The 57671-nt window shown below is 71.6% G+C and carries 30 protein-coding genes, 3 tRNA genes, 3 rRNA genes and 1 riboswitch (2 of these 37 running past the window's edge); of the genes, 27 read left to right on the top strand and 9 right to left on the bottom strand.

Annotated features, from left to right (window positions below; translation table 11 throughout):
• On the top strand, positions 1 to 207 hold the 3' portion of the coding sequence (locus I598_RS13700) for a DUF202 domain-containing protein (protein ID WP_068203435.1). It extends 156 nt beyond the left edge of the window; the window shows 207 of its 363 coding nt (coding positions 157-363); the start codon falls outside the window, past its left edge; the stop codon is at positions 205 to 207.
• 27 nt (positions 208 to 234) lie between these two features.
• On the opposite strand, the gene I598_RS13705 is transcribed toward I598_RS13700, so the two are convergent.
• On the bottom strand, positions 235 to 1995 hold the full coding sequence (locus tag I598_RS13705) for a SulP family inorganic anion transporter (RefSeq protein WP_083973314.1): 1761 nt from the start codon (positions 1993 to 1995) through the stop codon (positions 235 to 237).
• A 322-nt stretch (positions 1996 to 2317) separates the two neighbouring features.
• On the opposite strand from I598_RS13705, the gene I598_RS13710 reads away from it, so the two are divergent.
• The 4 genes from I598_RS13710 (at position 2318) to I598_RS18385 (ending at position 13763) form a co-directional block, all read left to right on the top strand.
• Positions 2318 to 10309 (top strand): DUF5979 domain-containing protein, encoded by a 7992-nt coding sequence (locus I598_RS13710; RefSeq protein ID WP_068203436.1) that lies wholly within the window; start codon positions 2318 to 2320, stop codon positions 10307 to 10309.
• 76 nt (positions 10310 to 10385) lie between these two features.
• Entirely contained in the window at positions 10386 to 11090 is a 705-nt protein-coding gene (locus I598_RS13715) for a TetR/AcrR family transcriptional regulator (RefSeq protein ID WP_083973316.1), read from the top strand.
• On the top strand, positions 11083 to 13191 hold the full coding sequence (locus I598_RS13720) for an MMPL family transporter (RefSeq protein WP_418268497.1): 2109 nt from the start codon (positions 11083 to 11085) through the stop codon (positions 13189 to 13191). Before I598_RS13715 ends, I598_RS13720 begins: the two co-directional genes overlap by 8 nt.
• A complete protein-coding gene (locus I598_RS18385) occupies positions 13098 to 13763 on the top strand; it encodes an MMPL family transporter (protein ID WP_418268514.1) in 666 nt (221 codons plus the stop codon). The genes I598_RS13720 and I598_RS18385 overlap by 94 nt, the downstream gene beginning before the upstream one ends.
• A gap of 6 nt (positions 13764 to 13769) precedes the next feature.
• Here I598_RS18385 and I598_RS13725 read toward each other — a convergent pair whose 3' ends face one another.
• The 4 genes from I598_RS13725 to I598_RS13740 all read right to left on the bottom strand — a co-directional run bounded on the left by I598_RS13725 (position 13770) and on the right by I598_RS13740 (position 21192).
• Complete coding sequence (locus I598_RS13725) at positions 13770 to 14894, bottom strand: YihY/virulence factor BrkB family protein (RefSeq protein WP_083973318.1); 1125 nt, start codon at positions 14892 to 14894, stop codon at positions 13770 to 13772.
• 115 nt (positions 14895 to 15009) lie between these two features.
• The gene (locus tag I598_RS13730) at positions 15010 to 15423 is read right to left on the bottom strand and encodes a hypothetical protein (protein ID WP_083973320.1); all 414 of its coding nucleotides are present in this window, start codon (positions 15421 to 15423) and stop codon (positions 15010 to 15012) included.
• A gap of 81 nt (positions 15424 to 15504) precedes the next feature.
• Positions 15505 to 19935 (bottom strand): hypothetical protein, encoded by a 4431-nt coding sequence (locus I598_RS13735; RefSeq protein ID WP_068203437.1) that lies wholly within the window; start codon positions 19933 to 19935, stop codon positions 15505 to 15507.
• Between the two features lie 165 nt (positions 19936 to 20100).
• A complete protein-coding gene (locus tag I598_RS13740; protein ID WP_068203438.1) occupies positions 20101 to 21192 on the bottom strand; it encodes a diacylglycerol/lipid kinase family protein in 1092 nt (363 codons plus the stop codon).
• Between the two features lie 150 nt (positions 21193 to 21342).
• Here I598_RS13740 and I598_RS13745 point away from each other — a divergent pair, with 150 nt between their 5' ends.
• From I598_RS13745 to I598_RS13755, 3 genes are all read left to right on the top strand, one after another.
• Positions 21343 to 29751: a DUF7927 domain-containing protein gene (locus I598_RS13745; RefSeq protein ID WP_157557245.1), complete on the top strand. Its 8409-nt coding sequence runs from the start codon at positions 21343 to 21345 to the stop codon at positions 29749 to 29751.
• 82 nt (positions 29752 to 29833) lie between these two features.
• Positions 29834 to 31102, top strand: coding sequence for a serine--tRNA ligase (serS, locus tag I598_RS13750; RefSeq protein ID WP_068203440.1), 1269 nt, complete (start codon positions 29834 to 29836; stop codon positions 31100 to 31102).
• The gene (locus tag I598_RS13755) at positions 31102 to 31905 is read left to right on the top strand and encodes an HAD family hydrolase (RefSeq protein WP_068203441.1); all 804 of its coding nucleotides are present in this window, start codon (positions 31102 to 31104) and stop codon (positions 31903 to 31905) included. The genes serS and I598_RS13755 overlap by 1 nt, the downstream gene beginning before the upstream one ends.
• Positions 31906 to 32128: 223 nt before the next feature.
• Here the strand turns inward: I598_RS13755 and map are convergent, their stop codons facing one another.
• The gene (map, locus tag I598_RS13760; RefSeq protein ID WP_068203442.1) at positions 32129 to 32911 is read right to left on the bottom strand and encodes a type I methionyl aminopeptidase; all 783 of its coding nucleotides are present in this window, start codon (positions 32909 to 32911) and stop codon (positions 32129 to 32131) included.
• 248 nt (positions 32912 to 33159) lie between these two features.
• Here map and I598_RS13765 point away from each other — a divergent pair, with 248 nt between their 5' ends.
• The 3 genes from I598_RS13765 to I598_RS13775 all read left to right on the top strand — a co-directional run bounded on the left by I598_RS13765 (position 33160) and on the right by I598_RS13775 (position 36579).
• Positions 33160 to 34554: an ABC transporter substrate-binding protein gene (locus tag I598_RS13765; RefSeq protein ID WP_068203443.1), complete on the top strand. Its 1395-nt coding sequence runs from the start codon at positions 33160 to 33162 to the stop codon at positions 34552 to 34554.
• 82 nt (positions 34555 to 34636) lie between these two features.
• The gene (locus I598_RS13770) at positions 34637 to 35626 is read left to right on the top strand and encodes a carbohydrate ABC transporter permease (protein ID WP_083973322.1); all 990 of its coding nucleotides are present in this window, start codon (positions 34637 to 34639) and stop codon (positions 35624 to 35626) included.
• Positions 35623 to 36579, top strand: a complete 957-nt coding sequence (locus I598_RS13775; protein ID WP_068203444.1) for a carbohydrate ABC transporter permease — start codon at positions 35623 to 35625, stop codon at positions 36577 to 36579. The genes I598_RS13770 and I598_RS13775 overlap by 4 nt, the downstream gene beginning before the upstream one ends.
• 86 nt (positions 36580 to 36665) lie before the next feature.
• Here the strand turns inward: I598_RS13775 and I598_RS13780 are convergent, their stop codons facing one another.
• Positions 36666 to 37088, bottom strand: coding sequence for a DUF805 domain-containing protein (locus tag I598_RS13780; RefSeq protein ID WP_068203445.1), 423 nt, complete (start codon positions 37086 to 37088; stop codon positions 36666 to 36668).
• A gap of 211 nt (positions 37089 to 37299) precedes the next feature.
• Between I598_RS13780 and I598_RS13785 the strand changes: the two genes are divergently transcribed.
• Complete coding sequence (locus tag I598_RS13785; RefSeq protein ID WP_068205307.1) at positions 37300 to 38136, top strand: EamA family transporter; 837 nt, start codon at positions 37300 to 37302, stop codon at positions 38134 to 38136.
• 7 nt (positions 38137 to 38143) lie between these two features.
• On the opposite strand, the gene I598_RS13790 is transcribed toward I598_RS13785, so the two are convergent.
• Positions 38144 to 39121, bottom strand: a complete 978-nt coding sequence (locus I598_RS13790; protein ID WP_068203446.1) for an NAD(P)H-quinone oxidoreductase — start codon at positions 39119 to 39121, stop codon at positions 38144 to 38146.
• A gap of 172 nt (positions 39122 to 39293) precedes the next feature.
• Between I598_RS13790 and I598_RS13795 the strand changes: the two genes are divergently transcribed.
• The 13 genes from I598_RS13795 (at position 39294) to I598_RS13855 (ending at position 54760) form a co-directional block, all read left to right on the top strand.
• Entirely contained in the window at positions 39294 to 42902 is a 3609-nt protein-coding gene (locus I598_RS13795; protein ID WP_068203447.1) for a sensor histidine kinase, read from the top strand.
• 70 nt (positions 42903 to 42972) lie between these two features.
• On the top strand, positions 42973 to 43422 hold the full coding sequence (locus tag I598_RS13800; RefSeq protein ID WP_068203448.1) for a roadblock/LC7 domain-containing protein: 450 nt from the start codon (positions 42973 to 42975) through the stop codon (positions 43420 to 43422).
• A gap of 8 nt (positions 43423 to 43430) precedes the next feature.
• Positions 43431 to 43847 (top strand): DUF742 domain-containing protein, encoded by a 417-nt coding sequence (locus tag I598_RS13805; protein ID WP_068203449.1) that lies wholly within the window; start codon positions 43431 to 43433, stop codon positions 43845 to 43847.
• A gap of 316 nt (positions 43848 to 44163) precedes the next feature.
• Positions 44164 to 44709 carry a GTP-binding protein gene (locus I598_RS18160; RefSeq protein WP_232314344.1) on the top strand — a complete coding sequence of 182 codons (546 nt, stop codon included), beginning with the start codon at positions 44164 to 44166 and terminating at the stop codon, positions 44707 to 44709.
• Positions 44710 to 44795: 86 nt separating this feature from the next.
• Positions 44796 to 44883 (top strand) — tRNA-Ser (locus tag I598_RS13815).
• Between the two features lie 96 nt (positions 44884 to 44979).
• Positions 44980 to 45071 (top strand) — tRNA-Ser (locus I598_RS13820).
• A gap of 153 nt (positions 45072 to 45224) precedes the next feature.
• Positions 45225 to 45297, top strand: a tRNA-Arg gene (locus tag I598_RS13825).
• A 1420-nt stretch (positions 45298 to 46717) separates the two neighbouring features.
• Positions 46718 to 48236 (top strand): 16S ribosomal RNA (locus tag I598_RS13830).
• Positions 48237 to 48766: 530 nt separating this feature from the next.
• Positions 48767 to 51880, top strand: a 23S ribosomal RNA gene (locus tag I598_RS13835).
• 110 nt (positions 51881 to 51990) lie between these two features.
• A 5S ribosomal RNA gene (rrf, locus tag I598_RS13840) occupies positions 51991 to 52107 on the top strand.
• Together the 16S, 23S and 5S rRNA genes form the textbook arrangement of a ribosomal RNA operon.
• A 264-nt stretch (positions 52108 to 52371) precedes the next feature.
• Positions 52372 to 52830, top strand: a complete 459-nt coding sequence (locus I598_RS13845; RefSeq protein WP_068203451.1) for an RrF2 family transcriptional regulator — start codon at positions 52372 to 52374, stop codon at positions 52828 to 52830.
• Positions 52831 to 52974: 144 nt separating this feature from the next.
• Entirely contained in the window at positions 52975 to 53916 is a 942-nt protein-coding gene (locus tag I598_RS13850) for a sulfite exporter TauE/SafE family protein (RefSeq protein WP_068203452.1), read from the top strand.
• 121 nt (positions 53917 to 54037) lie between these two features.
• Positions 54038 to 54760 (top strand): PAS and ANTAR domain-containing protein, encoded by a 723-nt coding sequence (locus I598_RS13855; protein ID WP_068203453.1) that lies wholly within the window; start codon positions 54038 to 54040, stop codon positions 54758 to 54760.
• A gap of 23 nt (positions 54761 to 54783) precedes the next feature.
• Here I598_RS13855 and I598_RS13860 read toward each other — a convergent pair whose 3' ends face one another.
• Positions 54784 to 55065 (bottom strand): DUF4235 domain-containing protein, encoded by a 282-nt coding sequence (locus tag I598_RS13860; protein ID WP_068203454.1) that lies wholly within the window; start codon positions 55063 to 55065, stop codon positions 54784 to 54786.
• Positions 55066 to 55146: 81 nt separating this feature from the next.
• Positions 55147 to 55251: riboswitch (TPP riboswitch) on the top strand.
• Positions 55252 to 55309: 58 nt separating this feature from the next.
• On the opposite strand from I598_RS13860, the gene I598_RS13865 reads away from it, so the two are divergent.
• Positions 55310 to 56401: a thiamine ABC transporter substrate-binding protein gene (locus tag I598_RS13865; RefSeq protein WP_068203455.1), complete on the top strand. Its 1092-nt coding sequence runs from the start codon at positions 55310 to 55312 to the stop codon at positions 56399 to 56401.
• Positions 56402 to 56438: 37 nt separating this feature from the next.
• Positions 56439 to 57671 carry the 5' portion of an ABC transporter permease gene (locus I598_RS13870; RefSeq protein WP_068203456.1) on the top strand. The gene runs 471 nt beyond the window's last position, so the window shows 1233 of its 1704 coding nt (coding positions 1-1233); the start codon lies at positions 56439 to 56441; the stop codon falls past the right edge of the window.

Below are 57671 nucleotides of genomic sequence, written 5' to 3' on the forward strand. Positions count from 1 at the left end.
GGGCCGAGCGCGCTCGTGTGGGCCGCCGCCGTCGCGCTCGTGCTCACCCCGCCGCTGTGGTGGTTCGCCCGGCGGCACGCGCACCACACGCACCACCACCTGTCCCAGGAGGAGGTACGGCTGCGGCACGGCCGCCGGGTCGCGGTGATGTGCGCCGGGACGGCGCTGCTCGGGCTGGCCGGGCTCGTCGCGATCCTCGTCTACTGACCCGGGACGTCCGGGCGCGGGAGCGGATCAGACGTCGTCGGCCACCGTCCCGGCGCTCGCGGCCCGACGGCGGTGCTCGGCGAGGTCGTACGCCTCACGGACGGTGGCGAGCACACCGCCCGCGTCGCCGACGACGGCGTCCTGCACGCGCTCGGTCACCCCGGCGGCCGCGAAGCGGTCGAGCAGCTCGTCGGGGACTCCGCAGAGGACGACCTCGACGCCGTGGTCGTGCCAGCGGTCCAGGAGCCGGTCGAGGGACTTGAGGAACGTCGTCGACGGGATGCCGGCGGCACCGCGCAGGGAGACGACGAGCGCGGCGTCGTGCGTGCGGGCGGTGTGCGGCCACTCCTGCTCGACCCGGTTGACCTCGGCGAAGAACCCGGTGCCGACGTACTGCAGGACGGTGGTGCGGCCGCTGGGCAGGTCGGCGGGGGCGTCGGCGACGGTGAAGTCGCCGTCGCCGGTGGCGACCAGCTCGACGACGCGGCCGCGCTGCGCGGCCTGCACGGCGAAGAGCACGATCGACAGCCCGGCGCCGAGGAAGATCGCCTGCTGCAGGGGGAGCTGGGTGGTGGCGGCGAACGTCACGACCATCGCCGCGGTGGACAGCCACGACGTGCGGGCCACCAGCACGATGTCGCGGCGGCGGCCCATGACGAGCTCGCCGCCGATGACGAGCAGCAGGCCGCCGATGACGGCCATCGGGATGGTGCCGGCGAGCGGGCCGAGCGCGAGGACGAGCAGCACCAGCCAGACGCCGGCGAAGATGCCCGCCCACCGGGTCTGCGCGCCGCCGCTGGTGGCGACCCCCGTGCGGGACAGCGACCCGCCGGTCGGCAGCGCGCCGAAGAACCCGCCGGCGACGTTCGCCAGGCCCTGCGCGGTGAAATCCTTCGACGCGTCGGCGCGGGACCCGTCGGGGTTGGGGACGGCGGCGCTGATGCCGGCCGCCTGGGCGAGCGCGATGAGCGCGATGGCGAGCCCGCCCCACGCCAGGTCGGGCAGCGCGCCGAGGTCCGGCAGGGTCAGGGGCGGCAGCGACCGGGGGATCGCGGCGATGTCGCTCACCGTCTCGACGCCGAACCCGGCCACGGCGACGACGACCGTGACCACGACGAGGGAGCCGAGGGTCGCCGTCTTGCGCAGCCGTGGGACGAGCGACAGCCCGGCCCACACGGCCACGGTCGCGGCGGCGACGGCGACGGTCGGGCCGTCCCACTCCCCGACGTGCGCGACGGCCTCGACGAGCTTGCCGACGGTGTTGTGGGACTGCGGGTCGTAGCCGGTCGCGTCCCCGACGACGCCGGCGACGATCTGCACGGCGATGCCCGCCGTGAAGCCCGTCATCACGGCGGTCGACACGAACGACATCACCGACCCGAGCCGGAGCACGCCGAGCAGCACCATCCACAGGCCCACGACGAGCGTGAGGGCCGCGACCGAGCCGAGGTCGCCCGGGTCGAGCCCGGCGTCGGTGAGGATGCTCCCCGCGGAGAGCGCGATCGCGCTCGTCAGCGTCGTCACCATGAGGACGCTGCGGGAGAAGACCGACCCGACGATCGTCGGGACCGCGCCCGACCACAGGCCGAGCGGCGCGGAGAACCCGCCCACCGTCGCGTACGCCATGCCCTCGGGGATGGAGAACAGCCCGGTGACGAAGCCGGAGACGACGTCCCGGGGCGTGGGTCGAGCGCGTCGTGCCCCCTGGCGGGGGCCGGCCGTCGCGTCGTCGGCCGTCCCGCGCTCTCGTGCCGGGTCGTCGTCCGTGGACCCGCCGGACCTCGCCATGTCGCCCCTCCCGGTTCGCCTGCAGGCACACCCTGCCGGACGTGTGTCGGCGCCGCGACCTGGGGCGCAGGCCGCGGCGCGGGCGTCGTGGCCGCATCGGGGCGGAGCGACGGCGACGGCAGCACCGCGCGGCCGAACGGGACATCCGGGACAGATGCCTCGGGCGCCGCGCGGCGGGCCGAATTGTCTGGCACGGTCGGGTTGGACAGTCGTGTGGCCTGGATCACGCGGCTGGTGGAACGGAGCTCGTGGAGGGGCACCGATGGGGGATCGTCGCACGTCAGCAGGCCGGGTCCCGGCCCGCCACCGCAGGTCGTCCGGGGTGGGTGGGGTCGGTGGCCGGTTCCGGCGCGGCTGGTCGGTGCTGGGCGCGTTCGCGCTCGCCCTGCCGCTGGTCGCGGTGCCCGCGACGTCGGCCTCGGCGGCTTCCTGGGCCATCGGGAAGGCCGAGACCAGCACGGGGCCGTACCAGCCCGGCCAGACCGTCACGTGGGTCGTGACCATCTCCTGCTCCGATCCGAACCAGGACCCGTGCGCGCCGACCACCATGACGGACCCGCTGCCGGAGAACGTCGAGCTCGTCAGCGCGTCGATCCAGAGCGCCGGGGCCGGCACCGTCAACCCGCAGATCGACGCCGACACGGACACCGACACGGTGACCTACACGGCCGACAGCGTGAACAACGGGCAGCAGTCCCAGATCCTCATCACGGCTCAGATCGCCGACGACATCCCGTACAGCCAGGACGGCGTGCCGATCACCAACACCGCGACGGTGGACTCGGACAACGCCGACCCCGCATCGGCGAGCGATGACATCGTCCCCGAGGTCCCGCTGGTGCTCGACTCCGAGACCACCAAGTCGATCGACCCCGAGGGCGCGATCGCGAGTCCCGGTACCCCGGCGACGGTGACCCTCGGCGGTACGAACACGTCCAACGACCCGGTGGACTCCCTGGTCATCGTCGAGCCGACGGCGGGCACCGACCCGAACCCGTTCACCTATCTCGGCTTCACGGGCTGGGGGGCCGTCAGCTGGCCCGAGGGCGCGACGTCGGCGGACGTGACGTTCACCTGCGCCGATGGGTCCACCCCGACGGAGACCAGCACCACGGCCGACACCCTGCCCGACCCGCCCGCCGACTGCGAGGTCGAGGGCTTCACCGTCGAGTTCGACGGTGACATCGCGATCGGCGCGACGGCGTCGATCCCGTTCGACGTCGAGCACACCGACGCCGTCACCGAGCTCACCGACCCCCTCACGCTGACGAACACGACGTCGTCGAACGTGGTCCACGGCGACGACGAGTCCACGCCGACGGACGCGAGCGACACGTACGTCATCACGCCGCCGAACAACGCCGTCACGCCGACCAAGTCGTTCGACCCGGCCGTGGTGAGCGCCGGGTCCCCGACGACCGTCACCCTCGGCGCGACGAACGACGGCGACCCGACGACGTCGATGACGATCACCGAGCCGTCCGAGGGCACGCCGAGCCCGTTCGAGGGCGACGACCCGCTGACCTTCACCGGCTGGGGCACCGACGGAGCCGGGGCCGGCGTGGTGTGGCCGAACGACGCCGACGCCGCGAGCGTCACCTTCACGTGCGCCGACGGGACGACGACCGACCCGATCCCCGCGGAGGCCGAGGACACGCTGCCGGACCCGCCCGCCGGCTGCGTCGTCGTCGGGTTCTCGATCGAGTACACGGGGAACATCGTCACCGGTGCCGAGGCGACCATCCCGTTCACCGCGGACACCGACCCGGACCAGGCCGAGGACAACGTCCTGCACCCGAACGAGATCACGGCCACCATCCCGAACGACTCGGAGACCGCGGACGCGACGCTCGAGACGCTCACCGACCGGCTCGCCACGGAGACGACCAAGTCCATCTCGCCGTCCACGATCCCGGCGCTGCCGGGCCAGACGGTCGTCGTCGGTCTCCCGACCCAGCTCCTGCCGTTCGGCGAGGACGGGTCCACCACGAACGCGGACCAGGTCGTCATCCAGGACCCGACGGACACCGGCGCCCCGGGGGAGTTCTGGGGCAACTTCACCGCGTCGTCGGTGCGGTCCACCGACGTGCCCGCCGGGACCGAGCTGACGATCAACTACTGGAACGGGTCCGCGTGGGTCGAGGCGCCCGACTGCGGCAGCCCGGTCGAGGGTGCCGCGACGGTGAACTGCGACCTGCCGGACGACGCCCAGGGCGTGCAGTTCGTCTACGACGACACGACGGGCGAGGGCATCCCGCCCGGCGAGAGCTTCGCCCCGAACTTCGTCGCCACGTACGTCGGTCCGGAGGACCGTGAGGAGCCGATCGCCAACTGCGGCGCGTCGAGCGCGTCGAACGAGGCTGTCGCCCCGACCGACCCGGCCGAGGGTTGCGACACCGTGGACCCGTTCCCCGTGCCGGTGGGCCCGGGTGACCTCGACTTCATCGACAAGACGTTCCTCGCCCCGGAGGGGCAGAGCGGGGAGCCGTACACCCTGCGCGCCCGTACGCAGGACGAGATCACGGCGCAGATCACCTGGTCGACCAACGGGTTCGAGGGTGTGGACCCGATGGTGATCAGCGACATCGCGGACCCGGTCGCGGCGGCCGATCCCGCCATCGCCGGTTCGTTCTACGACGCCTTCAACCTGGTCGCGATCTCCGTCGACGACCCGCTGCTCCAGTACGACCAGGTCGAGAGCGTCGAGCTGTTCATCAACGGCGCCTGGGTGGAGGCCTCGGGCGACCCGTGCCCGGAGGCGTGCGACGGGACCTTCCCGGGCTACACGCTGACGGCCGACGAGCAGGCGACCGCGACGTCGGCTCGCCTGACGTACACCGAGTCGCCGGGACGGGCGGCGTTCCCCACCGACCCGACGGTGCCGGCCGCAGGATCCGGTGTGGCCCGGTCGACGCAGGCGGACGGGCGTCACGTCGACTTCACGTTCCAGCTCCGCGACGACCGCCGCAGCGGCGGACCGGCGCTGGGCGAGCAGCAGGGCGAGATCTACAACAACCCCGACGACCCGGGCCTCGTCACCGACACCGCCCGAGGGACCGCGACGTTCCAGGGGACGGACCGCACGGACACCGACGCCGATGACGTGCTGATCCTCGACCAGCCCATCAACGTCGGGATCACCAAGGACTGGACCGGTGGCCCGCTGTCGGTCCCGCCGGAGGGCACCCCGTACGAGGACTTCCCGACGACGGTCGCCACCATCACCGGTTCGAACAACTCCGTGGCCCGGGTGGACCAGCTGCGCCTCGCCGAGCCGTCGTACGCCAACGACGACCTCGTGGTCGAGCCGCAGGTCGCCGCCGGTACCAACCCGTTCGACGCGTTCACGCTGACGGACATCGTCGACGTCGTTCCGCCGGACGGCACCGAGACGACGACGGTGACGCTGACGACGGTCGACGGCACGGCCACCGACTACACCGAGGCCGAGGCCGAGGCGCTCACCGCCGTGCAGCTCGAGGACGTCGTCGGGGTGGAGGTCACCTTCGACGGACGCATCGCGTCCACCGAGTCCGGCAACAACGAGGGCGTCCTGGAGATGCAGCTCAAGCTGCGCGAGTTCGACCGGTACACCGAGGAACGCATCACGGTGGACCACGACCCCAACCCGGTGCCGAACAGTGCCGGCGCCGAGGTCTCGGACCCGGGCGGCACGACCGCCCAGACGCCGCAGGCCTGGGACACCGCCGAGATGGAGCTGCGGGACGCCGAGATCACGATGGAGGAGACGAAGTCGTTCAGCCCGGGCACGATCGTCGAGCCCGGCACGGACGCCGAGGAGAACCCGACGTCGATCCTGACGATCACGGGCCAGCCGACGGGCCCCTCGCGAGCGGTCGAGATGACCCTCACCGACGTGGACGGCAGCTTCTGGAACCAGTACGACCTGATCGGGTTCGACGGCTCGTCCCTCACCGCGCCGATCGACCAGGTCCAGGTGGACGCCTACACGGGCGGCACCTACGACGAGGCGAGCGACACCTTCACCGGTGGCACGTGGACCGACGGCGAACCGGCCGGCGCGTTCGCGCTCCCCGCGGGGGTGGACGCGGCCGACGTCGTCGGCCTGCGGTTCACGTTCACCCGCGCCGACGGTGCGATCTGGGAGAACCCCGCCAACCCGACGCAGGCGGTGAACCTCGAGGTGCAGGTGCGCGACACGCTGCGCTCCGACCCGACCACCCCGGTGCCGAGCGACCTGGAGCAGAACGACCCGGCGCCGGGTGAGGACGCGCCAGGCGTCGCCACCAACGACGTGACCGCCACGGTCACGGGCGCGGACCTGGTGTTCAACCCGGCCGACCCGGACAACCCGATCCCGGTGTCCAGCGACGCCGAGGCGTCCGGGACGATCATCTACGAGCACACCGAGAACGGCGTGAAGATCGTCAAGGACTTCGACACCGACATCACAGGCGGCACCAAGCCGCCGAACACGGCGTTCCCCATGAACATCACGGTGACGAACGTCGGGAACCGGCCGATCTACGACCCGGTCATCGCCGACGACCCGATGCCCACCGACGACGACGGGCCGCAGCTGACGCTGGCCGACGTCGACGAGCCGTTCAGCTACACGCTCACGGAGCCCGGCACGCCGCCGGTCGGCCAGCCCAACGGGCCGCAGATGCCCACCGACCCTGCGAACGTGGCCGTGGACCAGACCGGCAACATCGCGGGCCTGACCTTCACCTTCCCCGAGGGCACCGTGCTCGAGGTGGGGCAGGTCTACACGATCACCGTGCAGGTGCAGTTCCGCACGACCTTGGCCGCGAACACGGTGGTCGAGAACACCGCCGGGGTCACCGGCGACCGGCCGTGGGACGTCTGCCAGGCCCAGTCCGGCGAGGACGGGAGCACCATCGACGGACGCCTGAACGAGGACACCGGAGCATGCGAGGCAGACTCCGACGTGACGCCCGTCCCGTCGGGCGTGCTCGCCGAGTCGAAGCTTGTCAAGGCGACGAACGACGAGTACCCGCTCGGCATCATGGTCGATCCCGACCAGCCGGGGAGCGTCACGCCGGAGGACTGCCAGCCGAACGCGTTCGGGTTCTACGCCTACCCCTGCACGCCGATCATCCCGCCAGGGCAGAACGAGACGTGGCGGGTCCGGGTGGACAACGTGGGCAACCTTCCCATGGACAAGGTGGTGCTCTACGACCGTCTGCCGACCCCCGGCGACACCTCGTCCGACCCGACCAGCACGTCGGAGCGCGGGTCGCAGTGGACGCCGATCCTCACGAACGACCCGCCGCCGCAGGTCGTCAACGCGCCGCCCGGCAGCACGACGACGTTCTACTACACGACCGTCGACGAGTACTGCCCCGACGACCTGGTGGATCCCGTCAACGAGCCCACCTGCCCGGACGACCCCGAGACCGGCTGGGCCGAGCTCACGGCTGACACCGCGGAGGAGACCTACGAGCAGATCACCGCGATCAAGACCGTGATCGAGATGGCGCCGGACAACCTGTTCCAGCCGGGCAGCTTCATCGCGCTGGAGGCGACGACGACCACTCCGGCCGAGGTCCCGGAGGCGGGCGACCGGTCGATCGCCTTCAACTCGGCCGCGGCGTCCGGCGTCGTGGTGACCCAGAGCGGTGACGAGATCAACTCGTTGCGCGCCGAGGGTGTGAAGGTCGGCGTCGCGACGGCGGCGGGCCCGCTCGAGGTGAACAAGGTGGTCACGGGCGAGGGGGCCGGGAACGCGCCCGACTCGTTCGACCTCGTCGTCGAGTGCACCTCGGCCGTCGGGACGTGGGTGGAGACGGAGCTCGACCCGATACCCATCACAGTCACGCCCGGGTCTCCCGTGACTGTGCCGAACCTGCCGTATGGCGCGGAGTGCACGCTCACCGAGGACGGGTCGCAGGGTCAGACCGCGCTCGTCGTCGTGCCGGAGACGGTGACGATCGACACCGAGACGGTGGACACGCTGGAGGACCCGGCGACGATTACGGCGACGAACGTCTACGACCTGGCGAGCATCGTCATCGACAAGGAGGTCGTCAGCGACGCCGTGGATCAGGACGGCAGCCCCGTCGTGTTCGGGCCGTTCGACGGCACCGTGGAGTGCACGTTCTTGGGCGAGGACGTCTACGCCGAGGGCTACGGACCGGACGAGCCGATGACGTTCGAGCTGAACGACGGCGACTCGGTCGAGTTCACCGGTCTGCCGGTCGGCGCCGAGTGCACGGTGACGGAGACGGGGGCGGGCAACGCGTCCTCCACGACGATCACCGTGCAGAACGGCCTGCAGGAGCCGGAGGTGACCGAGGGAACGTCGGCGGACCTCACCCTGGTGGGCGACATCGTCAGCCTTCCTCGTAACGCGGTCACGCTGACGAACACCTACGACGTCGGCGCCATCGACCTGCAGAAGGTGGTCGACGGCGAGGGAGCGGACGCCTACGGCGCCGGGCCGTTCGACATCGACGTGGTGTGCACGTTCGACGACGGCGACGGCACCGGAGCCCAGACGGTCTACGACAGCACGGTCGTGCTGGGCGGCGCCGGGCCGCTCGACGCGGAGATCGCCAACCTGCCCGCAGGGTCCGAGTGCACCATCACCGAGACTGACGAGGCCGGCGCCACCGGCTCGGTCGTCGTCCCGGACACGGTGACGGTCGGTGCCGGCGAGACCGCCGAGGTGGTCATCACCAACACGTTCGACGTCGGCTCGATCGAGGTGAACAAGGACCTCGCCGGGCTCGGTGCGCTCTACGGGCCGGGGCCGTTCGTCGTCGAGATCCTGTGCACCTACGGGGAGGACGAGAACGGCAACCCCGTGGACATCGCCATCCCGGGCGGGGCGGAGCGCGAGATCGACGGCGGCTCGACCGTCACGTACGAAGGCCTGCCCGTCGGCGCCGAGTGCGCGCTCGCCGAGACCGACGACTTCGGGGCGTCGTCCACCACCATCTCCGTCGACGGCGGCGACCCGGTGCCCGGCACCGAGGTGAACGGCATCGTCGTCCCGCCGGCGCAGGAGGACGGCTCGCCGACCACCGTCACGGTGGACGTGACCAACACGTTCGACACCGCCCCGCTGGTGGTGCAGAAGGTGGTCGACGGCGACGGTGCGGACTTCGCCCCGAACATGCCCGAGCTGCCGTCGCTCCCGGAGATCCCGGACCCGCTGCCCACCGACCCCGACGAGATCGACGCACTCATCAACGAGGTCTCGGACTACCTGGCCCAGGTGGGCGAGGCGTACGACGAGCTGCCGTACGCGGTCACCCTGGAGTGCACGGACAACCAGGGTGCCCCGGTCGAGGCGATCCTCGGCGGGGCGGACCGGCGGTTCGGGCCCGGCGTGCCCGCGGTCTACTTCGGGCTGCAGGACGGGGACTCGTGCACCGTCACGGAGACGGAGGACGGCGGCGCGACGTCGACGGCCGTCGACCCGGACCCGGTGCCGATCGAGGGCGACGCCACGATCCAGGACCCGGTCGAGGTCACGGTGACCAACACCTACGACACCGGGTCGATCCAGGTCGACAAGGTCGTGGACGGTGATGCGGCGGAGTTCGTCACGGCGTCGTTCGAGGTGTCGCTGGCCTGCACGTTCGAGGGCCAGGACATCGCGGTCCCGGACGGTGCCACGCGCACGGTGACGCCGGACGAGCCGGCCACGTACGACGGCCTGCCGATCGGCGCGGAGTGCGTCGTCACGGAGACGGACGCCGCGGGCGCCGCGGAGATGACGATCTCCACCAACGTCGAGGACGGAGACCCCGGCCAGGTCGTGGTGCCCACGGCCGACGCCGACCCGGCGGTCGTCACCGTGACCAACACGTTCGACGCCGGGTCGGTCGCGGTGGAGAAGGTGGTCGACTTCGAGGGTGACCCGTATGACGTGGGGCCGTTCGAGGTGACCGTGGAGTGCACGTTCCAGGGTGCGGGCATCGAGATCCCCGGCGGAGCGGCGCGCGAGATCAGCGGCGGGCAGACGGTCACCTACGACGGGCTGCCGGTCGGCGCGGAGTGCGTCGTCACCGAGACCGACGACGGCGGCGCGAACGGGTCGGCGGTGTCGGTGATCGACGGAGGTGACCCGGGTGTGGTGACGGTCGCCGCGGGGGATCCCGCCGAGATCACGGTGACGAACATGTTCGAGGCCCAGCCGGTCCCGCCGGACCCGTCGACCCCGCCGGCTCCGCCGGTACAGCCGGGCACCGACCCGCTGCCGCGCACGGGAGCGTTCGTGCTCCCGCTGCTCGGGCTGGCGGTCCTGCTGACAGCGCTGGGCGGGGTGCTCGTGCACCTGCGCCGGCGCGACGAGGCCTGACGCCCTCGGGGCGCTGAGACCGACGTCACCAGGCGGCTCGTTGCACTGAGTGCAACGAGCCGCCTAGTGTCGCGAGGTGCCACCCATCCCGTCGGAGCTCCCCGCGGAGCCGCGCGGCGACCGCCGCGCCGAGCTCAAGGCCCGCACGCGTCGCGCGATCGTGGACGCCGCGAGCAGCCTCATGGACGAGACCGGCGGCGTCGGCTTCTCCGTCGACGGGCTCGCGGCGCGTGCCGGCGTCTCGCGCCGCACCGTGTTCAACCACTTCCCGTCGCTGGACGACGTCGTGGCCGCGGTGGGCGCCGACGCGTTCGCCACGGTGGGCGACGCGCTGCTCGCCGTCGAACCGCGCCCGGCGCCCGAGGACGGCGACGACGCCCGGCGCGCCGCCGTCCTGGCCGACCTGGTGGGCGCGCTGCGCCGCGCCGACCTCGTGGCGCCGATGGCCTCGCTCACCCGCGGCCTCGGGCTGGCGGGGTCCTCCGTCGACGCCGCGGTCGTCCCGCCGCACCAGGCGATGCTCCTGCTGCGGGCGCTGTCGGACGTGAGCGAGGACGTCGCCGCCGACCTCGCCCGCCGGCACCCCGGCATCGCCCCCGTCGACGTCGACCTGCTGGTCGCCCAGACCATGAGCAGCCTCGTCGTGCTGCACCGCCACTGGTACGCCCGCACCGGAGGGGCCGCGGACGCCGCGGCCCGCCGCGTCTGGGCCGACCTCCTCGCCCATCTCGCCTCCTCCCTGGCCATCGCCGCCACCCCACCCGAAGGACACCATGGCTGAGCTCCTCTACCGCCTCGGACGCTTCGCGTCCCGACGCGTCAAGACCGTCGTCGCCGCATGGATCGCGATCCTGGCGATCGCCGGCGTCGGGTACGCCGTCGGCGCGGGCACCCTGTCCGACAGCTTCTCCATCCCCGGCACCGCGACGCAGCAGGTCACGGACCGGCTCGCCGAGGAGATGCCCGCGGCCGCCGGCGGCACCGGCACCGTGGTGCTGAGCACGGACGACGGCTCCGAGCTCACCGCCGACCAGCAGGAGGCCCTCGGCGGCGTGCTCGCCGACGTGAAGGACGTCGACGGCGTCGAGGACGTCGTCGACCCGTTCGACAGCGAGGCCGAGCGCGCGGAGCAGGCCGCCCGGCTCGGCGACGGCGAGCAGCAGATCGCGGACGGGCGGGAGCAGATCGCGGACGGCCGGGAACAGCTCGCGGACGGTCAGCAGCAGCTCGACGACGCGCGGGCCGATCTCGAGGCGGGGCAGGAGCAGCTCGACGGCGCCCGTGAGCAGGCCGAGGCCGCCGGCCAGGCCGAGGTCGCCGCACCGCAGCTCGACGCGCAGCAGGAGCAGATCGACGCCGGCCTGGCGGAGCTCGACGGGCAGCAGGAGACCCTCGACGAGAACGCCACGACGCTCGACGACAACGAGGCCGAGCTCGACGAGCAGGCCGCCCACCTCCAGCAGGGCCAGGCGTTGCTCGACCTCGCGTCGGGGATCACGCTCGTGTCCGACGACGGCTCGACCGCCGTGTCCACGGTGATGTTCACCGACGACCAGATGGACATCTCCCAGGAGACGAAGGACGCCGCCATCGGCGCGATCGAGGACGGGGTCGCGGACGTCGACGGGGTGCACGTCGACTTCGGCTCCGACATCTCCCAGGAGACCCCCTCCATCGTCGGGCCGGGCGAGGTCGTCGGCCTCGTCGTGGCGGCGATCGTGCTGGTCGTCATGCTCGGCACCTTCATCGGCGCGGGCCTCCCGCTGCTCACCGCGCTGATCGGCGTCGGCATCGCCGCCCTGGGCGCGCTCGCGTTCTCCGGCGTCGTGCAGATGTCGTCCGTGACGCCGGTGCTCGGCCTGATGCTCGGCCTCGCCGTGGGCATCGACTACGCCCTGTTCATCGTCAACCGGCACCGCCACCAGCTCAAGGAGGGCTACGAGGTCCGCGAGTCCGTGGCCCTCGCCACCGGCACGTCGGGCAACGCCGTGGTGTTCGCCGGGGCGACGGTTGTCATCGCGCTGCTCGCGCTGAACGTCACCGGCATCCCGTTCCTCGGCCTCATGGGCACCGTCGGCGCGGCCTCCGTCGCCGTCGCCGTGCTGGTCTCGGTGACCCTCACGCCCGCCCTGCTGTCGGCCATCGGCCTGCGGATCCTCAGCCGCAAGGAGCGGGCCCGGCTCGAGCCGGCCGCGGCCGCCGGCGGCGACCACGCCGCGCACGACGCGAAGCACGCCTCCGCGCCGTCGTCGAAGCCGGTGAAGCCGATGCGGACGCTCGTGGCCGTGGGCCGCGTGGTGCTCGGCGTCGCGCTCCTCGGTGTCGTCGCGATCCCGGCGCTGGACCTGCGGACCAACCTCCCCGACGGGTCGTCTGCGCCGGAGGACTCCACGTCGTACGCGGCGTACACGACGGTCGCCGACGAGTTCGGGCCGGGCGTCAACGGCCCGCTGCTCGTGGTCGCGGACCTGCCGCAGGCGGTCACCGAGGACGACGAGGTCGCCACGCAGCTCGCGATCGCCGACCGGCTCGCCGCGCTGGACGACGTCGTCGCCGTCGCTCCCGCCGGGACGTCGGACGACGGCACCGTCATGGCGTTCCAGGTGGTTCCCGCGGAGGGGCCGACGAGCGCGTCGACGGAGCAGCTCGTGCACACGCTGCGCGGCCTGTCCCCGGTGACGATCGACACGGCGTCGGTCGACGGGGGACGGACGGTGCGACCGTCTCCGGCGAGGTCGAGATCGGCGTCGCGGGCGCGGCGTCCGGCAACATCGACATCTCGCAGAAGCTGTCCGACGCGCTCCCGCTCTACCTCGGCGTGGTCATCGGCCTGTCGCTGCTCATCCTCGTCGTGGTGTTCCGGTCGATCCTCGTGCCGGTGATCGCGACCCTCGGGTTCGTCCTGTCGTACTTCGCGGCCCTCGGCGGCGTGGTGGCGATCTACCAGTGGGGCTGGCTGTCGGGCGTGTTCGGCGTCCACCACCCGGGGCCGATCCTCAACTTCCTGCCCACGATCCTCGTGGGCATCCTGTTCGGCCTGGCCATGGACTACATGCTGTTCCTCGGCTCCGGCATGCGGGAGGCGTACGCGCACGGCGCCCCGGCGCGCCTCGCCGTCGCGCAGGGATTCCGGGCCGGCCGCTCCGTGGTCACCGCGGCGGCGATCATCATGATCTCGGTGTTCGGCGGGTTCATCTTCGCCGAGGACGCGATGATCCGTTCGATCGGGTTCGCCCTCGCGTTCGGCGTGCTGGTCGACGCCTTCGTGGTGCGCATGTTCGTGATCCCGGCGCTCATGCACCTGCTCGGGGACGCCGCGTGGTGGCTGCCGCGCTGGCTCGACAGGATCCTGCCGAACGTCGACGTCGAGGGGTCGGCGCTGGAGCGCCGGCACCCGCACGTCGACCCGAGCGTCGCAGCGGCGGACCGCACGCAGGAGGTGCGGTCCGCGTAGCAGCCCTCAGGCGTCGGGGGCCGTCCCGGGCTCGGGGCGGCCCTCGCCGGTGTCCGTGGACCGGTCGCGGGCCGCGGACTCGCGCAGCGCGCGGGCCTCGGCGACCGCCTCGCGGCGCTTCGCCGCCTTCTTGTCGCTCGCCTTCGTGTCCCGCGGCGGGAGCTGGAGCGTCACCTCGGCCGGGTAGCCGTCGCGCAGCTCGCGGCTGCGCTCGATCTCGGAGTCGAGCTCGGCCCCGAAGAGCAGCGCGAGGTTGGTGATCCACAGCCACAGCAGGAACACGATGACGGTGCCCAGGGTGCCGTAGGTGGACCCGTAGCTGCCGAAGCTCGTCACGTAGAACGCGAAGCCGGCCGAGGCGAGGATCCACACGCCGATGGCGACGGCGGCGCCCACGCTGATCCACCGGAACCGTGGGTGCCTGACGTTCGGGGTGAAGTGGTAGAGCAGGGCGACGACGAACACGACGAGCAGCAGCGCCACGGGCCACTTCGCGATGCCCCACACGGTGAGGGCGACGTCGGAGAGCCCGACGGTGTCGCCGATCGCGGTGACGATCGGCCCGGACAGCACGAGGCTCGCGACGATGACGACGGCGAGCAGCACCACCACGAGCGTGATCCCATACATGACGGGGCGGAGCTTCCACACGGGCCGCCCCTCGGCGACCTCGTAGACGACGTTCATCGCCCGGCCGAACGCGCCGACGTACCCCGACGCGGACCACAGGGCGAGCGCCAGGCCGACGACGAGCGCGAGGCCGGCGCCGGTGGAGGTCAGGGCGTTGGAGATCAGCGGCTCCACGATGTCCAGGGTCTCCTGGGGGAGGAACTCCTCGAGCGTCGCCGTGATCGAGTCGAGGGCCGCCTCGGCGTCCCCGACGAAACCCAGGAGTGACACCAGGGCCAGCAGCGCGGGCGCGGACGCCATCACCGCGTAGTAGGTCAGCGCGGCGGCGAGGTCGGTGCAGCCGTCCTCGGAGAACTCCCGCAGGGAGCTCTTGAACGCCTGGCCGTAGGCGGGGCGGGCCCGGTCCGTGCCGTCGGTGACGGGGTCCTGGGGCGCGACCGCCTCCACGGGGACGCCGTCCTGCGCCACTGCCTTCTCGCGGGGTTCCTCGGTGTCCGCCATCGCACGCTCCTCGTCCCGTCCGCCGGAGTGGTCCAGGCTTCAGGGTCGCCGCCGCGGCGTCCCGCTGCAACGCGAGGGCGTCGCCGCCGCGGGGGAGCGGGCTGTCGAGAGGAGGTCAGGCGGCCGCGGCGGTGCGGCGCACGGCGGGGAGCACCTCGGTGCCCGACGGGACGATCTCGTCCGGCTCGACGACGGCCCCGGGGGCGACGTGGACGTCGTGGCCGAGGCGCGCGTGCGCACCGATCCGGGCGCCCGCGCCCACGTGGCCCCGGCGTCCGACGTGCACACCCGCGCCGATGCTCGCGCCGGACCCGACGACCGCGTCGACGTCGATCCAGCTGTACCGGCCGACGCGGGCCCGGGCGGCGACGTGCGCGCCCTCCTCGACGTACGCGCCGGGTTCGACGACGGCGTCGACGTGCACGGACGCGCGCGGCGAGGCGTAGCCCTCGCCGTTGTCGTGGCGGACGTAGCGGGTGACGTGGCCGAACTCGTCCTCGACCTCGACCTTCCGGGGGATGCGTCGCACAGTGCTCCTCGCTCGGGTGGTGTGGCTGACCGCCTGACATAACGTGCGACACGCCGAGATGATTCCCAGGGCGTCGGCGTGTCACTCGCTCTGCTCAGGACCCTTCGCGGCGGAGGCTATCGGTGACGCCACCCGGAGCACCAGCAGCCCCAGCAGCGGCACCGCCGGGAACAGCATGATCGTCACCACACGGATGCCGTAGTCGTTCACCAGCGCACCGCCCACCCCGGCGATGAGGAGCGCCACCAGGACCGACCGCAGCAGGGGCCAGGCCTCCTCGGTCCGCTCCAGCCACCCGGCCCGGAACCGCGGGCCGCCCCACAGCAGCAGCACGACGGCCACGAGCACGGCGAGCGACAGCCAGGCCGGGGGGCCGCCGTCGAGCGACCGCAGGGCGTACCCGGCCTTGCGCCAGATCGTCTCGAACGCCGTGCCGTCCACGACCGACTGCACGAACGCGCCCAGGTGGGACCGCTCGGCGGGCGGTCGCAGCCAGTCCAGCACCCCGATGACGGCGACCAGCGCGACGCCCGCACCGCCCGCCAGCAGCAGGCGCCGCCAGGTCAGGCGCGCGCCGAGCACGGCGAGCACCACGACGACGAACACCGGCACGAGCACCAGGCCGCCGCCCACGTCCACGCCGAACGTCGGCCACACCGTCACGACGAGCGCCACCGCTCCGACCACCGACGCGGCGACCGCCCCGGCGACCCGGTTCCAGCGCCGCGTCACGACGGTGGCGATCCCGGCCGCGGCGATCACCGCCACCACCGCGTACACCGAGTACGTGGGGTTGCCGAAGCCGTAGAACCGCCCGCCGAGCGTGGGCGCGGCGCCGAGCGGGCTGCCCCGGTGCAGCGGGGTGCCGAGCACCGCGTCGACGGTCAGCACGACGAACGCCACCCACGACACCAGCACCGGGCCGGACCAGGCCGGCCGTCGCGGGGCGAGCGTGCCGACGGCCGCGACGAGGGCCGTGCAGCCCAGCAGCGCCGTCCACAGCCCGACCCCCGGGTCGGGCAGCCGCCACCAGGACCACGTCGTCATGAGGAACGCCGCCGCCGGCACCGCCGCGCACACCAGCAGCACCGCCTCCAGCGTGCGCTCCCACACCGCCACCGTGCGCGGCGAGCGGCGGGTGCGGACCCGGGGCAGGGCCAGCACCACCAGGAGGAACGCCGCGAGCGCCAGGTAGGTGGGCACCCCGGTGACCGTCCCGGTCACCACGCGCAGCGAGTGGTCCCGGTCGGTGAGGGCCGCGAGGTCCTCGACCGTCGTCTCGGTGCTCGGCGGCCGCTCGTCCCCGAGCGCGACCGGCGCCCCCGAGAAGTCCGTGGGTCGGGGCAGGTCGAAGGCCGCTACGAGCGTCGGCGGCACGTCCAGGAGCCGGACCACGCCGAGCCACCGCGTCGCCGTCGACGTCAGGTACGACGGCGCCGACTCGGTGTCGGAGCGGGCCACCCCCACCCCCAGCGCGGGCCGGGTCGGCGCGGGGTTGCCGACGTCCAGCACGAGGATCGTGGCGTCCGCCGGGGCCGCGTCGACCACGCCGCGCACCCGCGCGTCCACCGCCCGCAGCGCGGCGTCGCGCTCCTCGCCGGGCGACGTCGCGTCGTCCGGCACCGGCCGGGTCGTGCTCGTCGTGGTGCCGGTGGGGTGGAACGGGGCGGCGCCGGCGTCCACCACCGTCACGGGGCAGGAGAACGCGTCGTCCGGGTCGGCGAGCGCCGTGTCGACGTCCCGGTACCGCGGTACGGACCCGTCGGTCGTCGCGAGGGCGAGCGCGGCGCCGGGCCCGACGGCGGTGGTGCAGACGCTGCCGTCGGCGAACGCGTCGCCGAGCACGCCGAGGCGCGGCCGGAACTCCGACGACGCCTGGAGGGCCGTGAGCTCCTCCCAGCCGTCGACCGTGGCCGCGTCGCCCGCGGGCGCGACGTCCCAGTCGGCGCACCGCCACACGCCGTCCTGCTCGCTGCCCGTGACCGGGCTGCGCCCGGAGGACAGGCCGAGCCAGCCCGCGGACACGCAGTCCGCGGACGCACCGGTCGAGCCGGTGGTGACGCCGCCCGCGCTCGCGCCGTCGCGCAGCAGCCGCCACAGGGTCGGCGTCGCCGTGGGGGACACGTCCTGCCAGCGCACGCCGTCGGTGCCGACCAGCACGACCGGTGCGTCGTCCGCGAGCGCGGGCTCCCCGCCCCCGGCGACGTCGCCGGCGTGCCCGGTCGCGGGCAGCGCGGCGCCGCCGAGCTGCAGGAGCAGCGCCAGCCCGGCGGCCGCGCCGCCGAGGTGCCAGGCGGTCCCGCGGTCGGTGCGCGGCGGGACGCCGAGCCGCACGTCCAGGGGCCCGACCAGCAGCGCGGCCGAGCCGAACAGCACCACGTACCCGGCCACGACGATGCCGGAGTCGTTGAGCAGGGTGCCGACGACGCCGACCGTCACCAGGGCGAGCACCGTACGGCGCAGCAGGGGGTCGCGGTCGTAGGCGGCGGCCAGGCCGGGCAGGCGGGCGCGGCGCGGGTCGAGGACGGCCCAGCCAACGACGGCGCACACGACGGCGGCAGCCGCGCCGGCAGGGTTCGCGACGGTCGCCCACGCCCCGGCGGCCTTGGCGCCGACGACGTCGAGGGCGCCGCCGTCGAGGACGGACTGCACGAACCCGCCGAGGTGCGTCGACGGCGGGCTGGCCCAGTCCGCGATCGCGACGACGGCGACGACCCCCACGGTGACCCCGGCGACGAGCGCCACGAGCCGCCACGTCAGCCGGGTCCCGGCGACCCACAGCACGAGGACCGCGAAAGCCGGGACGAGCGCGAGGATGCCGCCGAAGTCCGCGCCGAACGGCGGCAGCCCGTCGACGGCGACCGTGACGAGCGCGACGGCCGAGGCGGCCAGCACCTGCGTGCGCCGTCGGGCCCCCGCCTGCCGCAGCAGCGCGACGACGCCCGCGGCCAGCACGATCCCCATGACGGAGTAGACCGCGAACACCGAGTTGGAGAACCCGTAGAACCGTGCCCCCAGCGACGGCGCGGGGCCCAGCAGGGAGCCCTGCTGGAGCGTGGTCCCCGTGACGCCGTCGACCGTGAGGACGAGCCAGGTCGCTGCGGCGAGCGCCGTGGGCAGGCGCCACGGCGAGGGCGGCAGGAGCCGGCGCGCCCACCAGGCGGCGAGCGCCAGGGCCAGCGCCGCGACCGGGACGGCCAGGGACAGCACGGTCACGGGGGCGTCCCACACCCACCAGCGCGACAGCGTCGCCAGGGTCGCCGCGCCGGGCACGCTCGCGGCGAGCGCGAGCACCGCGACGGCGAGCCGGGTGCCGTGCCCGGGCCGGGCGCCCGGCTCGGCGGGCCGGTCGGGTCGGCGGCGGGACACGAGCAGCCACGCCACGGCCCCCACGACCCCGAGGGCCGTCACCCCGACGAGCACCGGTGTCATGCGCGGCAGCGTCTCGGTGAGCACCGACAGGTACTGCCGGTTCTCCACCGTGCGCCCCACGCTGAGCCGGCGGTCCTCGCCGTGCTCCAGCGGGGACCCGGTGAACGCCGCGGCGGCCTCCGCCACGGCCGGGTCCTCGGGGTCGGCGTCCTGGAGGAGGGCGTCGGCGAGCGTCGCGGACAGGTCGCCGGTGACGACGACGCCGGGCCAGCGCGACGACGTCGACGTCAGCCAGGTGGCGTCGCCGCCCGGGGAGGTCCAGTCGACGACCACCTGGAGGTCGGCGGGGCCGAGCGGGGTGTCGGCGAGGCCCGCGACGACCAGCCGTCCGCCGGCGGGCAGCAGCGCGGCGAGCCGGCCGACGGCCGCGTCGACCTCCGCGACGGCCGCGCTGCGGTCCACCGCGGCGTCCGGGAGCTCGCCGAGGTCCACCACCGTCACCGGGCACGCGGCGACGTCGTCGGTCGCGAGGTCCTCGTCGTCGCCCAGGTAGCGGTCGACGTCGCCGTCGGGCGCGGCGAGCGCGAGGGCGCCGCCCGGGCCGACGGCGGTCGTGCAGGCGTCGACGGTGCCTGCGAGGGTGGCCAGGGCGCCGGGCTCGGCCGCCGGGGCGTCGCCCTTCTCGCCGTCGGGGGTCACGAGGGCGCTCCAGCCGGGCACCCGCACCTGCTCGACGGTGCCGGTCGTCGGCAGCACGGGCAGCGACGGGCAGGGGGTGGCCTCCTGCTCCTCGTCCGGGCCGTCGTCCGGGGCGCCGGAGTCGCCGGGGTCGGCCTCCTGCGGGGTGGTGGTCACCACGCGGCTGCCCGCCGACAGGGACAGCCAGGCGTCGCGGGGGCACGTGGGCGTCAGGGTGCGCACCGACGACGACGCCACCGACCCGCCGCCCGCCAGCCGCCACAGGTTGGGCGTGCGGGCCGCGTCGACGTCGCTCCAGCGCAGGCCGGCCACGCCCGCCAGGACGAGCGGAGTGTCGGCGGGCGCGTCTTCGCTCGCCTGCGCGCTCGTCGGCAGCAGCGTCAGGACGAGGGTGCACAGGAGGCCGAGGACGACGGCGAGGGGACGGACGGACGGACGCACGCAGGTCAGCCTATGGTGCGGCGTCCCGTCGCCGGCCGGTCGACGTGGGCGGATGCGGGACACCGTGTGCCGGGTCGGCGCAGATCCTGCTCGGACGCACGTGAGTCTGCGCGGCGTGCCGCCGGTCAGCGCTGGGTGCCGCGAGTCAGCGCTGGGTGCCGCGAGTCAGCGCACGGCCGGGGTGCGCACGACGAGCGCGCCGGGCTCCACCCAGGTCGCGAGCTCGACCGCCCGGCCGAGCACCTCCCCGTCGACCTGCGCCTGCTCGCCCTCCTCGACGACGATCGTCGCCCGCTTGGCGCGGACGTGGTCGATGCGACCGATCTTCAGCTTGAGGTCGTTCTGCACCCCCATGCCCTGCGCGACGACCTCGCCGAGGAGCTGTGCCCAGCCGGCGAGCCCGCCCCGCGTGTCGATCGCCGCGACGTCGAGCTCGCCGTCGTCGATGACCGCGTCGGGCAGCAGCGTGATCCCGCCCGGCAGGCGTCCGCAGTTGCCGACCATGACGGTGCGCAGGCGCGCCTCGACCGGCGGCCGGTCGTCCACCTCGATCCGGGCGAGCAGCCGGCGCCCGTGCAGGTGCCGGACCCCGGCGAGGAAGTACGCCACCCACCCGACCCGCGCCTTGAGGGCGTCGTCGGCGTCGGCAACCATCGCGGCGTCGAAGCCGAGGCCCGCGATGACGAGGAACAGGTGCTCGCTGCCGGCTTCGGCGGCGTCCTCCTGCGCGGGCCGGACGATCTTGAGCCGCCCCACGTCGATGGTGCGGTCCACGCCGCCCAGGACGACGGCGAACGCGTCCTCGACGTCGGCGAGCGGCAGGTCGAGGTTGCGTGCGAGGAGGTTGCCGGTCCCGGCGGGGATGATGCCCATGGGGCGGCCGGTCCCGACGAGCCCGTCGGCGACCGCCCGGACGGTGCCGTCGCCGCCGGCCGCGACGACGACGTCCGCGCCGTCCTCGAGGGCCTGACGGGCCTGCCCGGTGCCGGGGTCGTCGACGGTCGTGTCGTAGAAGCGCGGCTCGGGCAGCGCGGCCTCCGCGGCGAGCCTCCGGACGGTCTCCGCGACCTGGCGGGTGTGCTCCTTGGACGGGTTGACCACGACGGCGACCCGCGGCCCCGCCGGGCGGGTCTGCGGTCCGGGCGGGGTCGGGGCGGGGGCCGCCGCCCGGCTGCGTCGCAGCAGCACGACGGAGAGGGTGAGCGCGACGAGGCCCACGACCAGTGCCACGATCCCGACGACCAGTTCCCAGGGCATTCGGCCAACATAGGGCGAATCGCCCCCCACCGCGAGGGGTGGGTCCGTCGCCGCCGCGCCGTCCGCCGCTTCCTGTGCCAGCCTGGGCGTGCTGGGCGTCCACGGCGGTACCACCTGGGGCCGGACGGAGCCTCGCTGGGGGAGCGACGGATGGGTGGATCTGCGACGGTGCGGCGGCGCTGGGTGTCCGCGGCGACGGCGTTCGCGGTGGCGTGCACAGGGGCGGTGGCCGCCGCGGTGCCCTCCACGGCCGACGTGCCGTCCGCCACCACGCAGCAGCCTGCCGCGCCCACCGCGGACGTCGGTGCGGCGCTGGCCGCGGCCCCCGGCAACCCGGGCGTCCCCGGTGATCCCACCGTGCTGTACACGGAGGACTTCGAGAACACCCCGGACGGCTCGAACGTGCTGCTGACCGACTACACGGGTGCCACAGGTATCACGTACGCGGCGGCGCCGTTCTGGGCGAACCGGCCCAACTGCAACGGCTTCATCGTGGACTGGACGAGCCCGCGCAACGCGAACGACTGCACCGGTGTGGCGAACGCGGCGGCCGTGTACAACAGCATGCTCGCGATCCCGCACGCGCTGGGGCAGCTCCAGGGCGTAGCGCCGACGACGAACGGCGCGGCCGCCTCGTACACGGCCGCCAGCGCCACGGGCGCGCAGATCCAGTTCCAGACCGCGCAGCAGGTCCCGTTGCCGATCGCGAACCGCTTCGTCACGTTCTCCGTCGACGCCGGGGCCATGAACTGCAACGTCTCCGCGCCGCTGCTGCGGTTCTACCTCCTGGACGAGGCGAACACCGAGATCCCGGTGTCCAGCACGCCGATCAACGTCTGCACCGACCCGCGCGGCCAGACGTTCACCGGGGTGCCGACACCGTCCGGCGCCACCGGGACGGTGCGCGCCGGGACGTTCGCGGCCGACGGCTCGACGCTCGTCACGGGATCCACCCTCGGCATCCGGATGCGCAACCAGAACAGCGCGGCGAACGGGAACGACGGCGCCTACGACGACATCGAGGTCCTCGACGTCAGCCCGCAGCTCGACAAGGCGTTCGCCCCCACGTCGTCGATCGTCGGTGGCCGGTCGACGCTGACGTTCACGGTGACGAACACCGCGGAGCTGGCGGCGAAGGACGGCTGGGAGTTCACGGACAACCTGCCCGCCGGGCTCGAGGTGGCGCGTCCCCCTGCCGTGGCCACCGACTGCGACGCCGACGTCGCCGCGACGGGCGGCGGGACCACCGTGGCGGTGACGAACGGTGCGCTCGCCGCGGGCGAGGTGTCCTGCACGATCAGCGTCGACGTGACGTCCCGCACCGCCGGGACGTACACGAACGGGCCGGACGACGTCGAACCGACGACGGGCCTGAACCCGCCGGGGGAGACGACGGTGACGTTCACGCCGTTCGTCGGGTCCGGGCTGTGCCCCGCCCCGGCGTTCCTCTTCCAGCAGCCGGAGTCGGCCGTCCCGATCGAGATCGACCTGGTGACCGGGGAACAGGTGGAGCGGCCCGCGCTGACAGATCTGGCATACAACGGCGTGGGGTACAGCGAGCTCGCCGACGCGTTCTTCGGCTTCGACAACCCGACGGACCAGGTCTACCTCGTCTCGCCCGACTACACGACGGTGGAGAACCTGGGCTCCCCGGACTACTCGAACGTGCCGTTCACGTACGCCGAGCTCTTCTCCAGCGGGATCGCCGTGGGCGACGTGTCGCCCGACGGCGTCCTGTACGCCTCGTCAGCGGGTTTCGGGAGCCGGCCGTGGATGGCCGTCGACGTCGACCAGTCGTCCCCGACGTTCCTGCAGGTCCTCGACGGCGGGACGGTCCCTGCCCCGGCGTCCCCGGTCAACGCGGGCGTGGACTGGGTGTACAACCCGGAGGACGGGCGCCTGTACTCGTTCGGGACGAACGGCAACAACACGAACGTCTGGATCTACGCGTTCGACCCGGCGAACCCGTCGGACGGGTTCGTGCAGGTGGCGGCCCTCGGCGCGCTCGCCGCGCCGAACGGTCAGGCGGCATCGGCCGGCGGCAACCCGTTCGGGGCCACGTACGCCAGCCCGGGGTACCTGTACGGGGCGAACAACCAGACGGGACAGATCTGGCGCATCCCCGCGGACGACCCGACGTCCGCCACGTTCTTCGCGTACGGTCCGGGATCGACCAGCAACGACGGCGCCCGGTGCGCCAGCGCCGAGGTCCTCATGGACCTCGGCGACGCCCCGGACACGTACGGCACGTCGCTGGACGAGGACGGCGCCCGGCACGCCCTGGTCGGCTACGACGCGGCCACGAGCACCGCGCCCCTGATGCTGGGCGACGCGAACACCGTGGACCCCGACGACGACGGTGCGCCGTCCGCCGCGGCCGACGGCGACGACCTGGCCGGTGTGGACGACGAGGCCGCCGTCGCCTCGCCCGTGGTGCTGACCCCGGCGGCGGAGACCTCGGTGACGGTCACCGCGACGAACGACACGACCGAGCCCGCGACGCTCGCGGGCTGGTTCGACGTCGACGGCAGCGGCACGTTCGACGCCGACGAACGCTCGGTCGTGAGCGTGCCGGCGTCGAGCGGGACGGCCGCCTACGAGCTCACCGCGCCCGCCGGCATCGTGCCGGACGCGTTCGCCCGGTTCCGCCTCTACGCCGGCGACGTGGCCGACCCGCAGCCGACGGGTGCGGTGTCCGGGGGCGAGGTGGAGGACCACCCGGTCACGGCCGGGGCACCGCAGTGCCCGGTGGACGCGTTCCTCGTCCAGACGAACCCGACGTCGCTGCGCGGCGTCGACCTGATCTCCGGCGACGTGTCGACCATCGAGACGTACGCGGGCACCGCGGTGTACAACGCGATGGGCTTCAACCCCCTGGACGGGTATCTCTACGCGATCCAGAACCCCTCGTTCCAGTTGACGCGGATCTCGACGGGCGGGGTCGTCCAGACGCTGGGGGTCCCCGCGGGGCTGAACCAGGCGACCTCCTGGCAGACGGGGGACTTCGACACGAACGGTCACCTGTGGATCGCCCAGGGAAACCCGGACGACCTGCGGTGGGCGGAGATCGACCTGGCACCGGGCTCGCCGACCTACGGCACGGTGCTCGACACCGGGACGACCCCGGTCGCTGCGCAGGGGCTCTTCGACATCTCCGACTGGGCGTACAGCCTCGCTGACGGCGGCCTGTACTCGATCACGAACCTGGCGGGGACGGACACGTTCGTCGTCGCGCGCTTCGACACCACGACGCACACGGTCTCCGTGGCGGCGACGCTCGGCCAGCTCCAGGCCCCCGGCCAGCCGGCCCTCGCCGCGAACACCGCGTTCGGGGCGATCTACGCCGACTCCGCGGGCAACCTCTACGGCTCGCACAACGCGACCGGGCAGATCTGGCGGGTGAACCCGACGACGCTCGAGGCCTCGTACTTCGCACCCGGCCCCGCGTCGTCGGGCAACGACGGTGCACGCTGCGTGTACGCGCCCGTCGCGGTCGACCTGGGCGACGCCCCGGACTCGTACGGCACCACGCTCGGCGCGGACGGCGCCCGGCACGGGCTGGAGAGCACGTCCGGGACGACGTCGCTCATGCTCGGGTCGTCGGTGGACGCCGAGGACGACGGCGCACCCGGCCCCGGCGCCGACGGCGACGACACCACGGCGACGGCCGACGAGGACGGCGTCGCCGACCCGATCGTCATGGCGTCGGGGACCGCCACCCCCGTGACCGTGACGGCGACCAACGAGACCGGCGAGGACGCGACGCTCGCGGGCTGGATGGACGTCGACGGCGACGGCACGTTCGACGCCGTCGAACGATCGTTCGTCACCGTCCCGGCGGGCTCGGTCGACGTGCCGTTCGAGCTGCTCTTCCCCGCCGGGACGGTGACCGGCTCGACGTACGCCCGCTTCCGCCTCTTCGCGGGGGACGTGACCGACCCGCAGCCGACCGGCGCCACCTCCGGCGGCGAGGTGGAGGACTACGTCGTCGACGTGGCGGAGCAGGAGCTCACCGTCGTGAAGTCCGCGGCGCCCGCGGGGGAGGTCCTGCCCGGCGGCACGGTCACGTACACCGTCACGGTCACCAACAGCGGCGACCTGCCGTACGCGGCCGGAGCGCCGGCACGTGTGCAGGACGACCTGTCCGGGGTGCTGGACGACGCCGTGCTCGACCCGGACTCGTTGGCCGCGCAGAGCGACGGTTCGGGCACGCCGGCGGCGCCGGTGCCGGACGGGTCGTCGCTGTACTGGGAGGGCCCGCTCGCGGTGGGGGAGACCGTGACCCTGACGTACGCCGTCACGGTGAACGACCCGCTCACCGGCGACGGGACCCTGACGAACGTCGTGACGGGACCACCCGAGTCGAGCTGTGCGGACGGCACCGAGCCGGGCTGCTCGACCGTGACGCCCGTGCGGGCGATGGAGATCACCAAGTCGGCGGACGTCGTCGAGGTGACCCCGGGCGGCACGGTGACGTACACGGTGACGGTGGAGAACACCGGCCAGGTCGCCTACACGGCCGACGACCCGGCGACGTTCAGCGACGACCTCTCCGGGGTGCTGGACGACGCGACGTGGGACGACACGGCGTCGGCCGACGTCGGTGACGTCGCCTTCGCGGAGCCGGTGCTGTCGTGGAGCGGGCCGCTGGAGCAGGGTGCGACGGCGACGATCACGTACTCGGTGACGGTGGACGACCCGCCCACGGGTGACGGCTCGCTGACGAACACGGTGACGGGACCGCCGGAGTCCGGCTGCGACGACGGCACCGAGGACGGCTGCACCACCGACACCCCGGTGCGTGCGCTGACGCTGACGAAGACCGCGGTGCCGGACGGCGCCGTCGGGCCGGGCGGCGTCGTGACCTACACCGTCGTCGTGGAGAACACCGGCCAGGTCGCCTACGCGGCCGACGCCCCGGCGTCCTTCTCCGACGACCTCTCGGGTGTGCTGGACGACGCGACGTGGAACGGTGACGCCACGGTCGACGTCGGCGCCGTGTCGTACGCCGCGCCGGTGGTGTCGTGGAGCGGCCCGCTGGCGCCCGGTGAGACGGCGACCGTCACGTACTCGGTCACGGTGGACGACCCGCCCACGGGCGACGGGACGCTGACGAACGTCGTGACCGGGCCGCCGGAGTCGAGCTGCGACGACGGCACCGAGCCGGGCTGCTCGACCGACACCCCGGTGCGGGCGTTGACGATCAGCAAGTCCGCGGACGTCGTCGAAGCCGTCCCGGGCGGCACGGTGACCTACACCGTGACCGTCACCAACAGCGGCCAGGTGGACTACCCGGCCGACTCCCCGGCGTCGTTCACGGACGACCTGACCGGCGTGCTGGACGACGCGACGTGGAACGGTGACGCGTCGGCCGACGTCGGCGAGGTCGCCTACGAAGCGCCGACGCTCGCCTGGTCCGGTCCGCTGGCGGCGGGCGGGTCGGCGACGGTCACGTACTCGGTGACGGTGGCGGACCCGCCGTCGGGTGACGGGACGCTGACGAACGCGGTGGCCGGTCCGCCGGAGTCCGGTTGTGACGACGGCACCGAGCCGGGCTGCTCGACCGAGACGCCCGTGCGGGCGTTGACGATCAGCAAGTCCGCGGACGTCGCCGAGGTCGTCCCCGGCGGCACCGTGACCTACACGGTGACGGTGGAGAACACCGGCCAGGTCGCCTACGACGCCGACGCCCCGGCGACGTTCTCCGACGACCTGACCGGGGTGCTGGACGACGCCGCGTGGAACGGTGACGCCGCCGCCGACGTCGGGGCCGTGGCGTACGCGGATCCGGTGGTGTCGTGGAGCGGGCCGCTGGCGGTCGGCGGGACGGCGACGATCACCTACTCGGTGACGGTGGACGACCCGCCGTCGGGCGACGGCACGCTGACGAACACGGTGACGGGACCGCCGGAGTCCGGCTGCGACGACGGCACGGAGGACGGCTGCACCACGGACACCCCGGTGCGCGCCCTGACGGTCACGAAGACGGCGGACGTCGCCGAGGTGCTGCCGGGTGGCACGGTGACGTACACGGTGACGGTGGAGAACACGGGCCAGGTGGCGTACCCGGCCGACGACCCGGCGTCGTTCACGGACGACCTGTCCGGGGTGCTGGACGACGCGACGTGGGACGACGACGCGTCGGCCGACGTCGGCGAGGTCTCCTACGAAGCGCCGACGCTCGCCTGGTCCGGGGCTCTCGGCGTGGGGCAGACGGCAACGGTGACGTACTCGGTGACGGTCGACGACCCGCTCACCGGCGACGGGACGTTGACGAACGCCGTGACGGGGCCGCCCGAGTCGGGCTGTGACGACGGCACCGAGCCGGGCTGCACCACGGACACCCCGGTGCGCGCCCTGACGATCACCAAGCAGGCGGACGTCGCCGAGGTGCTCCCGGGCGGCACGATCACGTACACGGTGACGGTGGAGAACACCGGCCAGGTCGCCTACGACGCGACCACCCCCGCGACGTTCGCGGACGACCTCACGTCCGTCCTGGACGACGCGACGTGGGTCGGCGACGCGACCGCCGACGTCGGCGAGGTCACGTACACCGCGCCCGAGCTGGTGTGGTCGGGTGCCCTCGCCCCGGGGGCGACCGCGACGGTCACCTACTCGGTGACGGTGGACGACCCGATCACCGGTGACGGCCAGCTGGTGAACGTCGTCGTGGGTCCGCCGGAGTCGAACTGCGACACCGGGCAGGAGGACGGCTGCGTGGTGCCGGTCCCGGACCGGCAGCTCGACATCACCAAGACGGCGGACGTCACCGAGACCGCTCCCGGTGGCACGGTGACCTACACCGTCACGGTGGAGAACACCGGCTCGGTGGACTACGACGACACCCGGCCGGCGTCGTTCACCGACGACCTGTCCGGGGTGCTGGACGACGCGACGTGGGACGACGACGCGACGGCCGACGTCGGCGAGGTCACGTACGCCGCGCCGGACCTGACCTGGTCCGGTCCGCTGGCGGCGGGGGAGTCGGCGACCGTGACCTACAGCGTGACGGTCGACGACCCGCCCGCCGGGGACGGGACGCTGACGAACGCGGTGACGGGTCCGCCGGAGTCGGGCTGCGACGACGGGGTCGAACCCGGCTGCACCACCGACACCCCGGTGCGGGCGCTGACGATCACCAAGGAGGCGGAGACCGCGGAGGTGCTGCCGGGCGGCACGGTCACCTACACGGTGACGGTCGCCAACACCGGCCGGGTGCCCTACCTGGCGGACGCGCCCGCGACCTTCACGGACGACCTCACCGGCGTGCTGGACGACGCGACGTGGGACGACGCGACGGCCGACAGCGGCGAGATCTCGTACGCCGAACCGGAGCTGACCTGGACCGGGGCGCTCGCGGTGGGCCAGACGGCGACGGTCACGTACTCGGTGACGGTGAACGACCCCCTCACCGGGGACGGCTCGTTGACCAACGCCGTCGTCGGTCCGCCGGAGTCCGGCTGCGACGACGGGACGGAGCCGGGCTGCTCGACGGACACCCCCGTGCGCGCCCTGACGATCACCAAGACGTCGGACGCGCAGGACGTCCAGCCCGGTGAGGTGGTGACCTACACGATCGAGGTCGAGAACGTCGGCCAGGTGCCGTACGACGACGCCCGCCCGGCGACGTTCAGCGACGACCTCACGCAGGTGCTCGACGACGCGACCTGGGACGACACGGCGGCGGCGAGCGCCGGTGCGACGTCGTACGGGGAGCCGACCCTCACGTGGTCCGGCCCCGTCGGTGTCGGTGAGACCGTCACGATCACGTACTCGGTGACGGTCGACGACCCGCTCACCGGCGACGGCGTCCTCGTCAACGGTGTCGTGGGGCCGCCGGAGTCCGGCTGCGACACGGGCTTCGAGGACGGCTGCACGGACGTCGTGCCGTCCCCCGGCCGCGACCTCCAGATCGTCAAGACGGCCGACCCCACCGGGCCGGTGCCCGTCGGGGCGACCGTCACCTACACCGTGCGGGTCACGAACACCGGCGACGCCCGGTACACGACCGGCACGCCGGCGTCCTTCACGGACGTCATGGCCGGCGTGCTCGACGACGCGACCTACGACGACGACGTCACGGCGAGCGCCGGGGCAGCCATGATCGACCCGGAAGCCGGCGAGCTGGCGTGGTCCGGGCCGTTGGAGGTCGGCGCGACGGCTGTCGTCACCTACTCCGTGACGGTGGACGACCCGGTCACCGGGGACGGCGAGCTCGCCAACGCGGTCCTGGGTCCGCCGGAGTCGAACTGCCCGGTGGCGATGCCCGCAGGCGGTCGTGGGGCAGCTCTGGGCGTCTCCGCGGCGACCCCCGAGATGCCCCCCGGCTGCCAGGTGCGCACGCCCGTCGAGCCCGCGACGGTCCCGCCCACGACTCCGACCGCGCCTCCCACGGTCCCGCCGACGGCCCCGCCGACCGAGACGCCGACGGTCCCGCCGGGGGTGCTGCCCCGCACCGGGCCCGCGTGGGCGCTGGCGCTGCTGGTCGTCGCCGGAGCTCTTGTCCTGATCGGTGCCGGGCTCCGCCGCACCACGGGGGCGATCCGGCGCGACTGACGCCGCGAGTCGGCGCAGGGCGGCGCGAGTCAGCGCAGGGCGGCGCGAGTCAGCGCACCGCCCGGCCGTTAGGCTTGCGGGCGTGATCGACATCCGACTCCTGCGCGACAACCCCGACGTCGTCCGCGCGAGCCAGCAGGCCCGCGGTGAGGACCCGACCCTGGTGGACGCGGTGCTGTCCGCGGACGCCCGACGCCGGTCGTCCCTGGCGCAGTACGAGTCGCTGCGCGCGGAGCAGAAGGCGATGGGCAAGCAGGTCGCCCAGGCATCCGGCGACGAGAAGGCGGCCCTGCTGGCGCGGACGAAGGAGCTCGCCGAGCAGGTCAAGGCCCACCAGGCGGAGGCGAACGCCGCCGAGTCGGAGCTGGACGAGCTGCTGTACCGCATCCCGAACGTCGTCGAGGGAGCGCCTGCCGGCGGCGAGGCGGACTTCGTCACGCTCAAGCATGTGGGCACGCCGCGCGACTTCGCGGCGGAGGGATTCGAGCCGCGCGACCACCTCGCGATCGGCGAGGGTCTCGGCGCGATCGACACCACCCGCGGTGCGAAGGTGTCGGGGTCGCGCTTCTACTTCCTCACCGGCGTCGGCGCACGCCTGGAGCTGGCGATCCTCAACGCGGCGATGGACCTCGCCGTCGAGGCGGGCTTCACGCCGATGATCACCCCGACGCTCGTCACCCCGGAGACGATGCGCGGCACCGGGTTCCTCGGCGCGCACGCCGACGAGATCTACCGGCTCGAGCGGGACGATCTGTACCTCGTCGGCACCTCCGAGGTCGCTCTCGCCGGCTACCACGGCGACGAGATCGTCGACCTGTCGTCGGGCCCCAAGCGGTACGCCGGCTGGAGCGCCTGCTACCGCCGCGAGGCGGGGTCGCACGGCAAGGACGTGCGCGGCATCATCCGCGTGCACCAGTTCCAGAAGGTCGAGATGTTCTCCTACTGCGCCGTCGAGGACGCCGCCGCCGAGCACGAGCGCCTGCTCGCGTGGGAGGAGGCGATGATGGCGAAGGTCGAGCTGCCCTACCGCGTCATCGACACCGCCGCGGGCGACCTCGGCACGTCGGCCGCGCGCAAGTTCGACTGCGAGGCGTGGCTGCCCACGCAGGAGCGCTTCCTGGAGCTCACGTCGACGTCGAACTGCACGACGTTCCAGGCGCGCCGCATGAACGTGCGCGAGCGCACCGAGGACGGCACCCGCACGGTGGCGACCCTCAACGGAACCCTCGGCACGACGCGCTGGATCGTCGCGATCCTGGAGAACCACCAGCAGCCCGACGGCTCGGTCCGCGTCCCGGAGGGCCTGCGGCCCTACCTGGGCGGCCTCGAGGTCCTCGAGCCGGTCCGCTGATGCCGGTGCGGTCCGACCGGTCGCTGGTCGCGCTCGACATCGACGGCACGCTGCTCACCTACGACGGCGTGCTGGCCGACGAGGTGCGCGACGCCGTCGCGGGCGTGCGCGCCGCCGGCCACGAGGTCGTGCTCGCGTCGGGCCGCTCGCTCGTCGCCATGCTGCCCGTGGCGGAGGCACTCGGTATCGAGAGCGGCTGGATGGTCTGCTCGAACGGAGCGGTCACCGTCGAGATCGACCCTGCGGAGCCCCGCGGGTGGCGCGTCGCCGAGATGATCACGTTCGACCCGCAGCCCGCGCTGCGCCTGCTCCGCGAGGAGCTGCCCGACGCGCGGTACGCCGTCGAGGACCTCGGCGTCGGATTCCGCATGAACGAGCTCTTCCCCGAGGGTGAGCTCGACGGCACGTTCGCGGTGGTCGACTTCGAGGAGCTGTGGTCGCAGGAGGTCACGCGCGTCATCGTGCGCAGCCCCGAGGCGACGAGCGAGATGTTCCACGAGCTCGTGGCCCGGCTCGGCTACGACGACGTCACCTACGCCGTCGGGTGGACGGCGTGGATGGACATCGCCCCCCACGGCGTGACCAAGGCGACCGCGCTGGAGAAGGTGCGCGTCGCCGTCGGCGTCGACCCGGGACGGACCATGGCGCTCGGTGACGGTCACAACGACGTCGACATGCTGCGCTGGGCCGCGCGAGGCGTCGCCATGGGACACGCCGACGACGCGGTGCAGGCCGCCGCCGACGAGGTGGTGGGGTCGATCGACGAGCACGGCGCCGTCGACGCCCTGCGCCCGCTCCACTGAGCACCGCCGCGAGTCAGCGCTCGCGCCGGGGGCCGGACGCAGGACGAGGACGCGCGCCGTCGCGTTCACGGGCCCAGGGGGCCCTCCACTCCGGGTCTGACGACGACGCGCGTCCTCGTCCTGTGTCCTCCGGCGTCACGTCTTGCGCCGTTGCCGCCGGACCTGCGCTGACTCGACGACGGTCGCGCTGACTCGCGTGGGCCTGCGCTGACTCGCGCCGCGGTCAGTCGCGGGCGGTGAGGACCAGCGGGCCGTCGGCGGTGATGGCGACGGTGTGCTCGCTGTGGGCGCCGCGGGAGCCGTCGGCCGAGCGGAGGGTCCAGCCGTCGTCGTCGGTGTAGATCTCGTCGGTGGTCTCGAGGAACCAGGGCTCGATGGCGATCACGAGGCCGGGGCGCAGCGGGTAGCCCCGGCCGGCGCGGCCGTCGTTGGGGATGTGCGGGTCGCCGTGCATGGTGCGGCCGACGCCGTGGCCGCCGAAGTCGGTGTTGATGCGGTAGCCGGCCTCGCGGGCGACGGCGGCGATGGCGGCGGAGATGTCGCCGATCTTCTTGCCGGGCTGGGCGGCGGCGATCCCGGCGTCGAGGGCGACCTCCGTGGCGCGGATGAGCTTCGCGTCGGCCTCGCCACGCTCGGGGGTGGTGGGCTGCCCGACGACGAACGACAGCGCGGAGTCGGAGACCCAGCCGTCGACGGCGACGGCGAAGTCGATGCTGAGGAGGTCCCCGTCGACGAGGGTGTAGTCGTGGGGGAGGCCGTGCAGGACGGCGTCGTTGACGGAGGTGCAGATGACCTTGCCGAAGGGGCTGGCGCCGAACGACGGGTGGTAGTCGATGTAGCAGGACTCGGCGCCGCGCTGCTTGATCATCCGGTGGGCCAGGTCGTCGAGCTCGAGCAGGTTGACGCCGGGCCTGGCGGCCTCGCGCACGGCGGTGAGCGTCTCGGCGACGAACTGGCCGGCCGGGCGCATCTCCTCGATCTCGCGCGGGCTCCTCAGCTCGATCATGGTGGTCCTTCCGGGTGCGGTGACGGTGCTGGGTACAGGGTGTCACGGATCGCCGGGTCGACCGGCGTCAGATCGTCATCACATCGTGACGTGGTTGCAGGGACCGACCGGTTGCGCGACCTGCAACGTTGCGGTCTGCTTTACAAAGGGTGCGAGAGTGCCATGTCCGGGACAAAGTGGACCCGGGAGTCTCGCCCGAGTCGACGGCGTCCGTCGTCGGTGACCGCACGATGCAGTGGAGGGTTGGCATGACCAGAACCACGACGACCGCACGCCGGCGCGGCCTGGCGGTGCTCGCGGGGGGCGCGAGCCTGGCGCTCCTCCTCACCGCCTGCAGCGACCCGGACGGCGACGCCCCCAGCGAGGGGGAGAGCGGCGACGCGACCTCGTCGTCGTCCATCGACTGTGCCGCCTACGAGGAGTTCGGCGACCTCGAGGGCACCACCGTGAACATCTACACGTCGATCGTCGAGCCCGAGCAGGCCACCCAGGAGGCCTCCTACGACCCGTTCGAGGAGTGCACCGGTGTCACGGTGGCCTACGAGGGCTCGCGCGAGTTCGAGGCGCAGCTCCTCGTCCGCATCCAGGCCGGCAACGCCCCCGACATCGCGTACCTGCCGCAGCCCGGCCTGCTCAACACCATCGTCAACGACTACCCGGACGCCATCGTCCCGGCGCCCGACGCGACCGTCGCCAACGTCGACGAGTTCTTCTCCGAGACGTGGAAGGGCTACGGCACCGTCAACGACACGTTCTACGCCGCCCCGCTCGGCGCGAACGCGAAGTCGTTCGTCTGGTACTCGCCGTCGATGTTCGCCGACGCCGGGTACGAGGTCCCCGAGACGTGGAGCGACCTCCTCACGCTCACGGAGACCATCGCCGCGGAGCAGGAGACCCTGCCCTGGTGCGCCGGCGTCGAGTCCGGCGACGCGACCGGCTGGCCGGGCACGGACTGGATCGAGGACGTCGTCCTGCGCACCGCGGGTCCTGACGTCTACGAGCAGTGGTACACCCACGAGATCCCGTTCAACGACCCGCAGATCGTCGAGGCGTGGGACGCCACCGGCGAGATCCTCAAGAACCCGGAGTACGTGAACGCCGGCCTCGGCGGTGTCGACTCGATCGCCACCTCCCCGTGGACCGACGCCGGGTTCCCGATCCTCGACGGCAACTGCTGGCTGCACCGCGCGGCGAACTTCTACCAGACGCAGTGGCCGTCCGGCACGGAGGTCGGCTCCGAGGGTGACGTCTTCGCGTTCTACCTGCCGACCGACCAGACGGACATCAAGCCGGTGCTCGGTGGCGGCGAGTTCGTCGCGGCGTTCGCCGACCGGCCCGAGGTCCAGGCCTTCCAGACCTACCTCGCGAGCGCGGACTGGGCCAACCAGAAGGCCCTGGCCACGCCCGAGGGCGGTTGGGTCAGCGCCAACACGGGTCTCGACCCGGCGAACCTCCAGACGGAGTTCGACCAGCTCGCCTGGGAGACCCTGGCCGACGAGGACGCGGTCATCGCGTTCGACGGCTCGGACCTCATGCCCGGTGAGGTCGGTGCCGGCACGTTCTGGACCGGCATCGTCAACTGGCTGACGGGCTCCGACACCCAGGAGGTCGTCGACCAGATCGAGGACAGCTGGCCTCAGTGATCCACCGGTGGCCGGTCCGGGGCGCACACCCCGGACCGGCCACGACCGTCCCCTGATGGCCGTCTCCTGAAGGAGGTCACCCGTGTCCTGGTTGCTCGAGCCGTCCGGAGCCACCGAGAAGTTCCTCGTCATGTTCGTGGCGATCCTGCTGTTCGTCGCCGTGATGAGCCTGGTCCTGTTCGTCGTCGACCGGCCCAAGCGCATCCCGAACTGGGTCGTCGCGATCGGCTTCGTCGGCGTACCGCTGGCCTTCCTGCTGTACGGGCTGATCCGACCGACGCTCATCACCGTGTGGAACTCGTTCTTCGACGACACCAGCACGGAGTTCGTCGGGCTCGACAACTACGTCACCGCGTTCACGCAGCCCCAGTTCCAGAAGGTCCTTCTCGTGACCGCGGCCTGGGTGATCCTGGCGCCGCTGCTCAGCACGGTCATCGGGCTGGTGTACGCCGTGCTGGTGGACCGCACCCGGTTCGAGAAGGCCGCCAAGGCGCTCGTGTTCATCCCCATGGCGATCTCGATGGTCGGCGCCTCCATCATCTGGGGCTTCGTCTACGAGTTCCGGCCCGAGCAGGCCGGCATCCAGCAGATCGGCCTGCTCAACCAGGTCCTCGTCTGGCTCGGCATGCCACCGCAGCAGTTCCTCATCGGGCAGCCGTGGAACACCGGGTTCCTCATCGTCGTGATGATCTGGATCCAGACCGGTTTCGCGATGACGGTGCTGTCGGCCGCGATCAAGGCGATCCCCGACGACATCGTCGAGGCCGCCCGGCTCGACGGCCTGCACGGCATGCAGATGTTCCGGTTCATCACCGTGCCGAGCATCCGGCCCGCCCTCGTCGTCGTGCTGACGACCATCGCCATGGCCACGCTCAAGGCGTTCGACATCGTCCGCACCATGACCGGCGGGCAGTTCGGCACCCAGGTCGTGGCGAACGAGTTCTACACGCAGGCGTTCCGGCAGAACAACCAGGGCCTCGCCGCCGCGCTCGCCGTGGTGCTGTTCATCCTGGTCATCCCGATCATCGTCTACAACGTGGGCCAGATGCGGAAGGCGGAGGACATCCGATGACGACGACACCGACGCCCGGGCAGGCCGCCGGCCCCCTGGTCGAGGACGACAGCCCCGCGACGCCCCGCAAGCTGTCCCGCCTGGAGAAGCGCGCCATCGCCACCAAGGGGCGGCTCAGCTCACCCTGGGCCTCCGGTATCGCGATCATCATCGCGGTCCTGTGGACGATCCCGTCCGTCGGCCTGCTCGTGACGTCGTTCCGCCCCGAGCTCGACATCCGCAACAGCGGCTGGTGGACGGTCATCCCGGGCGTCTTCACCGGCGAGGCGGAGTTCACGGCCGACAACTACAACGAGGTCCTCTACGGCAACAGCTCGAACCTGGCGGACACGTTCGTCAACTCGTTCGTCATCACGATCCCGGCCGTGATCATCCCGATCACGCTCGCGCTGCTGGCCGCCTACGCCTTCGCCTGGATCCCGTTCAAGGGGCGGGAGTTCCTCTTCGTCGCCGTGTTCGCGCTCCAGGTGGTGCCGCTGCAGGTCGCGCTCGTCCCGCTGCTGTCCGACTACGTCGACTGGGGGATCAACGGCACCTTCTGGACCGTCTGGCTGTCGCACTCGATCTTCGCGCTGCCGCTCGCGATCTTCCTGCTGCACAACTTCATGAAGGACATCCCGGCGTCGCTCGTCGAGGCCGCCCGCGTCGACGGCGCCGGGCACGTGAAGATCTTCTTCCGTGTGCTGTTCCCGCTCCTCGTGCCGGCCATCGCGTCGTTCGGCATCTTCCAGTTCCTGTGGGTGTGGAACGACCTGCTCGTCGGCCTGACGTTCACCTCCCCCGCCTACCGCCCGATGACGGTGGCGGTCGCCGAGCTCGCCGGCTCCCGCGGCGGCGACTGGCACCTGCTCACCGCCGGTGCGTTCGTCGCCATGATCGTGCCGCTCATCGTGTTCATCGCGCTCCAGCGGTTCTTCGTGCGCGGCATGCTGGCGGGCGCGGTGAAGGGGTAGCCCCGCACGGCGGCAGGCGGTGCCGTGACGCGCGAAGGGTCCCGACGTCGTCGTCGGGACCCTTCGCGCGTCACGACTGCCGGAGATCAGACGGCGGCGGGCACCGGGGCGGCGACGGCCTTCGGGCTGGTGCCGAAGCGGTTGTCGCCCGGCGTGCCGTCCTGGACCGTGAAGACGAGGAGGACGATCGGGCCGGCCAGCGGGACCAGGCCGATGAACCACCAGAAGCCGGAGCGGTCCGTGTCGTGCAGGCGCCGCACCGTGACCGCGATGCCGGGCAGGAGCAGTGCCAGATTCACGAGCGACGCGATCCAGTAGGTCGCCCCGTAGGAGATGGCCATCGTCGTCATGTCGACGGTGAGCCCGTCGGTGGTGTTGACGAGGATGCTGAGCGCGACGGCGACGAGCGCCACGAACAGGGCCCAGAACCAGAGCTCGGACCGGCGGGCGCGGCCGGAGAACGTGGCGTACTTGCTGAAGACGGACTTGACGGCGTCGCCGAAACCCATGGTTTTCCTCCCGGTAGGTGTCGGCACCGGTGTGCCGACCGCCGTGACCATAGGGGACCTACCGTCCGAAGTCCACCGTTTCTTCGCATCTCCTCCACAACCGGACAGGGGCGTCCGGGGCGGCGTCGCGACGTAGGCTCCCCAGGTGCCCGACGACACCGCCCCCGGCCCCGCCGGGCCTCCGTCCCCACCCCGCGGGACGCTCGACCGGGTGCCCGCGCCCGCGCTGTTCGTCGTCTCCGGGCTGACGCTCTATCTGGGTGCGGCCGTCGCCGTCGGGCTCTTCGACACCCTCGGCGCGCCCACCGTGAGCTGGTGGCGGATCGTGCTCGCCGCCGTCGTCCTGCTCGCCTGGCGGCGGCCGTGGCGTCGCCGCTGGACGCGCCACGACCTGCTGGTCGCCGCCGCGTTCGGCGCCGCCCTGTCCGCGATGAACATCGTGTTCTACGTCGGCATCGACCATCTGCCCCTCGGCGTCGCGGTCGCCATCGAGTTCACGGGCCCCATCGCCGTGGCCGCCGTGACGGGGCGCGGCTGGCGAGAACGTGGCGCGATCGTGGTCGCGGCGTGCGGTGTGGTGCTGCTCGCGGGGGTCACGCTCGACGGCGACCTGCCCCGCGAGGACGTCGTCGTCGGCCTGGTCGCGGTGCTCGCCGCCGCGGCGTGCTGGGCCGGCTACATCGTGCTCGGCAAGCGCGTCGCGGGCGGTGGGTCCGGCATCGACGGGCTCGCCGTCGGCATGGCCGCCGGCGCCCTGCTGTTCGCGCCGCTCTACGGCGGCTCGGTGCCTGACGTCGTGCTGGACCCGGCGCTGCTCGGGTTCCTGCTGGTGGTCGCGGTCTGCTCGTCCGTCGTCCCGTACGTGCTCGACCAGGTGGTGCTGCGTCGCATCGGCACCGCGACCTTCTCGGTGCTCCTCGCCCTGCTGCCCGCGACCGCGACCGTCGTCGGCGCCGTGGTGCTGCGCCAGGTGCCCACCTGGCCGGAGGTCGTCGGGCTCGCGCTCGTCACCGGGGCGATCGCGATGACCGCCACCGGACGCGACTGACGCAGCGTCAGGGCACGAGCAGGAGCTTGCCGAACACCTCGCCGCTCTCCAGCATCGCCAGCGCCCGCTCGGCGTCCCCCAAGGGGAGCCGGTCGTGGACCACGGGCCGCACCCGGCCGTCGGCGACCATCGGCCACACGTGCTCGCCCACGGCGGCCACGATCGCGGCCTTCTCCTGCGGGCTGCGCGACCGCAGCGTCGTGCCCGTGACGGTGGCGCGCTTCGCCATGAGGGCCGCGAGGTCGAGCTCGCCCCGTCTGCCCTGCTGCAGCCCGATGACGACGAGCCGGCCGCCGGTGGCCAGGACGCACACGTTGTCACGCAGCGCGCCGCCGCCGAGGACGTCGAGCACGACGTCGGCGCCGCGCCCGTCGGTGGCCGCCCGGACCGCGTCGACGACGTCGTCCCGCCGGTGGTCGACGACGACGTCCGCACCGAGGGCCCGGCACCGGTCCACCCGCTCGGGACCGCCGGCGGTGGTGACGACGCGCGCACCGAGGGCGACACCGAGCTGGACGGCGATGCTGCCCACGCCGCCCGACCCGCCGTGCACCAGGAGCGTCTCGCCGGCCGTCAGGCGGCCGGCGTCCACGAGGTTCGTCCAGGCCGTGCACACGGCCTCCGGCAGGGCCGCGGCGTCCACCAGGTCGACGCCGTCGGGGACGGGCAGCGTCTGCGCGGCGCGGACGACCGCGCGGTCCGCCCAGCCGCCGCCGTCGAGCAGGGCGACGACGCGCTCACCGACACGCCGGGAGGACACGCCCGGCCCCAGCGCGCGGACCGTACCCGAGATCTCCAGCCCCGGCCACTCGGGAGCGCCCGGCGGCGGAGGGTAGAGTCCGGCGCGTTGTAGCAGGTCAGCGCGGTTGATGCCACTTGAGGCGACATCAACGACGATCTCGCTCGTGTCGGGATCGGGTAGGTTCGTCACATTCGTGGTGAGTTTCCCTGACCCGCCCTGGACCGTTATCGTGACCGCTCGCACACCGATGCACCCTACCCGCGCGTGTCGACGCGCGCGGGAACGTTCCCAGCGGTGGCGGAATCACCGGTGGCAGGGGTCGGACTAGCCCTTGTCGCCGTACCACCAGTGATGGAGAGAGGTCCTCATGCTCCGCAGGTTGGGCGTTCGCGGGAAGATCCTTGCGACACTCGCCGTGCCGATCTTCGTCCTCGTCCTCGCGGCGGGCTTCATCTCGTGGGGCGCCCTGCAGGAGGCAGCCGAAGCGCGCCAGACCTCCGCGCTGGTCGACAGCCTCGAGGTGCAGGACACCGCCGGCAGCGCCGTCGCCACCGAGCGCGGACTCGCGTTCGCCGCCCTCAACGACGTGCCGGGCGCCATGGACGCGCTCGTCGAGGCGCAGGAGCAGACCGACGAGGCGCTCGACGGCCGCGACGCCGCGCTGCGCGAGCTCGACCTCGACGCGCTGAGCGTCAACGTGCAGGACGCCGTCGCGCAGACCATCGACGACCGCATCGAGCTCGACGACCTCCAGAGCGACGTCACCTCGCGGCAGATCCTCCCCGCGCAGGCGCTGCAGCGCTACAGCGAGGTGATCGAGCGCGCCCTCGACGTCCCGCGGTCCCTCTCCGCCGTCTCCACCGACGAGGGCCTCGTGCGGCGCCTCAACGCCTACACCGCCATGGACGAGGCGATGCTGGCGAACACCTACGAGCGTGCGCTGCTCTCCGTGGGTCTCTACCAGCAGGGTCAGGCGCGCGGCGAGGACGACCTGAGCGCCCGCGAGACCACCGAGCTCGCCCAGATCTCCCAGCAGATGTCCGCGGCGATCAGCGACACCGACGACCACACCGCCGCCGCGCAGGAGGCCGTCGACCGTCTCGGGCTCGGGCTCTCGCTGCCCACCCTCGACGAGGACTTCGCGATCCTGCGCACCAACGTCGAGTACCTGAACCCGTCGGCCGTCGACCCCGAGGTCGCCGCTGCCTCCGCCGAGCTGTCGCAGCAGTGGATCGACGCCATGCAGCCCGTCCGCGACCAGGTCCGCGACGAGACCGTCACCTACGCGGGCGACCTGTCCGGCAACGCCCGCAACCAGGCCATCGGCACCATGCTCGCGACCTTCGGCATCGTGCTGCTGTCCGTCGTCATCGCCGTCGTCATCGCCCGACGCATCGTGAACCCGCTCCGGCGCCTCACCGCCGCCACCGCCGACGTGCGCGACCGCCTCCCGCAGATGGTCGAGCAGATGGCGGTGCCCGGACAGAACCCGGGCGTCGACCTCGTACAGGTCCCCGTCGAGTCCTCCGACGAGATCGGTCGCCTCGCGAACGCGTTCAACGAGGTCAACGAGACGACGATGGTCGTCGCCCGGCAGCAGGCCGCCCTCCGTGGGTCGATCGCGGAGATGTTCGTCAACGTCGCGCGTCGTGACCAGGTGCTCCTCAACCGCCAGCTCGCGTTCCTCGACGAGCTCGAGCGGTCCGAGGAGGACCCGAACACCCTGTCGAACCTGTTCCGCCTCGACCACCTCGCGACGCGGATGCGCCGCAACGCCGAGTCCCTGCTCGTCCTGGCGGGCATCGACTCGGGTCGACGCGTCCGGCAGCCCATGCCCGTCTCCGACGTCATCCGCACCGCGTCGTCCGAGATCGAGCTGTACGACCGGGTCCGCCTCAACCTCCAGTCCGACCCGCACATGCTCGGGCACAACGCCCTGACGGGCGCCCACCTGCTGGCCGAGCTCCTCGAGAACGCCACGATGTTCTCCGAGCCGCACACGCCCGTCGAGGTCACCACCACGCGCGACGCCCGCGGCGTCGTCGTCGCGGTGCGCGACCACGGCCTCGGCATGTCCGCGGAGGAGATCGTCGACGCCAACGCCAAGGTGGCTTCCGCAGCCGCGACCGACGCGGTCGGCGCCCAGCGCCTCGGCCTCTTCGTCGTCGGCCGGCTCGCGAACCGGCTCAACGCGCAGGTCGTCTTCGGCACCGGTTTCGAGGGGCGCGGCACGCTGGTCACCGTCGTCCTGCCGAACGAGCTCTTCCTCGCGGACGAGGCGCTGCCGCTGCCGCAGCCCACGGACCCGCTGGAGGCCGCGACGCAGCGGTCCGCCGCTCAGCTCTCCGTCCCCGTCCGGGACGAGTACGCGCTCCCGGCCCCTGCCGAGGAGTCTGCTCCCGCGCCGGCTGCCACGGCCTCGGCGGCCTCCGCCCCGGCTGCTCCGTCCACCGCGCCGCAGGTGCCCACGTCGGCGCCCGCCCCGGTGGCGCAGCCGGTCGGCCTCGGCTTCGGCCTGGCAGAGCCCGAGGCACCCGTCGCCGAGCCCGTCGACATCGACGCCCTGACCGACGGCACGACGTCCGCGGGCATGCCGCGCCGCCGTCGCTCCGACGGCGAGACGCCGACCGAGGCGATCGTGCTCCCGCCGCTGGTCACGCCGCACCTCGACGAGTCGCTGCCCGAGGCCGACGACGCCCCCTGGACGCCGCCGCAGGAGGTCGCGCCGTCCGAGCGCTCGCTCCCGAGCCGCCACCGTGCCGCCACGCCGGTCGCGGCGGAGCCGGTCACCCTCTCCGGCGCGCTCCCGCTCCCCGAGCCCGAGCGCCTCACCGGTCCGCTCGACGTCGAGCAGCGCGCCGGGCTGTTCTCCAACTTCCGGTCGATGGACCGGCTGGCGGAGAGCCCCCAGGAGGGCACGCTGCAGCTCGACGCCGTCTCGGAGGACCCGGCGGACATCCCGCTGGGCTTCGGGACCGGCACCCCGGCCCCGGCCCCGGCCGCTGCACCCGCACCCGAGGCTCCTGCACCCGTCGCCCGCTCGGCCTGGGCCGCGGACGAGCCCGCCGCACCGGCGGCGTCCCCGGCCGAGAGCACGGAGCCGGAGCAGGACTACGCCGCGCTGCCGGCGTTCGAGGACCTCATGTCCGACCTGCCGACCCGGCGCGGGGACGCGGCCGCCCACCGCAAGCGCGGTCTGTTCGGTCGCAAGCCGGCCGCCGACGAGCCCGCCGTGGACGCGGCGACCGCCGCGGAGCCGTTCGCACCCGGGCCCGTCGCCACCACCGACCCGCTCGCGGGCCGGTTCGCGCCGGAGCCCGAGCGCTCCCCGCGGAGCTTCGACGAGGCCGTCGGGTCCCCGAGCGAGCCGGCACCGCCGCGCAGCGCTCCGGTCGCCCCCGCGGCGCCGTCCCTCTGGGGCGAGCCCGCCGGGCCGTCCGTCCCCGAGCCTGCACGCCCCGAGCCCGCACGCCCGGAGCCGGTGCGTCCGGAGCGGGCGACGGCGTACCGCGCCCCCGAGATCGACCACGTCCCCTACCAGCCGGGGCCGGCCGAGCCGGCGCCGCAGCCCGTGCAGGAGTCCCCCGAGGACACCCGCCCGACCCCGACGGCGTACGGCGAGTCCGTCCTGCCGCTGCGGTCCACCAGCCGTGGAGCCGACGACCCGCTCGACCCCCACTACGTGCCCGACACCGTCGAGGCGCGCTCGGAGTGGATGGCGTCCGCCGTCCTCTACGAGGAGATGTCGACCCTGCTCCAGCGGGGTGTCTTCCAGGAAGGGAACGTGACGACCACCGACCAGGAGCCGACCTACCAGCCCCAGTCGATGCCGTCCCCCGGGGCCGGTCTGGCGCGGCGCAGCCGCGGGGCCGAGCAGCCTCCCCGGACGGACCGGTTCACGGCTCAGATCGAGCGTGACCCGGAGCAGCTGCGCGCGCGGCTGTCGGCCTTCCAGACGGCCACCGCGCGTGGCCGTTCGGCGACGACCGGCGGTGGGGTCTCGACGGATGCGGCTCGACCGTGAATGATGTCCATGAATCATCCCCGCACAGCGGTGACCTGCGCACACTCGGCGCATCTGATGAGGAGGAAGCGTGACCCTCAGTACTGAAGCGACCAACTTCGGGTGGCTTCTCGACAACTTCGTCCGCACCGTGCCGGGCAGCCGCCACACCCTGGTGGTCTCGGCGGACGGTCTGCTCATGGCGATGTCGGACCAGCTCGACCGCACGAGCGGCGACCAGCTCGCCGCGATCGTGTCGGGCATGTCGAGCCTGACCCGCGGCGCCTCGCGGCAGCTCAACGGCGGCAACGTCCGCCAGGCCGTCATCGAGATGGACAACGGCTACCTCTTCCTGATGAACGTTTCCAACGGCTCCGTCCTGGCGGTCGTGGCGGACGCGAACTGCGACATCGGCCTCATCGGTTACGAGATGGCCCTGCTCGTCTCGCGCACCGAGGCGACGCTCACCCCGCAGCTCATCTCCGAGATGCGCGGCAACCTCCCGGTCGACGGCGCGACCCGCTCCGCGCGGGTGGGATGAGGTAGGTCATGACGCACGCACCGTTCGGTTCCCTGGGCGCGCACACCGCGGACAGCTACGAGGCGTCCACGGTGCGTCCCTACGCGGTCACCGGTGGCCGCGTCCGGTCGTCCATGTCCGACCTGCCCCTCGAGGCCCTGGTCGAGGTGATGCCGGGCGCCGTGAGCAGCTTCGGCCTCACCCCGGAGAAGCGCGCGATCCTGCAGCACGCGGCGCACACCTACGTCTCGGTGGCCGAGCTCTCCGCCCTGCTCAAGCTCCCCCTGGGGGTGGTCCGCATCCTCGTCGCGGACATGCAGGAGGAGGGCCACATCACCGTGCACACCTCAGCCCCGGTCAACGTCCACACGGGTCACGGCAGCAACCACTCGGGGCTTTCCCTGAGCGTCTTGGAGAGTGTTCTCAATGGCATTTCCGCCCTCTGACAGCGCGTCGCCCGCGTCGGCCGGTGGGTTCTCGCCGAGCTGGGCCCCGGTCTCGCAGCCCTCGGGCATGTGGGCCACCCAGGCGGCTCCCGTGAACGAGGCCCCTGCTGCCGCGGACGGCCCGGCTGCCGCGCCCGTGCGCCAGAGCGTCCTCGGGGGGTCGTCGGCGCCCGCGCAGGAGTCCGCGCCGCACGCAGGCCCGGCCACCGCGGTCCAGGCTCCCGTCGCGCAGGCCGGCCCGGCCACGGAGCCGCCGCCCGCCGCGCGACCGGCCGCCACGGCACCGACGCCGGGAAGCGCCCCGACCACCACGAAGATCGTGGTGGCCGGCGGGTTCGCCGTCGGCAAGACGACGTTCATCGGCTCGATCTCCGACGTCGAGCCGCTCAACACCGAGGCCGCGATGACGGAGCACTCCGTGGGCGTCGACGACGCCGGCGGTGTCACCGACCGCAAGACCACCACGACGGTGGCCATGGACTTCGGCCGTGTCTCCCTGCCGGGCAACCTCTGGCTCTACCTGTTCGGCACCCCTGGCCAGGACCGCTTCCTGTTCATGTGGGACGACCTGGTGCGCGGTGCGATCGGTGCGGTCGTCCTGGTGGACACCGACCGGCTCGAGCAGTGCTTCCCCGCCATCGACTACTTCGAGTCGCGGGGCGTGCCGTTCGTCGTCGGCGTGAACTGCTTCGACGGCGTCGCGAAGCACCGTCTCGAGGACGTCCGCGAGGCGCTCCAGATCCCGGCCCACGTACCCATGCTCTACACGGACGCGCGCTCCCGGGCCGCGACCAAGCAGACGCTGATCTCGCTCGTGCAGCTCGCGATGCGTCAGCTGCGCTCCGGCGGCTCCGCCAGCTGAGCCCACGGCCGTCGACGAGGCGCCGACCCCGGTCGGCAGCCGTCGTCGACGGCCGCGCTCGTGCCCCGGCTAGACTTCCGGGGCCTGGAGGGCTGACAGAGCGGCCGAATGTGACGGTCTTGAAAACCGTTGTGCGGCAACCCCGCACCGGGGGTTCGAATCCCCCGCCCTCCGCTCGGTGCGGCGTCCGCCGACGTCGCGCTTTGCCCCGGAGTGCCCTTGCCGGTTACTCTGGGCGCCGCGGCGAGACGGTCTACCGGCTCGCCGCGAGGAGACGTCGCATAGTCTGGTCTAGTGCGCCACCCTGCTAAGGTGGTAACGGGGCAACCCGTTCGCGGGTTCAAATCCCGCCGTCTCCGCCAGGAAGGCTCCGGTGCTCGTCGCCCGGGGCCTTTTCTGTCGGGCCGGGGCATGGCGGACCGTGGTCTCGGTCACGATCCCTGGATCCGGTTTGGGGATCCGGCACGGTCGCGGTAGTGTTCTCGACGGCCGGTACGGAAGCACCGGCCAGGTAGGCGCCCGTAGCTCAACGGATAGAGCATCTGACTACGGATCAGAAGGTTGGGGGTTCGAATCCCTCCGGGCGCACACACCAGGCGGCGGCCCGATCCACACGGATCGGGCCGCCGCCTTTTTTGTCGTCGCGCTGCTCACGGGATCGTCTGCTGCGGGGCGTGTTGCGCCCGGGGGTTCGACGAGGCGCTCGTCACCGGAGCCGTCCTGCTCGGCGGGCAGGGCTCCGGTGCGAGGAACCCGCGCCGCCGGCGCTGCCGGCGGGGACGCGCAGGGTGCGAGACGGGCTGGCGCCGGGGCCCTGCTCGCCTCGCCCGCCATCTTCCGTCGTGACGCCCACGGTCGGCGCCCACTCCCGCCAGGCCCGAGGAACGGATCGACCCGACATCAGGTGCGTGGGATGTTCGAGCGGGGGACCACCGCGCTCCACATCGACCTGGACCACAGGCCGCTCCGGCCAACAGGTCGGACACCGGTACCGATCGAAGGCAGAGCTGCCGCGACCAACCCGGGGGCCTGAGGTCGGCGCGGCGGTCGAAGCGCCGTGAGCAGCCGTCAGAGCTACAGCCGCTCGACGACGCGAGTGCGCGCCCCGTGAGCCAACCCGAGCCCAACGGACGACATCGTCCGGAGGCCGTTCTCCGGCGGACTCCGGGACGAGCCCGCCACAGAGGTGAGCCGTCCGAGCCGGCCCGCCGGCCGGGCCGGACCGCGGCGTCGACCCGGAGCGGCTGTGGTGCCGCGCGATCCTGGCTCCAAGGTCGGCGGCGGCACCGCGAGGCGCCCGCGTCCGCTGCTGAAACGCACGGTCGCCAGGGACACCCGTGCCGCGAGGAGCAGGGCAACGCGTACCGGTCCCGCCGTCGAAGTGGCGAGACGGCCGGCGTCTGCGTACGACGCGAACATGCCTACCGGGGTTCAGGCGCGTCGTCCGTGCCGTCCTGCCGCTCGGCAGCGGTGCCGGCGTGGCCCACGTGGCCTACCTGCGGGGAGCGTCCTCTGCGGGGAGTGGTGCAGGCCACGTGGGGGTGCGTTGACGTGGGGCGGGTGGGTGGGTAATGTTCTCGGAGTTCAGCCCGCTCGGCGAGTCGGACACCGTAGAGACGGCCTTCGTGGCTGGGTACCGGTGGCCGGGCCGGGGGTTGGGAACCATCTTCCTTCTGGTCGGGGTGTTTTGTGCGCTCTGATCGGGGTGGGGTGTCTGTGTTTTCTGGTGTTTCTTCGTGGCGTTCTTCGGAGCGGGGCGGATTTGCATGGGAATGGCGGGGGCGCTAAGTTAGAGGGGTTGCCCCGGATGGGGCCGGAGCGGTGAGTTCCGGTTCTGGATGGTGTGTGTCGGTTGTTTGAGAACTCAACAGTGTGCTTGATAGTCAATGCCAAATTTATTGAACCTTCATTGGTTCCTTTGGATCGGACATCTAGGTTTTATGCTAGCTGTCTGGCCAGTATCGATTGGCATCGCGGGCTCTTCGGGGTTCGTGGTGTTTTTCTCTCTTTTACGGAGAGTTTGATCCTGGCTCAGGACGAACGCTGGCGGCGTGCTTAACACATGCAAGTCGAACGGTGAAGCCCAGCTTGCTGGGTGGATCAGTGGCGAACGGGTGAGTAACACGTGAGCAACCTGCCCTCCACTTCGGGATAAGCCTTGGAAACGGGGTCTAATACCGGATATGAGTGCCTGCTGCATGGTGGGTGCTGGAAAGTTTTTCGGTGGGGGATGGGCTCGCGGCCTATCAGCTTGTTGGTGGGGTAATGGCCTACCAAGGCGTCGACGGGTAGCCGGCCTGAGAGGGCGACCGGCCACACTGGGACTGAGACACGGCCCAGACTCCTACGGGAGGCAGCAGTGGGGAATATTGCACAATGGGCGAAAGCCTGATGCAGCGACGCCGCGTGAGGGATGACGGCCTTCGGGTTGTAAACCTCTTTCAGCAGGGAAGAAGCGCAAGTGACGGTACCTGCAGAAGAAGCGCCGGCTAACTACGTGCCAGCAGCCGCGGTAATACGTAGGGCGCAAGCGTTGTCCGGAATTATTGGGCGTAAAGAGCTCGTAGGCGGTTTGTCGCGTCTGGTGTGAAAACCTCAGGCTCAACCTGGGGCGTGCATCGGGTACGGGCAGACTAGAGTGCGGTAGGGGAGACTGGAATTCCTGGTGTAGCGGTGGAATGCGCAGATATCAGGAGGAACACCGATGGCGAAGGCAGGTCTCTGGGCCGCAACTGACGCTGAGGAGCGAAAGCATGGGGAGCGAACAGGATTAGATACCCTGGTAGTCCATGCCGTAAACGTTGGGCACTAGGTGTGGGGCTCATTCCACGAGTTCCGTGCCGCAGCTAACGCATTAAGTGCCCCGCCTGGGGAGTACGGCCGCAAGGCTAAAACTCAAAGGAATTGACGGGGGCCCGCACAAGCGGCGGAGCATGCGGATTAATTCGATGCAACGCGAAGAACCTTACCAAGGCTTGACATGCACCGGAAACACTCAGAGATGGGTGCCCCGCAAGGTCGGTGCACAGGTGGTGCATGGTTGTCGTCAGCTCGTGTCGTGAGATGTTGGGTTAAGTCCCGCAACGAGCGCAACCCTCGTCCCATGTTGCCAGCGGGTTATGCCGGGGACTCATGGGAGACTGCCGGGGTCAACTCGGAGGAAGGCGGGGATGACGTCAAATCATCATGCCCCTTATGTCTTGGGCTTCACGCATGCTACAATGGCCGGTACAGAGGGCTGCGATACCGTAAGGTGGAGCGAATCCCAAAAAGCCGGTCTCAGTTCGGATTGGGGTCTGCAACTCGACCCCATGAAGTCGGAGTCGCTAGTAATCGCAGATCAGCAACGCTGCGGTGAATACGTTCCCGGGCCTTGTACACACCGCCCGTCAAGTCACGAAAGTTGGTAACACCCGAAGCCCATGGCCCAACCCTTTGGGGGGGAGTGGTCGAAGGTGGGACCGGCGATTGGGACTAAGTCGTAACAAGGTAGCCGTACCGGAAGGTGCGGCTGGATCACCTCCTTTCTAAGGAGCACGTGGCCCTGGTGGTCGCACCGGTGTTGCTCGCCCGTTCGGGTGGGTGCTGGTGGGATCGTTCAGCTGGGGTCCATGCAGGCTGCTCGAGGCGCCGTTCGTGCGTCTGGTGGCTGCTCTGGGTGGAACATTGACCGTACGGTCCCGTTCGTGGGCCGGCTCGCGAGTACGCCGCTGCGCTGCCCTTCGGGGTGGGTGGGTGGTTGGAAAGTCGGGTCGGTGTCGTGAGTGGGGTCGGGAGAGCACACTGTTGGGTCCTGAGGCAACCGGCCATGGGTCGGGGGTTTCACGACGCGGGTCGTCGGTGGGTGTCATACCGCCTGGCTGCTGCAGGGTCTTCGCACCGGAAGGTGTGGGGTCTCTGGTGGTGGTGGGGTTGGTGGCGTCCGCGCCGGCGGGTTCGTCCGTTGCTTGAGAACTGCACAGTGGACGCGAGCATCCCAGATGTTCAAAGACGCATCACTTCCTCTTGCGAGGTGGTGAGGCGTTTTCTTGGATTTCTGTAGCATATTTGTAGTGTGTGCCGAAGTTTTTAAGGGCACACGGTGGATGCCTTGGCACTAGGAGCCGAAGAAGGACGTGGTAGCCTGCGATAAGCCTCGGGGAGTTGGCAAACGAGCTGTGATCCGAGGGTGTCCGAATGGGGGAACCCGGCCAGGGTCATGCCTGGTCACCCTCGCCTGAATATATAGGGCGAGTGGAGGGAACGCCGGGAAGTGAAACATCTCAGTACCGGCAGGAAGAGATATTCCGTGAGTAGTGGCGAGCGAAAGCGGATGAGGCCAAACCGTGCGCGTGTCAAGCTGTCAGGCGTTGCGCGTACGGGGTTGTGGGACCTTCTGGAGGAATCTGACAGTTCTTCAGCCAGTAAGAAAGCCGTGTCATAGTCGAACCGCATTGAAAGGCGGACCGTAGAGGGTGTGAGTCCCGTAGACGAAATGGTGCGGCCTGGTGGAGGGGATCCCAAGTAGCACGGGGCCCGAGAAATCTCGTGTGAATCTGGCAAGACCACTTGCTAAGCCTAAATACTACCTAGTGACCGATAGCGGACAAGTACCGTGAGGGAAAGGTGAAAAGTACCCCGGGAGGGGAGTGAAATAGTACCTGAAACCGTGTGCCTACAATCCGTCGGAGCCTCCCTAGCAGGGGTGACGGCGTGCCTTTTGAAGAATGAGCCTGCGAGTTAGTGCTCGGTGGCGAGGTTAACCCGTGTGGGGAAGCCGTAGCGAAAGCGAGTCCGAACAGGGCGATTCAGTCGCCGGGTCTAGACCCGAAGCGAAGTGATCTAGCCATGGGCAGGTTGAAGCGCCGGTAAGACGGCGTGGAGGACCGAACCCACTTAGGTTGAAAACTGAGGGGATGACCTGTGGTTAGGGGTGAAAGGCCAATCAAACTTCGTGATAGCTGGTTCTCCCCGAAATGCATTTAGGTGCAGCGTCACGTGTTCCTTACCGGAGGTAGAGCTACTGGATGGCCGATGGGCCCCACCAGGTTACTGACGTCAACCAAACTCCGAATGCCGGTAAGCCAGAGCGTGGCAGTGAGACTGCGGGGGATAAGCTTCGTAGTCGAGAGGGAAACAGCCCAGACCACCGGCTAAGGCCCCTAAGCGTGTGCTCAGTGGGAAAGGATGTGGAGTTGCACAGACAACCAGGAGGTTGGCTTAGAAGCAGCCACCCTTGAAAGAGTGCGTAATAGCTCACTGGTCAAGTGATTCCGCGCCGACAATGTAGCGGGGCTCAAGTACACCGCCGAAGCCGTGGCACTCACACTTTGCCCAGCACAGACTTGATCTGTGTTCAGGCGTGTGGGTGGGTAGGGGAGCGTCGTGTGGGCAGTGAAGCCGCGGAGTGATCCAGCGGTGGAGACCACACGAGTGAGAATGCAGGCATGAGTAGCGAATGACGGGTGAGAAACCCGTCCGCCGAATGACCAAGGGTTCCAGGGCCAGGTTAATCCGCCCTGGGTAAGTCGGGACCTAAGGCGAGGCCGACAGGCGTAGTCGATGGACAAGGAGTTGATATTCTCCTACCGGCGAAGAACCGCCCATACCGAGCCCGGTGATGCTAAACGCCCCAAGGGCAGCACAGTGGTCTTCGGACCACACCGCTGCCGGCGGCGCGTGACCCGAACCGGTAGTAGGTAAGCGTATTAACAGGGGTGACGCAGGAAGGTAGCCCGGCGTGGCGATGGTAGACCACGTCCAAGGCCGTAGCCCGCTTCGTAGGCAAATCCGCGAAGCACCAGGGTGAGAGCTGACAGTGACCGCGTATGCGGGAAACGGGTGATCCTATGCTGCCAAGAAAAGCCTCGACGCGAGGTTCTAGCCGCCCGTACCCCAAACCGACTCAGGTGGTCAGGTAGAGAATACCAAGGCGATCGAGATAATCGTGGTTAAGGAACTCGGCAAAATGCCCCCGTAACTTCGGGAGAAGGGGGGCCTGATCCGTCAACACCCTAGCGGTGGGACGCGGTGAGGGCCGCAGAGACCAGGGAGAAGCGACTGTTTACTAAAAACACAGGTCCGTGCTAAGTCGCAAGACGATGTATACGGACTGACGCCTGCCCGGTGCTGGAAGGTTAAGAGGACGGGTCAGCTTCGGCGAAGCCCAGAATTTAAGCCCCAGTAAACGGCGGTGGTAACTATAACCATCCTAAGGTAGCGAAATTCCTTGTCGGGTAAGTTCCGACCTGCACGAATGGCGTAACGACTTCTCCGCTGTCTCAACCGCGAACTCGGCGAAATTGCACTACGAGTAAAGATGCTCGTTACGCGCAGCAGGACGGAAAGACCCCGGGACCTTTACTATAGCTTGGTATTGGTGTTCGGTGCGGTTTGTGTAGGATAGGTGGGAGACTATGAAACCCGCGCGCCAGCGCGAGTGGAGTCGCCGTTGAAATACCACTCTGACCGCATCGACCATCTAACCTCGGTCCGTGATCCGGACCAGGGACAGTGCCTGGTGGGTAGTTTAACTGGGGCGGTTGCCTCCCAAAATGTAACGGAGGCGCTCAAAGGTTCCCTCAGCCTGGTTGGCAATCAGGTGTCGAGTGCAAGTGCACAAGGGAGCTTGACTGTGAGACCGACAGGTCGAGCAGGGACGAAAGTCGGAACTAGTGATCCGGCGGTGGCTTGTGGAAGCGCCGTCGCTCAACGGATAAAAGGTACCCCGGGGATAACAGGCTGATCTTCCCCAAGAGTCCATATCGACGGGATGGTTTGGCACCTCGATGTCGGCTCGTCGCATCCTGGGGCTGGAGTAGGTCCCAAGGGTTGGGCTGTTCGCCCATTAAAGCGGCACGCGAGCTGGGTTTAGAACGTCGTGAGACAGTTCGGTCCCTATCCGCTGCGCGCGCAGGAAACTTGAGAAGGGCTGTCCCTAGTACGAGAGGACCGGGACGGACGAACCTCTGGTATGCCAGTTGTTCCGCCAGGAGCACCGCTGGTTCGCTACGTTCGGAAGGGATAACCGCTGAAAGCATCTAAGCGGGAAGCCTGCTTCAAGATGAGGTTTCCAACAGAACTATTCTGTGAAGGCACCCAGCTAGACCACTGGGTAGATAGGCCGGAAGTGGAAGACAGGACCAAAGACTGTCGCAGCTGACCGGTACTAATCAGCCAACAACTTCACACACACTCCTTGCATGCACGCGTCCACTGTGCGGTTCCCGAGAAACGGGCACCACCCACACCACCCCCTCAGACCAAGGGGACCGGTGTGGAACCCGAACAACTCGACAACGTTACGGCGGTCACAGCGTAGGGGAAACGCCCGGTCCCATCCCGAACCCGGAAGCTCAGCCCTACAGCGCCGATGGTACTGCCCTGGAGACGGGGTGGGAGAGTAGGACGCCGCCGGACACCCTTCACAAACAGGCCCCCCAACCACCAGGTTGGGGGGCCTGCTTGCTTCCCCCCCACCCAGCACTGACCCACGCCGCCCAGCACTGACCCACGCCACCCAGCGCTGACTCGCGCCGCCCAGCGCTGCCTCGCGCCGGGCGGGTGACACCAGGTGGGACGGCCGCCGCTCTAGGATGGCGGGGTGGCACGGCCGGCAGCGGAGCGTGACGCGGATCCGCCCCGGGGTCGGGCGGGCGACGAACGAGGGAAGGACGACCTGCGGTGAGGGTCTCGGCGAAGGCCGACTACGCGGTGCGCGCGACGGTGGAGCTGGCGGGTCACGACGGCTCCGATCCGGTGTCGGCGGAGGCGTTGGCCGCGGCGCAGCACATTCCTCACCGGTTCCTCGAGGCGATCCTTCGGGATCTGCGGCGGGACGGGATCGTCGTGAGCCGGCGCGGGTCGCGTGGCGGTTACACGTTGGCGCGGCCTGCGGAGGACGTGACGATCGCGGACGTGGTGCGCGCGGTCGACGGCCCGCTGGTCTACGTGCGGGACGAGCGCCCCTCGGACCTGGAGTACACCGGGGCCGCGCTGTCGCTGCTCCACGTGTGGGTCGCCCTGCGGGCGAACGTGCGGGCGGTCCTCGAACGGGTGACGATCGCCGACGTCGCGGACGGGACGATCCCCGCGGAGATCCGGGTTCTGCTCGACGACTCGGACGCGTGGGAGAACCCCTGAGGCGCTGACGCGCGGGGGAGCCACCCCGCGGTACCGGACGCCGCCGCGTCCACCTGACGGACACCTTGCCCTGGCGCTGGACACGGACGAGAAGTGTTCCTACTATTCCTATACGCCCGATCGGAATAATCACTTGGAGCAGCGATGAAGACCCTCGTCCTGATCGCCCTCGTCGGCCTGGGAGCACAGCTCGTCGACGGGAGCCTCGGAATGGCCTACGGGGTGACGTCGACGACGTTGCTCCTCGCCATCGGTACCAACCCGGCGGCCGCCTCGGCCACCGTGCACCTCGCGGAGATCGGGACCACGCTGGCGTCCGGGGTGTCCCACTGGAGGTTCGGCAACGTCGACTGGAAGGTCGTCCTCCGCATCGGTGTGCCCGGCGCGATCGGTGCGTTCGTGGGCGCCACGTTCCTCTCGTGGCTGGCCGTCGACCTGGCCAAGCCGCTGATCTCGATCATCCTGCTGGCACTCGGCCTCTACGTGCTGCTCCGCTTCACGTTCCGCGGCCTGCGCACCGACCGCATCGGCACCCCTCTGCGCAAGCGGTTCCTCACGCCGCTCGGCCTCGTGGCCGGCTTCGTGGACGCCACCGGTGGCGGCGGCTGGGGCCCCGTGGGCACGCCGGCCATCCTGGCGAGCGGCCGCATGGAGCCGCGCAAGGTGATCGGCTCGATCGACACCAGCGAGTTCCTCGTCGCCGTGGCCGCCAGCCTGGGCTTCCTCTTCGGCCTCGGGACGGCGGGCGTCGACGCGCAGTGGGCCATCGCGCTCCTCCTGGGTGGCCTCGTCGCCGCGCCGATCGCCGCGTACCTCGTGCGCATCGTCCCGCCGCGCGTCCTCGGCTCCGCCGTCGGCGGCCTGATCGTGCTGACGAACACGCGCACCCTTCTCACCTCGTTCGACGTGGCGGACGTCTGGGTCACCACCGCGCTCTGGGTGGTCGCCGTCGTCTGGGCCGCCGCGGTGGCCTGGTCGGTGAACGCCCACCTCACGGCGCGTCGCGAGGCGACCGCGGACGAGGTCCCGGAGGTCACCGGCACCGGACCTACGGCCTCCGCAGGGTCGGGCGCCGGCCGCGCCTGACGGCGTCTGCCAGGGACGACGCCCGGATCACCCGCTCTCGGGTGGCGGTTGCGACCCACCGGAGTACGGTGGGCCGCAACCGGCTGCGGCCACTGGCGGCCGCGGGAACCAGGGGGTGAGCATGTCCGTGCCGCCGTCCCGCAGGACGTCTCGCAACGGCACCGCCGACGTCGCCGACGTGCTGGCGACCGGAACGCAGCTCGTCGTCGGGCGCTACCGGATCGACGTCGCTAACGGCCACACCTGGTGGTCGGACGAGACGTTCCGCCTCCACGGCTACGAGCCGGGGGACATCGAGCCGAGCATCGACCTCGTCCTGGCGCGGACCCACCCCGACGACCGGTCGCGGCTGTCCCGCACGGCCGCCGTCGCCCTGCATGCCGGCCGGCCCTTCGCCAGCGCGCACCGGATCGTGGACCCGCACGGCAGGTCCCGGTCCGTCGTCGTGACGGGCCAGGGCCGGCACGACGACGCCGGCGTGGTCGTCCAGGTCGTCGGGTACGTGCTGGACGTCAGTCCGGTGACCCGGGAGGCGTTGGACCGCGAGGCGCAGCGGGCCGTGGGCCGGGCGCTGGTGACCGCGGCGGCCGTCGAGCAGGCCAAGGGAGCCATCATCGTGACCCGCGGCCTGGCGGAGGCCGACGCGGCGGACCTGCTCGGTGAGGTCGCGGCCCGGGCGGGCGTCCCCGTCCAGGTGGCGGCGTCCCAGGTGGTCGCGGCGCTGACCCGCGGCACGGGGGACGCGTCGGAGCGGCTGGACCAGGCCCTCGCGGCCGTGCACTCCGTCGACCGGCCGCGCGGGCACGAGGCACAGCTGGCCCGGCGACGGCTGCACGACGCCTGACCCGCCGGACCGGGCGGCGTCGGTCAGACCACCGACACCTTCTGCGCGCGGCGGTCGACGGCCTTCGCGACGCCCTGCCGGGCCAGCCGCCGGGCGAGGACGGCCACGCCGCCGGTCACGGCGGCGAAGACGATCGCCTGGACGACGGGGATGTCGTCGGCGTCGAGGTCGATGGGCGCGTCGTTGCCCGTGGCCTTCTCCCACACGATCTTGATCAGCTTCTGGGCGATCCAGCCGGCGGCGAACGTCGCCGCGACCGTCCCGACCTTCAGTGCGAGGGACGGTTCGTTGTGGTCGAGATCCACGGTTCTCCTCAAGATCGGCGTGCGTCCGCGGGCCGGACGGGCGGACGTGTCCACCGTAGCGTGCGCGAGGGGTAGGCTCTCAGGGAACGACAGGGGAGCGCCGTGCGGCGCTGAGAGTGCGGACCACCGCAGACCCTCGAACCTGATCCGGTTAGCACCGGTGGAGGAAGTCGGGCTTCTCGATCCCGTCGACCGCCGGTACCGGCGGGCGACGGACCCCCTCCCGCACGTCTGAGGAGGACACATGACCATCCGGACCCGCCGCGCCGTCGCCACGGCCGCCGTCGTGGGGCTGCTGCCGCTGCTCGCGGCATGCTCGGGGGACGACGCCCCGGGGGAGGCGACGTCGTCGGGCAGCCCGACGGGCGAGGCGCAACTCGCCGGGACGGTCACGCTGGTCACGCACGACTCGTTCGCCCTGAGTGACGGCCTGCTGGAGTCGTTCGAGCAGGAGACCGGGCTGACGGTCGAGCACGTCGCCGCCGGTGACGCGGGAACGCTCGTCAACCAGCTCGTCCTCACGGCGGACTCGCCGCTGGGCGACGTCGTGTTCGGCGTCGACAACACGTTCGCGTCCCGTGCGGTGGAGGCCGGGGTGTTCGAGCCGTACACGCCGGCGGACATCGACCCGTCGGTCACGGCGCTGGTCGGTGACGGGCTGGAAGGCCTGACGCCGATCGACGAGGGCGACGTCTGCCTGAACGTCGACACCGCCTGGTTCGAGGCGGAGGGCGTGGAGCCGCCCGCGACGTTCGAGGACCTCCTCGACCCCGCCTACCGGGACCTCACGGTCGTGGCGAACCCGGCGACGTCGTCGCCCGGCTTCGCGATGCTGCTCGCCACCGTCGCGGAGTTCGGCGAGGACGGCTGGGTGCCGTACTGGGAGGACCTCGCCGCGAACGGCCTCAAGGTCACCGAGGGCTGGTCCGACGCGTACTACGTCGACTTCTCCGGCGCCGGGGAGGGCGGGGCACGTCCGATCGTGCTGTCGTACGCGACGTCGCCCGCCTTCACGGTGACGGAGGAGGGCGACGCGACGACGACGGCCGCGCTGCTCGACACGTGCTTCCGGCAGGTCGAGTACGCGGGCGTCCTCGCGGGCACGGACAACCCGGACGGCGCGAAGGCGCTCGTCGACTTCCTCGCCTCGGCCGAGGTGCAGTCGGACGTCCCGGCGAACATGTACATGTACCCGGCCGACGCCACCGTCGAGCTGCCCGCCGAGTGGGAGCAGTTCGCCCCGCAGTCGGCCGAGCCGCTCGAGATCGCACCGGCCGACGTCGCCGCGCACCGCGACGAGTGGATCCAGCAGTGGACGACCGCCGTCATCGGCTGACGCCCTCGGTGCGGACGCACGGCGCCGCCGCCCCCGGGTGGGACGGACGCCCCGCCCGGGGACCGGCGCGTGGCTGGGCTGGGGCCTCGCCGCGGGCGTCCCGCTGCTGTTCCTCGGGGTCTTCTTCGCGTGGCCGGTGCTGACGCTCGTCGGCCAGGGCTTCCTGGTGGACGACGGCGCCGGCGGGCGCGAGGTGGACCTGTCGGGGTTCGTGGAGGTGCTCTCGCAGGAGAGGACCTGGCGGGTGGTCGGGCAGACGCTCGCCCAGGCGTCGGCGGGCACCGCGCTCAGCGTGCTGCTCGGGGTGCCCGGCGCGTACGTGCTGTACCGGTGCCGGTTCCCCGGGCGGGCGCTCGCGCGCGGGCTGGTGACGGTCCCGTTCGTGCTGCCGACCGTCGTCGTCGGCGTGGCGTTCCGCTCCGTGCTCGCCCCGGACGGCCCGCTCGGGTTCCTCGGGCTCGAGGAGAGCTTCGTCGCGATCGTCGCCGCCCTGGTGTTCTTCAACTACTCGGTGGTGGTGCGCACCGTGGGCGGGCTGTGGGAGCGCCTCGACCCGCGGGCCGAGGAAGCCGCCCGCGCCCTGGGGGCGACGCCGTGGCGGGCGTTCCGCACCGTGACGCTGCCGGCGCTCGGACCCGCGATCGCGTCGGCCGCCGCCGTCGTGTTCCTGTTCTGCGCCACCGCGTTCGGGGTGGTGCTGGTGCTCGGCGGGATGCGCTACGGCACGATCGAGACGGAGATCTGGATCCGCACCACCCAGTTCCTCGACCTGCGCTCGGCGGCGGTGCTCAGCGTCCTGCAGCTCGTCGTCGTGACGGCGGTCCTGGTCGTCAGCTCGCGGCTGCGGGCGCGCCGCGAGGCGGCGCTGCACCTGACGAGCGACCGCTCGGCGGCGCACCGCTGGCGCGCCACCGCGGCGGACGTCGTCCCGACCGTCGTGACCGGTGTCGTCGTCGCGGGCCTCCTCGTGCTCCCGCTCGCGGGCCTGGTCGCGCGCTCGTTCCGGGCGCCCGACGGGTCGTGGGGGATCGACAACTACGTCGCCCTCGGCACCACGGGCGGGCGCAACGCCCTGTCCGTCACCGTGTGGGAGGCGCTCGGCAACTCGCTGCGCACCGCCCTGCTCGCCGCGGCGATCGCCGTCCTCGTGGGCGGCCTGGTGGCGCTCGTCGTGTCCCGCCGCCCGCGCTCACCCGGCCTGCGCCGCGCCGTCGGAGGCCTCGACGCCGTGTTCATGCTGCCGCTGGGGGTGTCCGCCGTGACCGTCGGG

This window comes from Isoptericola dokdonensis DS-3, from assembly GCF_001636295.1.
GTDB lineage: Bacteria > Actinomycetota > Actinomycetes > Actinomycetales > Cellulomonadaceae > Isoptericola > Isoptericola dokdonensis.

What these genes read in the sequence shown, in the direction of transcription:
- map (WP_068203442.1), bottom strand. Translation starts at nt 32,911, where the DNA reads ATGATCGAGCTGAGGAGCCCGCGCGAGATCGAGGAGATGCGCCCGGCC.
- I598_RS13705 (WP_083973314.1), bottom strand. Translation starts at nt 1,995, where the DNA reads ATGGCGAGGTCCGGCGGGTCCACGGACGACGACCCGGCACGAGAGCGC.
- I598_RS13805 (WP_068203449.1), top strand. Translation starts at nt 43,431, where the DNA reads ATGACGCACGCACCGTTCGGTTCCCTGGGCGCGCACACCGCGGACAGC.
- I598_RS13765 (WP_068203443.1), top strand. Translation starts at nt 33,160, where the DNA reads ATGACCAGAACCACGACGACCGCACGCCGGCGCGGCCTGGCGGTGCTC.
- I598_RS13725 (WP_083973318.1), bottom strand. Translation starts at nt 14,894, where the DNA reads ATGGCGGACACCGAGGAACCCCGCGAGAAGGCAGTGGCGCAGGACGGC.
- I598_RS13720 (WP_418268497.1), top strand. Translation starts at nt 11,083, where the DNA reads ATGGCTGAGCTCCTCTACCGCCTCGGACGCTTCGCGTCCCGACGCGTC.
- I598_RS13865 (WP_068203455.1), top strand. Translation starts at nt 55,310, where the DNA reads ATGACCATCCGGACCCGCCGCGCCGTCGCCACGGCCGCCGTCGTGGGG.
- I598_RS13855 (WP_068203453.1), top strand. Translation starts at nt 54,038, where the DNA reads ATGTCCGTGCCGCCGTCCCGCAGGACGTCTCGCAACGGCACCGCCGAC.
- I598_RS13775 (WP_068203444.1), top strand. Translation starts at nt 35,623, where the DNA reads ATGACGACGACACCGACGCCCGGGCAGGCCGCCGGCCCCCTGGTCGAG.
- I598_RS13745 (WP_157557245.1), top strand. Translation starts at nt 21,343, where the DNA reads ATGGGTGGATCTGCGACGGTGCGGCGGCGCTGGGTGTCCGCGGCGACG.
- I598_RS13850 (WP_068203452.1), top strand. Translation starts at nt 52,975, where the DNA reads ATGAAGACCCTCGTCCTGATCGCCCTCGTCGGCCTGGGAGCACAGCTC.
- I598_RS13740 (WP_068203438.1), bottom strand. Translation starts at nt 21,192, where the DNA reads ATGCCCTGGGAACTGGTCGTCGGGATCGTGGCACTGGTCGTGGGCCTC.
- I598_RS13755 (WP_068203441.1), top strand. Translation starts at nt 31,102, where the DNA reads ATGCCGGTGCGGTCCGACCGGTCGCTGGTCGCGCTCGACATCGACGGC.
- I598_RS13780 (WP_068203445.1), bottom strand. Translation starts at nt 37,088, where the DNA reads ATGGGTTTCGGCGACGCCGTCAAGTCCGTCTTCAGCAAGTACGCCACG.